Genomic DNA, 57,671 nt, shown 5'->3' with positions numbered 1-57,671 from the left:
ACGCGCCCGCGGCGAAGGCGGCGGCGATCCCGCGCGGACTGGGCACCGGTCCGAGCACCACCACGGCCACCTGCGGCCGCTCGCGCTTGATCTTGACGATCGGGTCGAACACCCCCGGCTCGGCGGGCGTGGCCGTGCCGAGCAGACACACCTCCGGCGCCCGCGACACCACCAGCTCGGCCGCCCCGGCGACCGGCGCGGCCGCGGCGAGCACCCGGTGCCCGCGGAGCTTGAGTGCCGAGGCGAGCGCCTCCGCGAGCAGGCGGTGGTCGTCGACCACCATGAGCCGCACGCCCATCGAAGCAACCCCCATCCCCCCGGGGCACGTTGCCAACTCCCCTGGCCCGGCCCTCCCTGCCCCGGCAAGCTACACGCTTGTTCGACGTCGCGCGCCCCCTACCGGCGAGAAGACGCCCGGATTGCCGAAATCCCCGGCATTCAGGACTACTTGGCGAACGACCGTGTCCGCCCAGGTGAACGCGGTGGCCCCGGCCGCGGAGGGGTGCTCCGCGACCGGGGCCGCCATGGGGAGAAGTTGACGCCGTACGAACGGCGTCGCCGTTGTCAGCCGGTGCCGAGGCCGATCAGCAGGTACTTCTTCTCGTCGGTCAGCGTGCTCGGCTTGGAGATCAGCGTCGCCGACATGAAGAGCTTGCCGCCGGCGTACCGGATCTCGCCGTACTCCGGGCCGAACTGCGAGAGCGCGTCCCGTACGGAGGTGTCCGCCGGGTTCTGCAGCAGGACCGTCTGCTTGAAGCTGCCGCCGTCGATGCTGACGATCTGGCTGCCCTTGTCGTACGGGGGCTTCTTGAACGCGATGACGTTGTTGCCGTCCATCCGCAGCGGCGCGAGCGAGGAGCCGTCGCCCGCGTCGGCCTTGCCGGGCACGGCCTGGCCGGTGGCCAGGTCGAACGCCATGATCTCGTTGGTGCGGCCGCCGTCGGCGGTGCTGCCCGCGTGCTGCTCCGTCGGGACGTACAGCTTGCCGCCGCCCGCCGCGACCGAGGTGCACTTCTCCACCTCGGTGGAGTCGCAGTCGGCGGCGTACTTGTCGCCCGGCGCCGGGATGCGGGCCAGCAGCTTGCCGGTCTTGTCGTCGATCGAGAAGAAGTCCGAGATCCCGCTGCCGTCCCCGGCGGTGTCACCGACGTCGGCGGCCACGACCAGCGGCTTGGTCGAGACGATGTGCGCGTAGTCGACACCGGCCGGCATCTTGTACGAGGAGAGCGGCGCGCCCGTCTTCGGGTTCAGCGGCTGGATGGTGACCGTGGGGTTGTCGTAGTCGCCGCACTTGCGGACCGCGACCAGCGCCCCGCCGCCGCCGTAACCGGCGTCCTTGCACTGGTCGGTGGTGATCTTCGGCTGCCACAGCAGCTTGCCGGTGGCCAGGTCCCAGGCGGAGCCGCCCGAGGTGCCGCCGGTGGCGACCGTGCCGGCGCCGATGGTCACCTCCTCGTACGCCGCCTTGCGGTCGCCGTCCTTGACGGAGTTCGTCCAGGCCAGCTTGCCGGTGGCGAGGTCGAGCACCGCGACCTCGGTGCAGCGCGCGTACTTCTCGCCGGAGGCCTTGGGGCCCTCGTAGATGATCGCCGTCCTGCCCTCGGGGGTGACGTGCGTGGTCGCCGCGCAGACCGCGCCGGGCAGCGGCAGCTTCCACAGCTGGGTGCCCTTGGCGGGGTCGTAGCCGACGATCTCGTTGACGCCCGACTTGGCGTACACCTTGTCGGTCAGCCAGGAGCCGTCGACGTGGACCAGGTCGGCGACCTTGGGCTGCGGCACCTGGAAGAGCACCTTGGAGGCGACGTTGGCAGGAGTCTGCTCCTTGCCGCCGCCCCCGGTCGAGCCGCCGCCCGAGTCCTTGCCGCCGTCGGCGCCCTGCGTGGAGCCGGACTTGGACTCGTCCTTCTTGTCGCCGTCCTTGCCCTTGGCGTACCAGATGCCGCCGCCGACGATCAGCGCCACCGCGACGACCGCCGAGACGATGATCGTCATCTGGGCGTTGAGCTTCTTGCCGCCACCGGGGCCGCCCGGGGCGCCCTGCGGCGCCATGGGCTGGGTGACGAGCTGGTCGGGGTGGCCGTAACCCGGCTGCGGCTGGCCCGGGTAGCCGTAGCCCGGCTGGCCCGGGGGCGGCGTCTGCGGGTAGCCGTACGCGGACGGCTGGCCGGGCGGCGGGGTCTGCGGATAGCCGTACGCCGGGGCGGCCGGCGGCTGGGCCGGAGGCGTCGGCGGCATCGCCGGGGGCGGCGGCGTCGGGGCGCCGAAGCCGCCCGCCGGGGGCGGGGTGGGCGCGCCGAAACCACCGGCCGGGGGCTCCTGCGGGGCGCCGAAGCCTCCCGCCGGGGGCGGCGTCGGCTCGCCCGGCGGCTGCTGGGGCGGCTGGGGGGGCTGGCTCATGGCGTACGTACCTCTGCGGAAGGGAAGTGGGCGGGAGCGGGCGCGTTCATCAGTTGCCGAACCCCATCAGGGCCTTCTCCTTGGTGTCGCCCTTGGGGCTGGACACCCGGCCGTTGAGGATGAAGAACCGGCCGTCGCGGTAGACCACGTGCTTGGAGAAGAAGCCGTTCTCGATGGAGGCGGTGGACGCCGGGTTCTGGAGCACGATCTTCGGCTTGCCGCCGGTCGCCGCGATCTCCGCGACCGCGCCGCCCTGCTCGGTGGTGGGCGCGATGTAGGCGAGGACCTTGCCGCTCTCGGTGTTCAGCGGCAGCATCGTGCGGTCACCGCCCGCGGACGAACGCCACTTCTCCTTGCCGGTGTTGAGGTCGAACGCCACGACCTCGTTGGTGCGCCCGAAGCCGTCGCCGGAGCTGCGCTTGGGCTCGGTCGGCAGATAGAGCGTGTTGGCGTCGGCGGCGGCGCCCAGGCAGCCCTGGAGGTCGCGGTCGATGATCGCCCAGCCGCACTCCGGCTGGAAGCTGTCCTTGCTGCTCAGCTCGGAGCGCAGCGAGCCGTCGGGCTTGAACGTCGAGATGTTGTACTGCTTCTTGTCCTTGTTGGTCAGGTAGACCACCAGCGGGTCGGCGGAGAAGACCCGGGAGACCTTCCAGCCCTTGGGGAACTGCTTGGTCCACTTGGGCTTGCCGGTCGTGGCGTCGAGCTCCTGGATCTGGTCGACGCCGAGCGTGTCACCGCCGACCGTGCAGCTGCCCGCCGCGACCAGCCTGGGGCCGCCCGCGAAGGCGTCCGCGCGGCAGTTGCCGCTGCGCTCCTGACCGAAGACCTTCTTGCCGTCGAGGACGGAGAAGCCGCTGACGCCGCCCATCCGGGCCACCGCCACGGTGTTGCCGCTGATCGCCATGTCGAAGCTGGTCATGATGTCGAAGGCGTTCTCCGACGGGACCGCCACCTTCCAGCCCGCCTTGCCGGCCGCGAGGTCGACCTGCTGGAGCTGGTTGCACTTGGCGTTCTTGGTGGTGTTCTCCTGCACACCGAGGACGATCTTGCCGTTGGCGGTGGTCTGGTGCGGGGCGCCGCACAGCGGAGCGCTCAGCGGCACGCTCCACTTCTGCTTGCCGTCGGTCACCGAATAGCCGGTGACCTCCCGGTACATCGCCTTGACGACGGTGTCGCCGATGACCCACGGGCCGGACTGCTCGGCGCCGTTCTGGGTCAGCTGGGTGGCGTTCTCCTGGAGCCAGACCTTCGCCTCGCCGTCCTTGCGGCCCGCGTTGAGGTCGTCGCCCCCGGCCCGGCCGTCGCCCTTGCCGTCGCCGGAGTCCGCCGACGCGGAGCCGGTGGGCCGGGCGCTCTGGCTCTTCTTCGCCTCGGGCTTCTTGTCGTCGTCGCCGCCCTTGGTCGCGAAGTACACACCGCCGCCGACCACCAGCAGACCGGCCACGGCCGCAGCCACGATCACGGCGGGCTTGCCCTTGAAGGGGTTGCGGCCCCCGCCCGGCTGCTCGGGCATCGGGGCGCCCGGGTACTGGGGCTGCGTCGGGTAACCGCCGTAGGGACCCGGCTGCTGGCCGTAGGGGCCGGGCTGCTGGGCGTACGGGCCCGGCTGGCCGGGGGCCTGCGGGTAGCCGTAGCCCGGCTGGGCGCCGGGCGCCTGCGGATAGCCGTACGCGGGCGCGCCCTGCGGCGGGGCGGGCGGCATCGCGGGCGGCGGGCCCGCGGGCGGCGGCGGCATCTGCGGCGGCTGGGCGGGCGGGACGGGTGCTCCGGCGGGCGGGTCCGTGGGTGCCCCGAAGCCCCCCTGCGGCGGCTGCTGGCTGGGCGGCTGGGTCACGCGTGTTTCCCCCTTCGTGCGGACCGCTGCCCGAACGGACTCCCCCGCGTTTCCGGAGCGGAATCGGACATGGTCCCGCACAGTTTGCGTCAGTCGAGCGGGGCTTCTTTCTATCACCCGCACCCCCTCGAACAGGGGGCCGGTCCGCCCCTGTTCCCAAGGGCGGACCGGCCTGTGATGCGCCTGTTATGGAGTTTGCACGTGCTCTTTACGACTCGTCACGCGACCTCGACAGTCCCACGCGTCCCACGCGTTACTGGGCCTCCTCGGCCAGTTCCAGCCAGCGCAGCTCCAGCTCGTCGCGCTCGCCGATGAGGCCGCGCAGCTCCGCGTCGAGCTTGGCGACCTTCTCGAAGTCGGTGGCGTTGTCGGCGATCTGCGCGTGCAGGCTGGTCTCCCGGTCGGAGATCTTGTTCAGCTGCCGCTCGATGCGCTGGAGTTCCTTCTTGGCGGCGCGGCTGTCGGCGGACGAGGCCGTGCCGGCGGGCCGGGCGGCGGCCGGCGCCGGGGCGGGGGCGGCCTCCTCGATCATCCGCTTGCGCCGCTCTAGGTACTCGTCGATGCCGCGCGGCAGCATCCGCAGGGCCGCGTCGCCGAGCAGCGCCCACACCCGGTCGGTGGTGCGCTCGATGAAGAACCGGTCGTGCGAGATGACGACCATCGAGCCGGGCCAGCCGTCGAGCAGGTCCTCCAGCTGGGTCAGCGTCTCGATGTCGAGGTCGTTGGTGGGCTCGTCGAGGAACAGCACGTTCGGCTCGTCCATCAGCAGCCGCAGCAGCTGGAGCCGCCGCCGCTCACCGCCGGAGAGGTCCCCCACGGGAGTCCACTGCTTCTCTTTCCCGAACCCGAACTGCTCGCACAGCTGCCCGGCCGTCATCTCCCGGCCCTTGCCGAGGTCGACCCGGTCCCGGATCTGCTGGACGGCTTCCAGGACCCGCAGCTCGGCGGGGAGTTCGGTGACGTCCTGCGAGAGGTAGGCGAGCCGCACGGTCTTGCCGACCTTGATCTGCCCGCCCGCGGGCTGCGCCTCGCCGTCGGTACGGGACGCCTCGGCCAGGGCCCGGAGCAGCGAGGTCTTGCCCGCGCCGTTCACGCCGACCAGGCCGATCCGGTCGCCCGGGCCGAGCTGCCAGGTCAGGTGCTTGAGCAGCACCTTGGGCCCGGCCTGGACGGTCACGTCCTCCAGGTCGAAGACGGTCTTGCCGAGCCGCGCGTTGGCGAACTTCATCAGCTCGGAGGTGTCGCGCGGCGGCGGCACGTCCGCGATGAGCTCGTTGGCGGCCTCGATGCGGTAGCGCGGCTTGGAGGTGCGGGCGGGGGCGCCGCGCCGCAGCCAGGCCAGCTCCTTGCGCATCAGGTTCTGCCGCTTGGCCTCCTCGGTCGCGGCGATGCGGTCCCGCTCGGCGCGGGCGAACACGTAGTCCGAGTAGCCGCCCTCGTACTCGTACACGCTGCCCCGCTGGACGTCCCACATCCGGGTGCAGACCTGGTCCAGGAACCACCGGTCGTGGGTGACGCACACCAGCGCCGAGCGGCGGGCCTGGAGGTGGGCGGCCAGCCAGGCGATGCCCTCCACGTCCAGGTGGTTGGTGGGCTCGTCCAGGATGATCAGGTCCGGGTCGGCGATGAGCAGCTTGGCGAGCGCGATGCGGCGGCGCTCGCCGCCGGAGAGGGGGCCGATGACCGTGTCCAGGCCGCTCTCGAAGCCGGGCAGGTCGAGGCCGCCGAACAGGCCCGTCAGCACGTCGCGGATCTTGGCGTTGCCCGCCCACTCGTGGTCGGCGAGGTCGCCGATCACCTCGTGGCGGACGGTCGCCTTCGGGTCCAGCGAGTCGTGCTGGGTGAGCACGCCGAGCCGGAGCCCGCCCACGTGCGTGACCCGGCCGGTGTCGGCCTCCTCCAGCTGCGCGAGCATCCGGATGAGGGTGGTCTTGCCGTCTCCGTTACGGCCGACCACACCGATCCGGTCCCCTTCGGAGACGCCGAGGGAGACGCCGTCGAGCAGGGCACGGGTGCCGTATACCTTGCTGACTGCCTCGACATTGACCAGGTTGACGGCCATTTCACTCCTGAGCAGGGGGCTTGGATCGTCCCCCAGGGTACTTCCCGGGCGACCACCCCTCGTTTGCGACGAGGTGGCCGCCCCGCCCCGGGCGCACGTGGTGCCCTGTTTTTAGGGGCGCGGGGAACTGCGCGAGCAACCCCCACCGGGCCGCGGACGAAGAACGACCTCTTTCAGGTGCAGACCGTGCGTGGCCGGGCGCGCAGTTCCCCGCGCCCCTAGGTGGTTAGGGGCGCGGGGAACTGCGCGACCAGCCCCCGACGGGCCGCAGTCGAAGAACGACGTCTTTCAGGTGCAGACCATGCATGGCTGAGCGCGCAGTTCCCCGCGCCCCTAGGGGGTTGGGGCTCAGCCCAAGACCACAGTTGCGCCGGGGGCGGGGGAAACCGCCACCCGGGCCGAGCGGCACGTGCCCGAAGCCGTGAGGGCATCGGCGATCTTGCGCGCGCTCTCCTCGCCTTCGGCGAGAAAGGCCGTCGTGGGGCCCGACCCCGAGACCAGGGACGCCAGCGCACCCGCCGCCGTGCCCACGGCGAGGGGATCGGACAGAGACGGGCGCAGGGACAGCGCCGCGGGCTGGAGGTCGTTCGCCAGCACCGGCGCCAGCGCGAACGGGTCGCCTTCGCGCAGTGCGGCCAGCAACAAGGGGTCCGCCGACGGGGACGCCGCCCCCGGCGTGAGGCGGTCGAACTCGCGGTAGACCGCCGGGGTCGACAGCCCCCCGTCGGCCGCCGCGAAGACCCAGTGGAACGTCCCGCCGACCTCCAGCGGGCTCAGCTTCTCGCCCCGGCCGGTGCCCAGCGCCGCACCCCCGACCAGGCTGAACGGCACATCGCTGCCGAGCTCCGCGCAGATGTCGAGCAGCTCAGAACGCGACGCCCCCGTCCCCCACAGCGCGTCGCACGCGACCAGCGCCGCCGCGCCGTCCGCGCTGCCGCCCGCCATCCCGCCCGCGACCGGGATGTCCTTGGCGATGTGGAGGTGGACGTCGGGCGCGAGGCCGAACCGGGCGGCGAGCAGCTCGGCCGCCCGCGCCGCCAGGTTCGTACCGTCCAGGGGGACCTTGTCCGCGTCCGGGCCGGAGCACGTGATCCGCAGCGAGTCGGCCGGCGTGGCCGTGACCTCGTCGTACAGGCCGACCGCGAGGAAGACGTTGGCCAGGTCGTGGAAGCCGTCGGGGCGGGCCGGGCCGACCGCGAGCCGGACGTTGACCTTGGCGGGGACGCGGACCGTGACCGCCGCCGCCTCCATCACTTCTTGGCCTCCGCGATCCGCGCGAACTCCTCCACCGTCAGCGCCTCGCCGCGCGCCTGCGGCGAGATCCCGGCCGCGACGAGCGCCTCCTCGGCGAGCGCGGCCGAGCCGGCCCAGCCGGACAGCGCGGCCCGCAGGGTCTTGCGGCGCTGGGCGAAGGCCGCGTCCACCACCGCGAAGACCTCCGCCTTGGTGGCGGTGGTCTTCACCGGCTCGGTGCGCCGGACCAGCGAGACCAGGCCGGAGTCGACGTTCGGGGCGGGCCAGAAGACGTTGCGGCCGATGGACCCGGCCCGCTTGACCTCCGCGTACCAGTTGGCCTTCACCGACGGCACGCCGTACACCTTGTTGCCGGGCTTCGCCGCGAGCCGGTCCGCGACCTCCGCCTGGACCATCACCAGGGTGCGCTCGATCGTCGGGAAGCGGTCCAGCATGTGGAGGAGGACGGGGACCGCCACGTTGTACGGAAGGTTCGCGACCAGTGCGGTCGGGGCGGGCCCGGGCAGCTCCTGGACCAGCATCGCGTCGGAGTGGACCAGCGCGAAGCGGTCCTCCTTCGCGGGCAGCCGGGACGCGATCGTGGCGGGCAGCGCGCCCGCGAGCACGTCGTCGATCTCGACGGCCGTCACCCGGTCCGCCGCCTCAAGGAGCGCCAGGGTCAGGGAGCCGAGGCCGGGCCCGACCTCCACCACGACGTCGTCGGGCCGCACCCCCGCCGTCCGTACGATCCGGCGGACCGTATTGGCGTCGATGACGAAGTTCTGACCGCGCTGCTTGGTGGGGCGTACGCCCAGCGCTGCGGCCAGTTCACGGATGTCGGCGGGGCCGAGGAGGGCGTCGGGCTCAGTGGTGCTCACCGATACAGCCTACGGCCGCAGTGCGGCCACGGACTCGACCCCCGCTGTACGTAGAGCTTCTTCGCCCGGAACGTCTGCTCGGAGGCGCTGGCGTGCTGCGGCAGCCCGCTGCCGCCGAGGGCGTGCCAGGTCCGGCCGTCGAACTGGTAGAGCCCGCCGTAGTTCCCGGTCGGGTCGACCGCCCCGGGGCGCCCGCCGGACTCGCAGTGGGCGAGCTCGTCCCAGTCGAGGTGGTCGGCGCCGCCGACCGAGGTGGGCAGCGGCCTGGTGCCGACCCGGACGGTCTGCGCGACCGGCCGGCGCACCACGTGCTCGGCCACCTTCCTCGGCTTCTGCCGGACGCCGTCGACGGTCCGCAGCGCGTAGGTGACCTTGCGGAAGCCGCGCTGCCCTGGCCGGTCGACGACCTCGGTCCCGGCGAACAGCGAGTCGTCCTCGGTCTTCTCGACCTCGTACGGGATGGGCTCCTCGCGGACCTCGCGGCTGCCGGTGATCCGCATGACGGTGATCGTCTGGCCGTCGCGGGGGAAGGCCGACGGCGGCACCGAGGTGGTGTCCTGGCCCCGCAGCGAGATCCCGGCCTCCTCGATGGCGTCGGCGACGGTGGCCGCGTTGGTGCGGATCGTGCGCTCGCGGCCGTCGGCGAGGAAGGTGACCTGGCGCTCGGTGCGCACGTCCAGGCCGATCCCGGCGCGGCCGATCTCGAAGGAGCGGGAGGCCGACAGATACGCGCCCTCGGCCCGCACCCCGAGCTGGCGCAGGGCCCCGTCGACCGTCTGGGCGGTGGTCCACACCTGGCGGCGCCGGCCGTCGAGGGTGAGCGCGACGGGGCGGCCGTAGCGGACGACGACCTCGTCGCCGCCGGCCAGTCTCTCGTGGCGGCCGGGCGCCACGATGTCGTGGTCGCCGACGCTGACGTGCTGGTCCGCGAGGAGCTCGTCGACGTCGTCCGCGAAGGTGTGCAGGGTGCGCGGCACGCCGTCGACGGTGAGCCGCACGGCCTTGTCGTTGGCGAGGAACGCGGTGGTCCCGCCCGCGAGGCAGGCGACCACCAGGGCCTGCGGGATGATCTTGCGCAGGGCGTCGGGACCGGCCCCGAACAGCACCCCGCCGCTCCTGCGGCGCCGCGCGGCCCGCCGCGCCCCGGCCCGCGAGCCCTCGTCCTGCCCCGCGCCGGGCCCCGGCACCTCGGCCGGCTGCGTCTCGTACGTGTCGTACGAGGGCGGCGCGTCCTGCGGGTACGGCGGCTCGGCCGTTCTGGTCGCCGCGCGGCGGCCGCCGCGTGCGGCACGGTGACTGCCCTGCGTATTGCTCACGGCGCTCCAGAGTTCCGGCCGGTCGTCCCGTCGAGGCCGGGACATTAGCGGAGCGCCGGTCACCGTCCAAAGCGATTCGACTACGGAGTGTCGTCACGCTACCCTGCGCTCGCCCACTCGGAGCACCGCTGCCGTTATCCGTCAGTAATCGAATGCGCGCGCAGTGTTCTCCGCGATGGCCGCGGCCAGCACGTCCTCGTGGATCGACTTCACCGCCGCCATGGCCCGCACCGTGATCGGAACGAGATACGGCGCATTGGGCCGTCCGCGGTACGGCGCCGGGGTGAGGAAGGGCGCGTCCGTCTCCACCAGGACCAGTTCGAGGGGGGCGACGGCGAGCGCGTCGCGCAGCGGCTGGGCGTTCTTGAAGGTCATGTTTCCGGCGAAGGACATGAAGTACCCGGATTTTGCGCAGAGTTCCGCCATTTCCGCGTCACCGGAATAGCAGTGGAAGACCGTGCGGTCCGGGGCGCCCTCTTCCCGCAGAATGCGCAGCACATCCGCGTGCGCCTCGCGATCGTGGATGACGAGCGCTTTGCCGTGCCGCTTGGCGATCTCGATGTGCGCCCGGAAGGAGCGTTCCTGGGCGGCCATGCCGTCGGCCCCGGTGCGGAAGTAGTCGAGCCCGGTCTCGCCGACGGCCTTGACGTGCGGGAGGGCGGCGAGCCGGTCGATCTCGGCGAGCGCGTCGTCGAGGGCGGCGTCGCCGCCGGGGTTACGGGGGTCCAGGGGGCGGAGCCCCCGGCGGGGGGCCTGGGGGGGTTGCCCCCCCGAAACCCCCTTTTCCCCATCCACCCCATGCACGATCCGGGGTGCCTCGTTCGGGTGCAGAGCCACTGCGGCCCATACGTTCTCCCAGGCGGCAGCCGTCTCCGCGGCCCACTGGGAGCCCTTCAGGTCGCAGCCCACCTGGACCACCGTGGTCACACCGACGGACGCGGCCCTCATCAGGGCCTCCTCCACCGTGGTGGACTGCATGTCCAGGTGGGTGTGCGAATCGGCCACCGCCACACCGAGCGGTTCGGGCAGCGGCGGCGGGGCATCCTTGGCGGCACTCATGGGGCCGATCCTATGAAAGGCCCCGGCCCGTCACTTCTTGTGGTGGTGCTGGAAGGGGTGCAGGAGGTCCGACAGGTGCCAGTGGTGCTCGTCCTGGGGCGTGGTGCCGGGCCCGGCCGCCGGGGTGTCCGGCTGCGGGTCGCCCCCGGACCCGATCGGCCCGGCGGGCGCCTGGTGGGTCGAGTGGTGCGCGAGCCACTGCTGCACGCTGGAGACCCGGCCGGCGCGCAGGGTGCGCACGACGTGCCCGCCGCAGTTCAGACAGGTGGGGTGGGAGAGCGGTGACGGCACCCGTTCCCCGTTCGCCTTGTAGACCACGAACGGCTGCCCCTTGCCGTCCACGTGGTGCTCTATGTCGTACGCCTGCTCCCAGCCATACCCACACCTCATGCACGCGAAGGCGTATGCCTCGTGCGCCGTGGTCTCAGCGATCTCACTCATGTGCCGGCTCCTCTTGTCCGCTGGACAAGCTCTTGCGAGCGCTCTCCTTGCGAGCGGGGGCGAAAGCGTCCCCCGCTCCATGGGACGCCTTTCGCCGCCGAAACGCATCAGGGGCTGTCGAGTGTTGGTGCCGATTTGGCCTTTCCTAGGAAAAAGCCCCGGTGCGCGGCCTGCGCTTTACTTTTCACGATAGTCCTTTGCCGTCTCCGGGTACCTGTCGTGCCGCGTTCTTTGCCGCCACGACCGCGTCGAACACCTCGCGTTTGGGCAGACCCGCGTCGAGAGCCACCGCGGCGATCGCCTCCTTGCGCCGCTCGCCCGCCTCCTCGCGCACCTGCACCCTGCGCACCAGCTCCTCGGCGTCCAGCTCGGCGGGCCCGCTCTCGGCGGCGCCCTCCACCACCACGGTGATCTCGCCGCGCACCCCGTCCGCGGCCCACTGGGCGAGGTCCTTGAGGCTGCCGCGCTTGACCTCCTCGTACGTCTTGGTCAGCTCGCGGCAGACGGCGGCGCGGCGCTCGGCGCCGAAGACCTCGGCCATCGCGGCGAGCGTGTCGTCGAGCCGGTGCGGGGCCTCGAAGTAGACGAGGGTGCGGCGCTCCTCGGCGACCTCGCGCAGCCGTCCCAGGCGCTCGCCCGCCTTGCGCGGCAGGAAGCCCTCGAAGCAGAACCGGTCGACGGGCAGCCCGGACAGGGCGAGCGCGGTGAGCACCGCCGAGGGCCCGGGCACGGCCGTGACCTTGATGTCCTTCTCGACGGCGGCCGCCACGAGCCGGTAGCCGGGGTCGGAGACCGACGGCATCCCGGCGTCGGTCACGAGCAGCACGCGCGCGCCGCCCTCCAGCGCCTCGACCAGCTCGGGCGTACGGGCGGACTCATTGCCCTCGAAGTAGGAGACGACCCGCCCCGAGGTGTGGATGCCGAGCGCCCGGGTCAGGCCGCGCAGCCGCCTGGTGTCCTCGGCGGCGACGACGTCGGCCCGCTCCAGCTCGGCGGCGAGCCGCGGCGGCGCGTCCGCGATGTCGCCGATGGGGGTCCCTGCGAGTACGAGTGTTCCGGTCACCGTGCCATCCTCCCAGCCCCGGGACCTCCTGGTCGCCCGGGCCGGATCGGCCCCGGCCGCGGGACTCGCACAGGCGCTTTCCCTACGATGGCGCGGTGACCAGTACTGCGCCACACCCCCTTGAGGGCCATGACGCCGGAGATCCGCCGCCCGGCTGGCAGGACCGGCTGCGCCGCTTCGGCTACGCGGCCCGGCCGAGAATCGGCCTGCGCGACCGGCTGGTGCCGCCCTACACCCGGCCGTCCGGGCAGCTCTGGGCGGTCCTGAATGTCTCCCCCGCGACGGCCGAGCGCCTGGTGCGCTGGTCGGCGTGGGGCGGGCCGCTGCTGGTCACGCTGGTCGCGGGGGTGCTGCGGTTCTGGAGGCTGGGCAGCCCGGACGCGGTGATATTCGACGAGACGTACTACGCCAAGGACGCCTGGGCGCTGATCAACCGCGGCTACGAGGGCGCCTGGCCGAAGGACGTCGACAAGTCGATCATCAAGGACCCCTCGTCGGTGCCGATCCCCACCGACCCGGGGTACGTGGTGCATCCGCCGGTCGGCAAGTACCTCATCGGCATCGGCGAGAAGTGGTTCGACTTCACCCCGTTCGGCTGGCGCTTCGTGATGGCGGTGCTCGGCACGCTCTCGGTGCTGATGCTCTGCCGGATCGGGCGGCGCCTCTTCCGCTCGACGTTCCTGGGCTGTCTGGCGGGCGCGCTGCTCGCGGTGGACGGGCTGCACTTCGTGATGAGCCGGATGGCGCTGCTCGACCTCGTGGTCATGTTCTTCGTGCTCGCGGCCTTCGGCTGCCTGCTGATCGACCGGGACCGGGCGCGGGCCCGGCTCGCGGCGGCGCTCCCTGCGAGCGAGGACGGCGACCTGCGCCCGGACACGGCCGTGGCGGAGGGCCTGCGCCTGGGGTGGCGCCCCTGGCGGATCGCGGCCGGGGTGATGCTGGGCCTGGCCTGCGGCACCAAGTGGAACGGCCTGTACGTCCTGGTCTTCTTCTGTGTGATGGCGGTGCTGTGGGACGCGGGCGCCCGCAGGACGGCGGGCGCGGTGCGGCCGTACCGCGCGGCGCTCAGGAGGGACGTTTTCCCGGCGTTCGTCTCCACGGTCCCGGTGGCCGTGGTGACGTATCTGACCTCCTGGACCGGCTGGTTCATGACCGACAAGGGCTACTTCCGGGACTGGGCGCACGGCCGCGACGGCCTCTCCCCCGACCACGTCAAGCTGCCGCTGCTCGGCGAGGTGAGCCTGCCGCAGTTCGACATGAGCTGGATGCCGGAGTCGCTGCGCAGCCTGTGGCACTACGAGGCCGAGGTCTACAGCTTCCACGTCAACCTGCACGACAAGCACACCTACCAGTCCAACCCCTGGAGCTGGATCGTCCTGGGCCGCCCGGTCTCGTACTTCTACGAGAGCCCCTCGCCCGGCACCGACGGCTGCCCCTCGGACACCACCGACAAGTGCGCCCGCGAGGTGCTGGCGCTCGGCACGCCGCTGCTGTGGTGGGCGGCCTGCTTCGCGATCCTGTACGTGCTGTGGCGCTGGGTGTTCCGGCGCGACTGGCGGGCGGGCGCGATCGTCTGCGGCATCGCGGCGGGCTGGCTGCCGTGGCTCCTCTACCAGGAACGCACGATCTTCTTCTTCTACGCGGTCGTCTTCGTGCCGTTCCTGTGTCTGGCGGTGGCGATGATGATCGGCGCGATCCTGGGGCCACCGGGCTCGGACGAACGGCGCCGGGCCATCGGCGCGATCGGCGCGGGCGTGCTCGTGCTGCTGATCGTCTGGAACTTCATCTACTTCTGGCCGCTGTACACCGGAACGGCGATTCCGCTCGATTCGTGGCGAAACCGGATGTGGCTGGATACCTGGGTGTGACGCGGTGGGCGGTGTCCCGGTCCGGTAACGGGTGGGGCTGGTGTCAGTGCTGTCACGTAAAGTTCCTTCCAAGCAACTCTTGAACGCGTTCAAGGGACTCCTGGGGAGGGGCTGCAGATGCGCAGTGGAGCCAAGGCCGCCATCGTCGGCGGCGTGTTCGTGGTGGTCGGCACCGGCGTGGTGTACGGCGGCTACCAGATGCTGTCCGGGGACGACTCGTCCTCGGGTGGGCACACCAGGGCCGCGCCGGTACGGACCGGGCCGCCCCGCGCCGACGAGATCACCAAGACCGCGCAGGCCTTCTTCGACGCCTGGTCGAAGGGGGACGCGGCGGCGGCCTCGGCCCTGACCAACAACAACGCGGCCGCCCAGACCGCGCTCGCCGGCTTCCACGACGAGGCGCACGTGGACAAGGTGACGATCACGCCGGGGGCGGCCACGGGGGCGACCGTTCCGTACACGGTGAAGGCGGAGGTCGCCTACGAGGGGAAGACCGCGCCGCTCGCCTACAGCTCCCGACTGACCGTCGTTCGGGGCGTGACCACCGGCAAGGCACTGGTGGACTGGCAGCCGGCCGTCGTCCACCCGAAGCTGAAGACGGGCCAGAAGCTGGTGACCGGGGCGGCCAAGAGCCCCGAGATCGAGGCCGTGGACCACCGGGGGCGGGTGCTGACCAAGGAGAAGTACCCCTCGCTCGGGACCGTTCTGGACTCGCTGCGGCAGAAGTACGGGGCCAAGGCCAACGGCACTCCCGGCGTGGAGACCTGGATCGAGGGCGGCGGCGTCGAGGGTGGCGCCGACAGCACCCCGAACCAGACGCTGCTCACCCTGGCCAAGGGGAAGCCCGGCAAGCTGACGACGACGCTCGACGCGGACGTACAGGCGGCGGCCGAGCAGGCCGTGAAGCAGTTCGCGGAGTCGTCGGTGGTCGCGATCGAGCCGTCCAGCGGGGCGATCCGGGCCGTCGCGGACAACCGGCAGGACGGCTTCCCCGCCTCGCTCCAGGCGTCCGTGGCGCCCGGCTCCACGATGAAGATCATCACCGGCGCGATGATCATCCAGAACGGGGTGGGCGGGGCGAACCAGCAGGTCGAGTGCCCGGCGACGGTCCCGTGGGAGGGCTACACCTTCCACAACCTCAAGGACTTCTCCATCTCCGGCGGCACCCTGACCGAAGCGTTCGCCAAGTCCTGCAACACCGCCTTCATCAAGCCGGTGAAGCCGCTCAACGACAAGCACATCGCCGGGACGGCGCTGGGCCAGACCGCCCGGGACTACTTCGGGCTCGGCCAGGACAACTGGAAGCTCGGCGGGGTGAAGTCCTTCGACGGCAGCATCCCGGAGTCCTCCGGCGTGGAGACCGCCGCCTCCTACATCGGGCAGGGCAAGGTCCAGATGAGCCCGCTCGACCTGGCGTCCGTCTCGGCCACCGTGATCAACGGCGGCTTCCAGCAGCCGGTGATCGTGCCGCAGTCCCTGGACGACCGCGAACTGGCCAAGGCCAAGCCGCTGCCCGGCTCGCTGGCCACCCAGCTCCGGCAGATGATGCACGCGGCGACCACCGGCAACGGGACGGCCGTGAACACGATGGCGGGAGTGCCCGGGCCCAAGGGCGCCAAGACCGGCTCGGCCGAGGTCGACCAGCAGGGCAAGTCCAACAGCTGGTTCACCGGGTACGGCAACGGGCTCGCCGCCGCCGCGCTCGTCCAGTCCGGCGGGCACGGCGTGGACGCGGCGGGGCCGATCGTGGCGCGGGTGCTGCGGGCGGGCTGAGCGGGCCGTCCCACCGGCGAAACGCCCTCGCATGCGGCATACAGCTACCGCTAGCGTGCGGGGGCATGAGCGCTCAAGATTCCGTTGCCCACCCCCGATTCGCCGAGGCGCTGCGCGCACTCGGGCTCGACGTGGAGGTACGCCGCTTCCCGGACGCGACCAGGACCGCCGCCGAGGCGGCCGCCGCCATCGGCTGCGACATCAGCGAGATCGTCAAGTCGCTGGTCTTCGAGGCGGACGGGGTCCCGGTGATCGTCCTGATGGACGGCTCGTCGCGGGTGGACGTGGAGCGCGTACGGCACGAGCTGGGCGCGGAGAAGGTGAAGCGGGCCGGGGCGGAGCTGGTACGGGAGACGACGGGGTACGCGATCGGCGGCGTCCCGCCCTTCGGCCACGTGCGCCGCACCCGGGTCCTCGCCGACCGCGCGCTGCTCGACCACGACGTGGTCTGGGCGGCAGCGGGCACTCCGCACACCGTCTTCCCGCTCGACCCCAAGACGCTGATCGGGCACGCGGGCGGGGCGCTGGTCGACGTGCGCGAGCGTACGGCGTGACGCTGACCGTCACGCTGGCCGTCCTGCTCGCCGCCGTCACCCACGCGTCCTGGAACGCGATGGCGCACACGATCAAGGACCAGCTGGTCGCGTTCACGCTGATAGGCGGCGGGGGGACGGCGATCGCCGCGGTCCTCGCGGTGTTCACACCGCTGCCCGCCCTGGGCGCCTGGCCATATCTGGTCGCCTCGGCGCTGCTGCACACCGGCTACCAGGTGCTGCTCATGCGGTCGTTCAGCCTGGGCGACTTCGGGCAGATGTATCCGATCGCGCGGGGCACGGCGCCGCTGGTGGTGACCGTGCTGGCGGTGCTGTTCGTCGGCGAGAGCCTGAACGCGTGGCAGGCCGCGGGGGTGGCGGTCGCCTCGGCGGGGCTTGTCGGGATCGCCCTGTGGGGCATCCGGGGCTCGGGGGCGCGGCCGCACTGGCCGGCGCTTGTGGCCGCGGGGGCGACGGGCCTGTCGATCGCGTCCTACACGGTGGTGGACGGCGTCGGCGTCCGCGCCTCCGGCACGCCCGTCGGCTACATCGCGTGGCTGATGATCCTGGAGGGGCTGCTGATCCCGTCGTACGCGCTGTACCGGCGCCGGGGTGCGCTGGTGGCCCAGCTGCGGCCGTACGCGGGGCGGGGGCTGCTGGGGGCGGCGCTCTCCATGACGGCGTACGGCCTGGTCCTGTGGGCCCAGACGCGGGCTCCGCTGGCGCCCGTGGCGGCGCTGCGGGAGTCCAGCATCATCGTGGGGGCGGCGATCGGGGCGCTGTTCTTCAAGGAGCGGTTCGGGGGGCCGCGGATCGCTGCGGCGGGGGTGTTGGTGGTGGGGATCGGCTTGCTGCTGCGGGCGGGTTGACCGGTCGTTTTGCCCCCACCCCGCCCCTTCCCGAAAGCCCTCTGGCGGGCAGCCGAGTGCTTCGCCTGCGGGCCGTATGTGGCTGGTCGCGCAGTTCCCCGCGCCCCTTGAATGCCGCTGCGCGGCAATCCCCTGGGCGCCCCGGAGGGGCGCATCTCAGGGGCGCGGGGAACTGCGCGAGCAACCCCCACCGGCCCGCGGACAAACGGCGGAGCCCCCGGGGAAGAATCGTCCCGGGCCACCACGTTCAATGGACCGGACGCGTAGCCAAGAACGTGGGAGCGGGCGTGGACGTGCAAGGCTCGGTGGACCCGGGGTACGAAGCGGTCAGGGACGCCTTCGTCCGTAACTTCACCCTCCGCGGAGACCACGGCGCAGCCGTCGCCGTGTACCGGGACGGACAGAAGGTCGTCGACCTGTGGGGCGGCACGAAGGACGTCGACGGGCAGGCGCCCTGGGCCGTCGACACCGCCCAGATCGTCCGCTCCGCAACCAAGGGCGTGGCCGCCGCCGTCCCCCTCCTCCTCCACCAGCGCGGCCAGCTGGACCTGGACGCGCCCGTGGCCACGTACTGGCCCGAGTTCAAGGCGAAGGGCAAGGAGCGCACCCTCGTCCGGCACCTCCTCTCGCACCGCGCCGGCGTCCCCGCCCTCGACCGGCCCCTCACCCCCGCCGAGGCCGCCGACGGCGAGTCGGGACCGGCCGCGGTCGCCGCTCAGGCGCCGTTCTGGGAGCCGGGGACCGGGCACGGGTACCACGCCCAGACGTACAGCTGGCTGCTTGGCGAGCTCGTCCGCCGCGTCACCGGCCGCACCCTCGGCCGCTGGGTCGCGGAGGAGATCGCCCGGCCGTTGGGGGCCGATTTCTGGATCGGGCTGCCGGAGGAGGAGACACAACGGGTGGGGCGCGTGGGGCCGACAGAGGCGCCCCGCGTCCCCGGGGCCATCACCCTGCGGCCCAAGCGCGCCGTCTCGGCCGCCTACGACGACCCCGCCTCCCTCACCCGCCGCGCCTTCGGCGCCATCGACCCGCTCCCGGACCAGAACGACCCCGCCTACCGCGCCGCCGAACTCCCCGCCGCCGGCGGCATATCCACCGCCCGCGGCCTCGCCCGGTTCTACGCGGCGACGATCGGCGAGGTGGACGGGCGACGGCTGTTCGCCCCGGCCACGGTCGCGCTCGCCCGTACCGAGGAGTCGGCTGGCCCGGACCGCGTCCTGGTCGTCAACACCCGCTTCGGCCTCGGCTACATGCTGCACGGCCCGGCGTCCCCGCTCCTGGGCCCCGGCTCCTTCGGGCACCCCGGCAGCGGCGGCTCCCTCGGCTTCGCCGACCCGGAGTCGGGCATCGCCTTCGGCTACGTCACCAACGGCCACCAGAAGGGCGTCACCGCCGACCCGCGCGCCCAGGCGCTGGTGCGCGCGGTCCGGGAGGCGATCGGGTAGCGGCTACGCCTTGGCCGCCGCCGCCCTCGGGTCGAAGCCGAACGGCAGCTCCAGGCGGTGCGTGCGCATCAGTTCCTCGTCCGACAGGACGTCCACCGTCTTGCCGTCCGCCGCGATCGTCCCGCCGCTGAGGATCACCGACCGGCCGCACAGCTCCATCGCGTACGGCAGGTCGTGCGTGACCATCAGCACGGTGACGTCCAGCGCCCGCAGGATGTCGGCCAGTTCGCGCCTGGACGCCGGGTCCAGGTTCGACGACGGCTCGTCCAGGACCAGGATCTCCGGCTCCATCGCGAGCACGGTCGCCACCGCGACCCGGCGCCGCTGGCCGAACGAGAGGTGGTGCGGGGGCCGGTCCGCGAACTCCGCCATCCCCACCCGCTCCAGGGCCGCGCGCACCCGCGCCTCCAGCTCCGCCCCGCGCATCCCCGACGCGGCCGGGCCGAACGCCACGTCCTCGCGGACCGTCGGCATGAAGAGCTGGTCGTCGGGGTCCTGGAAGACGATGCCGACCCGGCGCCGGATCTCGGCCAGGTTCCGCTTCTCGACGGGCAGCCCGGCCACCGTCACCGAGCCCGCGCCGCCCGTCAGAATGCCGTTGAGGTGCAGGACCAAGGTGGTCTTGCCCGCGCCGTTGGGGCCGAGCAGCGCGACCCGCTCGCCGCGACCCACCGTCAGGTCGACGCCGAACAGGGCCTGGTGGCCGTCCGGGTAGGCGAAGGCGAGCCCGCTCACCTCCAGGGAGGCGGGCGCGGCGGAAGAAGTCGAAGGATCCACAGACGTATTCACAGGGTCCACCCCAGGAGACAGATGACCAGAGCCGACGCGGGGAGCACCGCCGCGTAACGCCATTGCGCACCGGTCGCCGTCACATCGTCGATGACCGGCATCGAACCCGCGTAACCACGGCTGACCATGGCCAGATGTACGCGCTCACCGCGCTCGTACGAGCGGATGAACAGCGCGCCCGCCGACTTGGCGAGGACGCTCCAGGCCCGCAGGCCCTTCGCCTCGAAGCCGCGCGAGCGGCGGGCGATCGACATCCGGCGCATCTCGTCCGTGATCACGTCACCGTAGCGGATCATGAACGACGCGATCTGGACCAGGAGCGACGGGAGCTTGAGCCGCTGGAGGCCGAGGAGCAGGGCCCGCAGGTCCGTGGTGGAGGCCAGGATCACCGAGGCGGCGACCCCGAGCGTGCCCTTGGCCAGGACGTTCCACGCGCCCCACAGACCGTTCTTGCTCAGCGCGAGGCCGAGCACGTGCACCTGGTCGCCCGGCACCACGAACGGCATCAGGACCGCGAACGCCACGAACGGGACCTCGATCAGCAGGCGCTTGAGCAGGAAGCCCACCGGGATCCTGGCCGCGCCCGCCACCGTACCGATCAGCACCGCGTACAGCCCGAAGGCCCAGACGGCCTCGCGCGGGGTCGAGACGACCACGATCACGAAGAGGAAGACGGCCGCGATCTTGCAGTGCGGGGGCAGGTCGTGGACCGGCGAGGCGGCCTGGCGGTACAGCTTGTGCGTGTGGCCGGCGCCCATGTCAGACCTTCTCCGGCTGCGGCACGGCGGTGGGCGTGGCGTCGGCCGCGGTGCCGCGGCGGCGGCGCACGGCCCAGAAGATCCCGCTGCCCACGCCGACCGTCACCGCGACGCCGATCATGCCCGCGAGGCCGGTGGCGACCCGGTCGTTGCCGATGTCCTTGACCGAGTAGCCCGCGAGCGGCGAGTCCTCGGTGGTGTGCTTCTTCTCCTGGGTGTCGATGCCCTTGTCGTGGGCGACCTTCTCCAGGCCGTCGGGCGAGGCGGACGCGTAGAAGGAGAAGAATCCCGCCAGGAGGAGGGCGGCGACGACGAACACCGCGCGGACCTTGTGCGTGGAGCGGGCCGCTGCGGGTACGGGCTCAGGAGCGGGGGCGTCGACCAGTTCGCCGCCCACGCGGAGCTTCAGCGGGGCGTGCAGCCCGCGGGCCCCGTGGACGAGGTCGGGCCGTACGGCGATGACCGCGCCCACGGTGAGCGCCGTGATCGCGGCCTCGCCGATGCCGATCAGGATGTGCACGCCGACCATCGCGGTGAGCACCTTGCCGATGGGAACGTCGGTGGTGCCGCCGACCGAGTAGATCGCGGTGAAGGCGAGGGCCGCGGCCGGGACGGAGAGGAGGGCGGCGACGAAGGTGGCCGCGGTGATGGAGCTCCGCCTGCGGGGCAGCACCTTCACCAAGCCGCGGAAGACGGTGTACGCCACGACCGTCGTCACGATCGCCATGTCGGTGATGTTGACGCCGAGCGCGGTGAGGCCGCCGTCGGCGAAGAGGATGCCCTGCATGAGGAGCACGACGGAGACACAGAGGACGCCGGTATACGGCCCCACGAGGATCGCCGCGAGCGCCCCGCCGAGCAGATGGCCGCTGGTGCCGGCCGCCACGGGGAAGTTCAGCATCTGCACGGCGAAGATGAACGCCGCGACCAGGCCCGCGAGCGGGGCCGTCTTCTCGTCGAGTTCACGTCGGGCCCCGCGCAGGCTGACCGCGATGGCGGCCGCCGCGCCTACTCCGGCTATCGCGGAGACGGGGGCGTTGATGAATCCGTCCGGGACATGCATGGGTGGTCTCCGCTGGGGCCTGGATGGCTGGAACTGTGCGACTGAACCGCTCGATGATAGTCGTGCACTTGCGAATGGCTCGCAAGAGCGCGTGGGTGAGATTTACCAACCGTTCTCACGCCCGGCACGCTCCGCGAAATATGCGACATTTAATGACAGAGAGCATGAAAAGCTGCGCAGAGCGAGTGTGAGGAGCGACTGATGTCCCCCGCCGTCGAGGAACACGCCCGCGCGAGGATCGTCTCCGACGCCCCGCACCACCGCCCCGTTCCGGTCGCCCTGCGCTACGACCCCGCCGAGGACCCGCTGACCGTGCGTTTCGCGTTCCCCGGGGGCAACGAGTGGGTCTTCCCGCGCACCCTCCTGGAGGCCGGACTGCGCGGCCCCACCCGGCGCGGCGACGTCGTGGTCTGGCCGTGCGGCCGGGCCCAGACCGTCCTGGAGTTCCACTCGCCGGACGGAGTCGCGGTGGTCCAGTTCGACAGCTCGCCCCTGGTCCGCTTTCTGCGGCATACGTACAGCGTGACGCCCGCGCCGAGCGGTCGGGCCTAAGCGCCCCGGCGTAGCCGGACGTACGCAACGAAAGAGCCGGCCCCTACGCGTGATGCGTAGGGGCCGGCTCGGCCGCACGGTCCCGTCCCCACAGGCCGTGGGCGTCACGGGGTGACGGTCAGACGCGCGCGAGCTCGCGGTCGTCGTCGCCGTCGGACGCCTTCGCCGTGTGGGCCTTCAGGCCCTCACCCTCGACGTCGACATTGGGCAGGATCCTGTCGAGCCAGCCCGGCAGCCACCAGGCCTTCGAGCCGAGCAGCGCGAGCACCGCCGGGACGATCGCCATACGGACCACGAAGGCGTCGAAGAAGACCGCGATCGCCAGGGCGAAGCCGATCATCTTGATCATCTGGTCGCTGGCCCCGATGAAGCCGGAGAAGACCGCGATCATGATCACCGCGGCGGCCGTGACCACCCGGGCGCCGTGCCGGAAACCGGTCACGATCGCCTGGCCGGGACGCTCGCCGTGGACGAACGCCTCGCGCATCCGGGTGACGAGGAAGACCTCGTAGTCCATCGCCAGACCGAAGACCACACCGACCATGAAGATCGGCATCATCGACATGATCGGGCCGGGGTTCTCCACCCCGAAGAGCCCGCCGAGCCAGCCCCACTGGAAGACCGCGACGACCGCGCCGAGGGCGGCGACCACCGAGAGCAGGAAGCCGAGGGCCGCCTTCAGCGGAACCAGGATCGAGCGGAAGACCACCATCAGGAGCAGGAAGGCCAGGCCCACCACGAGCGCCAGATAGGGCAGCAGGGCGTCGTTCATGCGCTGCGAGAAGTCGATGTTCATCGCGGTCGCGCCGGTGACCAGGACCTCGCCCTTGGTCTCGGACTTGATGTCCTTGCCCGCGTCCCGGATCGAGTGGACCAGGTCCTCGGTGTCCTTGGAGGACGGCTTGGACTTCGGGACGACCGTGATGGTCGCGGTGTCGCCCTCCTTGTTGAGGACGGGCGCCATGACCTCGGTGACACCCGGCAGCTTCTTGATGGTGTCCGAGGTGCGGTCGGCCGCGGCCTTGGCACCGCCGGACGCCTTGGCGCCGTCCACGACGATCATCAGCGGGCCGTTGAAGCCCGGGCCGAAGCCGTCGGAGAGGGTGTCGTAGGCGCGGCGCTGGGTCGTCGAGGTGGGCTGCGAGCCGTCGTCCGGCAGGCCCAGCTCCAGGGAGGCGGCCGGGACGGCGATCGCGCCGAGCCCGATCACACCGGCGAGGAGAACCCAGATGGGCTTGCGCAGCACGAAGCTGGACCAGCGGGTGCCCATGTTCGGCTTGGCCTCGGTGGAAGCCTCGACCGTGCCGGCCTCCATCTTCTTGCGGGTGCGGCGGCCGAAGACGCGCTTGCCCGCGAAGCCGAGCACCGCCGGGATCAGGGTGAGCGCGATCAGGACCGCGATCACGACCGTACCGGCCGCGGCCACGCCCATCTTGGTGAGCATCGGGATGTTGACGACCGCGAGACCGCACAGCGCGATGACGACGGTGAGACCGGCGAAGACAACAGCGGAACCGGCGGTTCCGACGGCCCGGCCGATGGCTTCCTCGCGGTCGCGGCCCTCGCGGAGCTCGGCCCGGTAGCGCGAGACGATGAAGAGCGCGTAGTCGATGCCGACCGCGAGGCCGATCATCGAGGCCAGCGTCGAGGTGGTGTTGCCGAGGTCCAGGACGTTGGCGAGCGCGGTGATGGTCGAGACGCCGATGCCGACGCCGATGATGGCGGTGATCAGCGGAAGACCGGCGGCGATCAGCGAGCCGAAGGTGATCATCAGCACGAGGCCGGCGATCACCACACCGATGATCTCGCCGGAGCCCGTCTCGGGGTTGGACTGGAGCGCGTCACCGCCGATCTCGACGGTGAGCCCGGCCTTCTGCGCGGCCTTGCCGGAGTCCTCCAGCGAATCGCGGTCGCTGTCCTCCAGGGCCATGCCGTTGACCTTGTACTTCACGGATATGTACGCGGTCGAGCGGTCCTTGGAGACGGCGCCCGCCTGGTACGGGTCGGTCACCGAGGCGACCTGCTTCGAGCCCTTGGGCAGCTCGGCGACGACCTTGTCGACCTCGGCCTTGTTGGCCGCGTCGTCCATGGTCTTGCCGGCCGGGGCCTTGAAGACGATACGGGCGGTGGCGCCGTCGGCGCTGCCCCCCGGGAAGCGCTGCTCCAGCAGGTCGAAGGCCTTCTGGGCCTCGGTGCCGGGCATCGAGAAGGAGCTTGCGGAAGGAGTGGAGGCGGACGCGGCGCCGAATCCGGCGAGGAACAGCAGCGCCACCCACACCAGGGCGACATAGCGGCGGCGCCGGAAGGCGAACCTGCCGAGTCGGTAAAGGAACGTGGCCACGAGGGCGTACTCCCGGTCGGGTCGAGGGAAACAGGGCGTGGATAACCAGCCCGACGACGAGAGCGGCGTACGTCAGGTGGGGCAGGTTGGTGGGGAGCTAGACGGGATCGCCGAGGGCGGGGAGGACCACGGCGTCGATGTAGTTTCCGAGGAAGGCCTTGTCCACCGGCTTGTCCTCGACGAGCTGCCGGGCGACGAAGGCGCCGACCAGCATATGGATCACATAGGGAAGTGCCGGACAGTCCGCGCGGACCTCGCCGCGGTCCACCGCGCGCCGCAGCACCTGTTCGAGGCCGGTGATCTCCGGCTCGATCAGCACCTCGCGCAGCGCCTGGTGGAGGTCCGGGTTGTCGTGGACGGCGCGCATCAGGCCCCGCATCAGCGCGGAGTCCTTCTCCAGCTTGCAGTCGTCCTCAAGACCGACCAGCGCGTGGAAGTCGCGGCGCAGCGAGCCGGTGTCGATCTCGTGGAGACCGACCGGCTTGTTGTGCCGCAGCGCCCGCGCGACCAGCTCCGGCTTGTTCCCCCACTGACGGTAGAGGGTCGCCTTGCTGGAGCGGGTACGGGCGGCGACGGCGTCCATCGTCAGGGCGTCGTAGCCGACCTCGCGCAGCAGGTCGAGCACCGACTCGTAGAGCTCTGCCTCACGTTCGGCCGTGAGCCTGCTCGCCATGTCTCGACCTCCCATCCGAACGAAACGGTTTCGTACTCGTTCGAAGATATCCCTCGGGTCGAGCGAAACGAAACCGTTTCGCTTGTGTTCTGTGCCACAAACGTCAGGGCTCCATAAGTTGCCGCACCCCCGTCGCGCGGAAAGCATTGACGAGTGAGCGACGCACGCGAGGACGACCAGCAGCCGGCGCCTGTGACCGAGGGCGCATACCTCCGCTTCCCGCATCTGCACGACGACTTGATCTGCTTCGCCGCCGAGGACGACCTGTGGGTCGCGCCCCTGGTCCCGGCCGGCCACAGCCCCTCGCGGGCCTGGCGGGTCACCGTCGACCGCACCAAGGTCAGCCATCCCCGGTTCTCCCCCGACGGGAAGCAGATCGCGTACACGACCTGGCGCAGCCTGGACCCGGAGATCCATCTGGCCCCCGTCGGCGGCGGCCCGGCCCGGCGGCTGACCTACTGGGGCTCGACCGACACCCGGGTCTGCGGCTGGACCCCCGACGGCCACATCCTGGCCGTCTCCTCGCACGGCCAGCCCTTCTCGTACTTCTCCTGGGCCTACAGCGTCCCCACCGACGGCTCCCCCGGCGGACGGCTGCCCTGGGGCCCGGTCTCGGACATCGCGGTCACCGACCTCGACGGCGAGCGCCGCACCCTGCTGCTCACCGGCAAGCCGCCGCACGAGCCCGCCGCCTGGAAGCGCTACCGGGGCGGCGCCATGGGCCGCCTGTGGCTGCACGGCGAGCGGCTGCTCCCGGACATCGGGGGCCACCTCGACTCGGTGATGTTCGTGGCGGACCGCATCGCGTTCCTCTCCGACCACGAGGGCGTCGGCAACCTCTACTCCTGTCTGCCCGACGGCTCCGACTTGCGCCGTCACACCGACCACGACGAGTACTACGCCCGGCACGCCTCCTCGGACGGGCGCCGGGTGGTCTACCAGTGCGCGGGCGACCTGTGGATCGTCGACGCGCTCACCCCCGACTCGGCCCCGCGCCGCCTGGACGTGCGCCTGGGCGGCCCGCGCGCCGGACGGCGTACGTACCAGGTGCCCGCGGCCAGCCATGTGGACGCGCTCTCGGTCGACACCACCGGCCGGGCCAGCGCGGTCGTGGTGCGCGGCAGCCTGTACTGGCTGACCCACCGCGACGGCCCGGCCCGCACCATCACCGACACCGCCGGGGTCCGCGTCCGCCTGCCCGAGATGCTGGGCACCGGCGGCCAGGTGGCGTACGTGACGGACGCGGACGGCGAGGACGCGGTGGAGATCGCGTACCTGCCCCGGGCCAGCGGCGACCGCGAGCCCAGGCGGCTGGCCTCCGGCGAGCTCGGCCGGGTCCAGGAGCTGCTCTCCGACCCGGAGGGCGAACGCCTCGCGATCGCCTCGCACGACGGCCGGCTGCTGCTGATCGACGCCACCGAGGAGTCCAACGGCGAGGTCACCGAGCTGATCCGGTCGATCAACGGACCCGTCCGCGACCTGGCGTTCTCGCCCGACGGCTGCTGGCTGACCTGGTCCCACCCGGGCATCGGCCGCTCGCTGCGCCAGATCAAGATGGCCCGGATCTCCGGCCCCGGCGCCCGGGTCATCGTGGACGTGACCAACGGCCGCTTCGAGGACGAGAACCCGGTGTTCACCCGGGACGGCCGCTATCTCGCCTTCCTGTCCTGGCGCGGCTTCGACCCGGTCTACGACGTCCACACCGGCGACCTCTCCTTCCCGCTCGGCTGCCGCCCGTACCTGGTCCCGCTCTCCTCGGCCACCCCCTCCCCCTTCGCGCTGCTGCCCGACGGGCGCCCGGCGGCGGGCGGGCTCGACCCGCTGGAGGAGACCGGCGACGGCACGGTGACGGTCGAGGTGGAGGGCCTGGAGAGCAGGGTGACGCCGTTCCCGGTGGCGGCCTCCAAGTACTCGGCGCTGCACCCCGTCTCCGGCGGCGGCCTTGTGTGGCTGCGCTGGCCGATCTCGGGCGCGCTGGGCGAGACCTTCGCCAACCCGGCGGACACCTCGGGCCGCCCGACCCTGGAGCACTTCGACATCACCAAGGCGCGCAAGACCGAACTCGTCGACCACCTCGACTGGTTCGCGGTGAGCGGCGACGGCAGCCGTCTGGTGGTCGTCGACGAGGGCGAGCTGCGGGCCGTGCCCGCCACCGAGTCCGGCGACACCGACTCCACGGTCTACCTGGACCTGCGCCGGATCCTGCACGAAGTCGACCCGCCCTCCGAGTGGCGCCAGGCGTACGACGAGGCGGGCCGGATCATCCGCGCGTACTTCTGGGAGCCGCAGATGTGCGGCATCGACTGGAAGGCGGTCCTCGACCAGTACCGCCCGCTGGTCGAACGGGTCGCCTCCCCCGACGAGTTCGCGGACCTGCTGCGCGAGGTGCTGGGCGAGCTGGGCACCTCGCACGCGTACGTCTCGGCCGCCCGCAGGAACGAGGGCCCGCCCCACTACCAGCGCCCCCAGGGCCTGCTCGGCGCCAACTTCGTCCACCGGGAGGAGGGCTGGATGGTCCGGCGCATCCTGCCCGGCGACTCCTCCGACTCCAAGGCCCGCTCGCCGCTGGCCGGCACCGGCATCCGCGAGGGCGCGGTGCTCACCCATGTCGACGGCCGCCCGGTGGACCCGGTGGCGGGCCCGTACCCGCTGCTCGCGGGCTCGGGCGGCACGACCGTCGAGCTGACCTTCCAGCCCGCCGAGGGAGAAGGCCGCTCCCGCAGGGTCGCGGTGGTCCCGCTGGTGGACGAGCGCCCGCTGCGCTACCAGGACTGGGTGGCCAAGCGCCGTGCGGTGGTACGGGAGTTGAGCGGCGAGAAGTGCGGCTATCTGCACATCCCGGACATGGGCGGCTCGGGCTGGGCCCAGTTCAACCGGGACCTGCGCCTGGAGATGTCCCGCCCGGCGCTGATCGTCGACGTACGCGGCAACGCGGGCGGCCACATCAGCGAGCTGGTGATCGAGAAGCTGACCCGCAGGATCATCGGCTGGGACCTGACGCGCGACGCCCAGCCGGTCTCGTACGCCTCGAACGCCCCCCGGGGCCCGGTGGTGGCCCTCGCCGACGAGGCGACCTCCTCCGACGGCGACATGATCACGGCGGCCTTCCGCCTGCTGCGCCTGGGCCCGGTGGTCGGCCAGCGCACCTGGGGCGGCGTGGTCGGCATGACCGGCCGCCACACGCTGGGCGACGGCACGGTGATCACGGTGCCGATGAACGCGGCGTGGTTCGACACGTACGAGTGGTCGATCGAGAACCACGGGGTCGAGCCGGACCTGGAGATCCTGCGCACCCCGCTGGACTGGGCGGAGGGCCGCCACGCCCAGCTGGACGACGCGGTCCAGCTGGCGCTGGATCTGCTGTCCGGTACGCCCGCGGCCACGCCGCCCGGGTATACGAACACTCCGGATCGGCGACGGCCGGAGCTGCCGCCGCGCTGAGCGCGGTGATTCGTCTGCGGGGCGCCCAGGGGATTGCCGCGCAGCGGCATTCAAGGGGCGCGGGGAACTGCGCGAGCAACCCACCACGGTCCGCAGACAAACACCGGGCCGATAAGGGGCGCGGGGAACTGCGCGACCAGCCACAGACGGCCCGCAGACAAACACCGCACCTCTCAGGGCCCCTCCGCCAGGCGGCGGTCCATCGCCAAGGACAGTTCCGCCTCGACCACGTGCTTGGCCAGCGGGCGCAACCGGGCCAGGTCCTGGTCCGCGGCGTGGGCGTGCAGCAGGTCGACGAACAGCCGGGCCAGCGCGTCCGCGTGGGAACGCACCTCGCGGCCGGCCGCCAGGACCGCGGCCAGCGGAATGCCCTCGCGCACCAGCGCGGCCGAGACGTCGAGGAGGCGGCGGCTGATGTGGACGATCTCCTCGCCGTCGACCGCGAGGTAGCCGAGGTCGAGCGCGGCCGCCAGGTTCTCCGGGGTCACCTCGCCCGCGAAGTGGTCCGCGAGGGCCTCGGGGGTGAGCCGGACCGGGGTCTCCTCGGTCGGCTCGACCAGGCCGAGCGCCTCGCCCGCGTCGCGGCCGGACTCGAACGCGGCGGTCAGGTCGGCGATGCCGGAGAGGGTGTGGCCGCGTTCGAGGAGCGCGGCGATGGTGTGCAGCCGGGCCAGGTGGCGCTCGTCGTACCAGGCGATGCGGCCCTGGCGGCGCGGCGGCGGGATGAGGCCGCGCTCGCGGTAGAACCGCAGCGTACGCACGGTGATCCCGGCCTTGGCGGCCAGCTCCTCCATGCGGTACTCACGGGGTACGGCGGGGGCTTCGCCCCCGGGCCCGCTGCCAACTCCTCCGTCTGCCACGTCCGCCAGCCTATGTTGTACCGCCAGTAACTTTCCCCGGCCGGACCCCTACCGCTCGGTATGCCGCTGCTCTACCCTCCCAACTGTGCCAGTGATTACTGGCAGAGTTCCGCGTCAGAGAGACTCTCCGCACAGACGTCCTGCATGGAGGCGGTGGCATGGTCCAGCACGAGCGCGAGCCCGAGCACGTACGGGTGGCGGTGATCGGGTCCGGATTCGGCGGGCTCGGCGCCGCGGTCCGGCTGCGGCGGGAGGGCATCACCGACTTCGTCGTCCTGGAGCGGGCCGGGTCGGTCGGCGGGACCTGGCGGGACAACAGCTATCCGGGGTGCGCCTGCGACGTACCGTCCCATCTGTACTCGTTCTCCTTCGCGCCCAACCCGGACTGGCCGCGCACGTTCTCCGGGCAGGAGCACATCCGGGCCTATCTGGAGCACGTCGCCGACACCTTCCGGCTGCGCTCGCACATCCGCTTCGACCACGAAGTGACGATGATGCGGTGGGACGCGGAGCAGCTGTACTGGGTCGTCGAGTGCGCCAACGGGGCCGTCCTGCACGCCGATGTCGTCGTCTCCGCGACCGGGCCGCTCTCCGACCCCAAGACGCCCGAGATCCCCGGCCTCGACTCCTTCCCCGGCGAGGTCTTCCACTCCGCCCGCTGGGACCACGACTACGACCTGCGCGGCAAGCGCGTCGCCGTGATCGGGACCGGCGCCTCCGCGATCCAGATCGTCCCGGCCATCCAGCCGAAGGTCCGCGCCCTCACGCTCTTCCAGCGCACCCCGCCCTGGGTCATGCCGCGGGTGGACCGGGCGATCACCGCGCCCGAGCGCTGGCTGCACCGGCAGCTGCCGTTCACCGGGGCCGCGCGCCGCGGACTACTGTGGGGCATCCGGGAGTTGCAGGTCAGCGCGTTCACCAAGCGGCCCAATGAGCTCGGCCTCGTCGAGTCGCTGGCCAAGCGGAACATGGCCCGGGCCATCAAGGACCCGGCCCTGCGCGCCAAGCTGACACCGGACTACCGCATCGGCTGCAAGCGGATCCTGCTGTCGAGCGAGTACTACCCGACGCTCGCCAAGCCCAATGTGGACCTCGTCGCCTCCGGGCTCGGCGAGGTGCGCGGCTCCACGCTCGTCGCCGCCGACGGGACCGAGACCGAGGTCGACGCGATCATCTTCGGCACCGGGTTCCACGTCACCGACATGCCGATCGCGGAGCGCGTGGTCGGCGCGGACGGGCGCACCCTGGCCGAGGCGTGGAAGGGCGGCATGGAGTCGCTGCGCGGCGCCACCGCCGCCGGGTTCCCCAACTGGATGACGATCATCGGGCCCAACACCGGTCTCGGGAACTCCTCGATGATCCTGATGATCGAGTCGCAGCTCAGCTATATGGCCGACTACCTGCGGCAGTTGAACGTCCTCGGCGGCCGCGTCGCCCTCGCCGCCCGGCCGTCCGCCGTCGGCGCCTGGAACCGGCGCGTCCAGGAGCGCATGAAGCGGACCGTGTGGAACACCGGCGGCTGCACCAGCTGGTACCTGGACGCGAGCGGGCGCAACACCACCATCTGGCCCGGCACCACCGGCGAGTTCCGCAAGGAGACCCGCGAGGTCGACCTCGGGGAGTACGAGGTGGTCCGCGCCCGGGCCGCCGAGCCCGCCCCGGCGGCGCCGAAGCCCCGCAAGGGGCGCAAGGCGTCCGGTGCCGGTGCCGGTGCCGGTGCCCCCGAGGCGGTGGCCTCGTGAGCCGCCCCGCGCACGTCACCTCGGGCCCCTTCGCCCCGCCCGCCCCCTCCCGTACGCTCACCGCCGTCTCCGCCGACGGCGCCCGGCTGCACGTCGAGGTGCACGGGCCCGAGGGCGCCCCGGCCGTCGTCCTCGCCCACGGCTGGACCTGCTCGACCGCCTTCTGGGCCGCGCAGACACGCGCCCTGGCCGCCGACCACCGGGTCGTCGTCTACGACCAGCGCGGCCACGGCCGTACCGCCGCGAGCGCCGACTGCTCCGCCGACGCGCTCGCCGACGACCTGGAGGCGGTGCTGGAGGCGACGCTCGCGCCGGGCGAGAAGGCGGTGCTCGCCGGGCACTCCATGGGCGGCATGACGCTGATGGCCGCAGCCCGCCGCCCCGGGCTGCGCGAGCACGCGGCGGCGGTGCTGCTCTGCTCCACGGGCAGCTCCCAACTGGTCGCGGAGTCCCTGGTGGTGCCGCTGCGGCCCGGCCGGATACGCGACCGGCTCACCACGGCCGTCCTCGGCTCGAAGGCCCCGCTCGGGCCCGTCACGCCGGCCGCCAAGAAGATCCTGCGGTACGCGGCGATGGGCCCGGGGGCAGCGCCGGACCGGGTCGAGGCGTGCGCCCGGATCGTGCACGGCTGCGCCCGGGGCCCCCGGCACGCCTGGTCTCAGGTGCTGGCCGAGCTGGATGTCGACGCCCTGGTACGGGAGTTGAGGGTGCCCACCGCCGTGGTGGCGGGGACGGCCGACCGGCTCACCCCGCCGGTGCACGCCCGGCGGATCGCGGCGGCGCTGCCGGTCTGCGTGGGCCTCACCGAGCTGACGGGCGTCGGGCACATGACCCCGGTGGAGGCACCGGAGGTGATCACGGAACGCATCCGTGAGCTGGTTCGTACATACGTGACCGTCGAGGAGGACGTGGCATGAGCAGGGTGAGCCTGGAGGGGCAGGTCGCGGTCGTCACGGGCGCGGCCCGGGGCGTCGGCGAGCTGCTGGCGCGCAAACTGTCGGCGCGCGGCGCCAAGGTGGCCCTGGTCGGCCTGGAGCCGGACGAGCTGAAGCGGGTGGCCGCGCGGCTGCACACCGAGGCCGAGTCGTGGTTCGCGGACGTCACCGACCACGAGGCGATGGCGCGGGTCGCGGCGGAGGTGAAGGAGCGGTTCGGCAAGGTCGACATCGTGGTCGCCAACGCGGGCGTCGCCTCCGGCGGCCCGTTCGTGGACTCCGACCCGGACGCCTGGCGGCGGGTCATCGAGGTCAACCTGATCGGCGGCGCGGTCACGGCCCGGGCCTTCCTGCCCGTACTGATGGAGAGCCGCGGCTACTTCCTCCAGATCGCCTCGCTCGCCGCGATCACCCCGGCGCCGATGATGACCGCGTACTGCGCGTCCAAGTCGGGCGTGGAGGCCTTCGCGCACAGCCTGCGGGCCGAGGTGGGCTACAAGGGCGTACGGGTCGGGGTCGGGTATCTGTCCTGGACCGACACGGACATGGTGCGCGGCGCGGACCAGGACGAGGTGATGCGCGAGCTGCGGCAGCGGCTGCCGTGGCCGTCCAACCGCACGTATCCGCTGGGCCCGGCCGTCGACCGGATCGTGGCGGGCATCGAGCGCCGCTCCCCGCACGTGTACGCGCAGTGGTGGCTGCGGGGGATGCAGTCGGTGCGCGGCTATCTGCCCGGGGTCATCGGGGCGGTGGGCCAACGCGAGATGCGGCGCTTCGAGCCCCGGCTCGCGGGGGTCGGACGGGGGCTCGTGGGTGCGGGCGGTGCCGCCGACGAGCAGGAACGCACGCTCCGTGACCTTCCGTAACTGATCGAAATGCGCTGTATGTCCGCCCGTGCCACGCTGGTCGAGGCCCGGAGGAGCCGCGGGAACAGCCCCGGCACCCGGCCCCCCACACCCCCTCATCAGGAGTGAACTCGATGGGCATCAAGGACCAGTTCCAGGACAAGGCGAAGCAGGCCGAGCAGCAGGCCAAGCAGGCGATGAGCGCGAAGAAGGGCCAGCAGCAGGAGCGGGCGCAGCAGCGCGGCCAGCAGGAGCAGGACGAGGCCCAGCGGGCGGCCCAGGAGGCGCAGGACAAGTTCGACATGGACTACGACGCCTGACGCTTCGCGCTCCTGCGCGTACGAGGTGGCGCACCCGGGCCCGGGTGCGCCACCTTCGCGTTTGCGCCGAGGTCTACACCCCGTACGCCACCGTCACCGGCGCGTGGTCGCTCCACCGCTCCTCGTGCGAGGCGGCCCGCTCCACGTACCCCTTGACCGCGCGCGCCGCGAGGCCCGCCGTGGCCATCTGGTAGTCGATGCGCCAGCCCGAGTCGTTGTCGAAGGCGCGCCCGCGGTACGACCACCACGAGTACGGCCCCTCCTCCTCGGGGTGCAGCTCGCGCACCACGTCCGCGTATCCGCCGTCGGCGGCGTCGAGGACGCGGGAGAGCCACTCGCGCTCCTCCGGCAGGAAGCCCGCGTTCTTCTTGTTGCCCCGCCAGTTCTTGAGGTCGGCCTCGCGGTGGGCGATGTTCCAGTCGCCGCAGACGACGACCTCGCGCCCGTCGGCCGCGGCCCGCGCCCGGAGCTCCTTCAGATACGGCAGGAACTCCCCCATGAACCGGTACTTCTCGTCCTGCTTCTCGGTCCCGGCCTCGCCGGACGGCAGGTAGAGGCTGGCGACGGTGACACCGGGCAGGTCGGCCTCCACGTACCGCCCGCTGCCGTCGAACTCCGCGCTGCCGAACCCGACCCGGACCCGCTCCGGCTCGCGGCGGGTGTAGAGCGAGACCCCGGCCCGGCCCTTGGCCGCGGCGGGCGCGTGCACGACGTGCCACCCCTCGGGCTCGCGCACCTCGGCGGTGAGCTGCTGCGGCTCGGCCCGTACCTCCTGGAGACACACGACGTCGGCGTCGGACCCGGCCAGCCACTGAAGGAAACCCTTCTTGGCGGCGGCGCGGAGCCCGTTTACATTCACAGTGGTAACAGTGAGCACCGGGGCACCATACCGACCCGGTCACCGTGATCGCCTGCATAGAAGTACGCTAGAGCGCATGAACATACGTACGCGGGGGTACGACCACCCGGACGCCGTGAAGCTCGACGACCAGGTCCAGCTCGAATACATCGAGCGCTACACGGACGAGGGCGACGCCACCCCGCTGGACGCCTCCATGTTCGTGCCGCCGAACGGGCTCTACCTGATCGCGTACGACGAGGACGACCGCCCGGTCGCCACCGGCGGCTGGCGCACCCAGGACGAGAACGACCAGGGCTACTCGGACGGCGACGCCGAGCTGAAGCGCATGTACGTCATACCGGAGGCCCGCGGCCTGGGCCTGGCCCGCCGCATCCTCGCGCTCCTGGAGGCCGACGCCCGCGCGGCGGGCCGCACCCGCATGGTCCTGGAGACCGGCGACCAGCAGCCGGAGGCGATGGCCCTCTACGCCTCCAGCGGCTACTCCCCCTGCGAGAAGTTCGGCCACTACCGCTTCCACACCAACAGCATCTGCTACGCGAAGCCCCTGACACCGTGACGCCTTCGGGGCCGCCGACCGGGCGGCCCGACCACCTGCCCGGATACATGAGAAGAGCCCCTGTCGGATTTCTCCGACAGGGGCTCTTCCCTGTTGTTATGGGCCGTTCACGGGTGGGGGTGAGCTGGGGGTTTGGGGGTGTTCAACTGAAGCTCCCCACCACCAGGAGGATCATTCCCCAACCGATTGCGGCACTCATGCAGTGACTCGGCTCCGTGGCCCCGCGTGTCCCGTTTCGGGACTCCCAGATCAGCGACTTCCTAACCCGGAGCACCGATCCGGCAATCGATACGTACGCACCTCACGTGACGACTGCCAGACTCAGAGGGAAATTATTGCACGGATGAGCATTCCGATCGCGCCCAAAGCACCCAATACCAGCCCCACCCAAGAGGCCATCAAGAGAGCCCGATTTCTCTGCTTTACTGCATATCTGTCGCTTGAGCGATTGGCTTCGCTGAGGAAATCTCGAACTCCCTTGAAGTTCTTGAGAATTGCGAAGCAGCCGAGCGCCCAGCAGGCGAAACTAAGGATCACGAGGATGAGGACAGGATCCATGCTTCACCACCCCCTCTCTCTTTTCATTTCTTTACGCATTCCTGACCATTCCCGAAGCAGAAATTATACTCACCGCTGAACGGGTTTCCGTAGACAGACAGGAGATTCGTGGGCCCTTGGATGTTTATTCCCGCTCCTGCCGCATACCCGAACTGATGGTATGTGCCGCCAGAAGTATCCTTCCCGAATCCATAGGTGCCCCCGATGAACCCCTCGGCGGCGGTGATTGAGGTGAGCTGCTGCGCCTGATCCTCTGGCTCTGCAGTCACAACACCCGCAGACACCCCGAAGCCACTCCCCATCGGCCCGTGGACAATCGGGGTCACTCCTGGCTTGAGGTTGTCCACTGTAAGTCCCGCCGTGATACCTAGGCTGAAACGGCCGTCTTGGAACATCAGCGAGCCGCATGCCGCGACCCAACAGTAGGAGCCAGAGACGTACACATGGCGCATCATCCGGGCAAATGACCATTTTTCACGCGCAGGTGTCGGGGGAACATACTTGGACAGTTCCTCGATCTGCATCATGAGGAGTCGTCCGCGGCACTTCTCGTCACAGTCATCGGAAATCGCGACAGGACGCCAATTTCGCTGACTCAGCATGTGCATGCGCGCGGCACGGATCATGTCTGCCCGTTGCTGGCGGAGGTTCTGCAGCTGCCACTGCCGGAAGTAGAACTGCGCCATGCATTGCGAGTTGCATGTCGTCTTCGTTGTCGTCGTGCCGCCCGTGGAGGAACCCCCTGTAGACGGAGACCCCGAGTTGTCCGGGGGGCTGTAAGGTGGCGTGCTGGTTTCTTCCGTAGCGATTTGGTCGTCGGTGCAGTCCTTGCCCATTTGGCAGCTGAAGGACGCCATCCCGCTGGGGTCTGAGGCTGCTACGGGGTTGTTCTCTGCGTAGGTGTATCCGGCGAGCGATTGCGGTTTGCCGGTTTCGAGGAGGGGGTCGACGCTGATGAAGCGGCCCGTCTTCGGGTCGTATTCGCGGGCGCCGAGGTGGGTGAGGCCGGTGTCGGTGTCCTTGGTCCCGCCGACGAAGCCCTTGTCTCCGGTCCACGTGGTGGGAGCGGTACCGCGCGGGGCACCGAAGATGCCGGTCCTGCGCCGGGTGATTGCCTGGGTGGTGACGTCGATCTGGCTGGTGGTGGTGCCGTGCGGGTCGGAGAGCAGGAAGGTGAGCTTGCCTGCCGAGCGGACCGCGACGGTCTTGCCGCTGTAGCTGTAGTAGCGGGTACCAGTGACGCTGCCCGACTTGATCAGCAGTTCGTTGCCGCCCGGCAGGTACAGCGTGCTGCCAGTGGAGTCGGTGCGGATGAGGCGGTTGCCGTCGGCGTCATAAAGGTAGCCGGTAGTGGCGCTGCCCTGGACGACCTTGGCAAGGTGGCCTTCGCTGTCCCAGGTCAGCGTCTGGTCAGCGGTGGTGCCGATCTTGCGGCTGGTGGTGTTGCCCACCTGGTCGTAGCCATAAGTCTCGGTGTGGGCGTTGGGTCCGGTCTCCGTGACCTGCGGCAGTGCGTGCTTGCCCGCAGCCGGAACCGTGTAGGTGCGGACGGCGTCGCTCGCCGGGCCGCTCGCGGTCTTGTGCTGGGTTTCCGTGGTGCGGTTGCCGATCGCGTCGTAGGTGTACGACGTCCAGTAGGCATCGGGCCCGCCCACGCTCGCCGCCGAAGCGGAGGTCGGGGGCGTCTTGCACTGGTCAGTGGCCGTCCACGCCTGCGTGATGCGGCGCAGGTTGTCGGTGACGAAGCACTGCGTGTCGACGGTGCGCGCGGCGTCCTGGCCGGATCCCGTGGTGATGGACGTGATGTTGCCCGCCGGGTCGTACATGTAGCGGGTGTCGTCGATCCGGGCAGGGCCCAGGTCACGATCGGTGGTCACACTCGTCAGCGCGCTGGTGTGATCGTCATACGTGTACGAGGCGTACACCTTCTTGCCCAGCGCCCCGTACTCCTCGCGCTGGGTACGGCCGTAGTGGTCGTACAGCGTGTGGGAGACGATCGGGTCGCTGCCCGCGTAGAGGGTGTCGGGCAGGTCGGTGCTGTTGGTGATGCCGTAGTACAGCTTCTCCAGCGGCAGGCCGCCGATGGCGGGCTGCTGGGTCCACTGCGGCAGGCGGGTCACCGCGTCATAGGCAGTGATCCACTTGTAAGTGCCGGCCAACGCGCCCTGGCTGTCGGGGATGGTGGCCTGGATGCCGACCGGGTCGCCGTTGAGGGTGTAGGACAGGTTGGTGTTGGTGTACGGCTTGCCGTCGACGTAGCGGGTGGCCGTGTAAGGCCTGCCCTTGCCGTTCGAGGCCCCGTCGTACGTCCATTCCGACAAGACCGTGGTGCCCTGGGTGAGCTTGGCGCGTCGCCCGAGGTCGTCGTAGTCGGTGTGCAGGGTGATGCCGCGGGCGTCCTTGACGTCCGTGACCCGGTCACCCTGGTCATACGTGGTGGTGGAGGTGCCCTTGTCTGGGTCGTCCACCCGGACTTGACGGCCCCTCAGGTCATAGCCGTACGCCCACTTGGCGCCGACGGCGTCCTGGACCTCGGCGAGCTGGCCCAGGCTGTTGTACGTGTAGCTGACGGCCGGCTTGGGGTCGCCGTTGTTGTAGACGGCCGTCTTGCGGCCGCGCGCGTCCACCACGGTCTTGGTGGTCGTGCCGCCCTGCGGCGGGGTGACGGTGGTGCTGTCGCCGGTGTAGCTGGTGGTGGTGCGCTTGGTCTCGTCACCGAGGTGCTTGGAGATGACGGCGGTGGGGCGTCCGGCCCCGTCGAACTCGGTCTCGGTCGAGTTGGGGTAGGTGGTGGTCTTGCCGGTCACGAGGACCGGTTCGGCCTTGCCCTCGGCCCAGTAGGTGCCCGAGGACCACCACGCCTCGCCACGGCTGTTGTAGAACGTCTCGCTGACCACGCGTCCGGAGTCGTCCGGCGCGATGGTCTGGGTCTGACGCGGGCGCAGCAGTCCGTCGTAGAAGTCGTAGCTGGTCGTGTAGGTGGAGTGGCTGTTGAGCTTGCCGGTGGTGACGACGATCGGGCCGTCGTTGCGGACCAGGTAGTCGTACTTGTAGTTCGGGTACTGCGGGAAGGCGGCCTGGGTGTGGGTGGGCAGCCAGACACCCGTTTTGCGACCCAGCGGATCGTACGACGTGGTGGTGACGGCGTTGTTGATGTCGGTGACGGTCGTCGGCAGGCCGCGCAGGGGGTCGTACGTGGTGACGACGGCCTGGCTGCGCGTGTTGGTCACCGTCGTCTTGGTGGCCGGCTCCCCGTCGGAGGGACCGTAGGCGGTCGTGGTGGTCTTGCCGTACGCGTCCGTGGTGGCCAGCGCGCGACCGTACTGGTCGTAGCAGAGCTGCTTGCTGTCGCTGCCGCAGGTGGACGGAGTGCTGGAAACGGTGTCCCAGTCGGAGTCGTCGCCGCTGACGGTGGCGTTGCCCTTGATCTTCTGGGTCTTGGTGACGTCACCCTTGGTCGGAGTGGCGGTCACGGAGGTGGCACCGTCGTAGAAGGTGCGGGTGTCGCTGATCAAGTTGTCCGGAAGCTGCCGCCCCGGGATGCACAGCCCGCCGCTGGTGACGACGGTCCGGGAGACCTTGTTCAGTATCCACTTGCTGGTGTTACGGGTGTAGCTGGTGGTCGTGCAGGTCTCGTCCCGGTTCGTGTCCTCGTCGCCGAGATCAGAGACCGCGGTGACCATGCCGTACTCGTCGAAGGTGCGGGTGATCTTGGTGGTGCGCTCACCGTTGGCGACGGTGGTGCGGGTCCGCTCCGACTCCGTACCCGTCTGGTACGCCTCCAGATCCGGCAGACCCGTGCGCGCCCGCGCAGCGGTCACGGCCGAGCGCCAGGGCGTGTAGGAGGTGGCGGAGACTAGCTTCTTGATGTCGTCGCCGTTGTACGTCGCCTTCTCCCGGACCATCCCGGCGAACTGCTCACGGTCGGTGACCTTCGTCCCGGCCGAGTCAAGGACGTCCGCGCCGTCGACGCCGCGGAAGTAGCGGGTCTCGGTCAGCGTCCGGGCCTCGTTCGGGGTGCCGGTCCGTGTCTGGACCCGGCCGTAGCCCCGGTTGACCGAGTATGTGCGGTCGTCGGCCTTGGTGAACTCGTCCGTGCTCTTCGTCCAGGCCACGCCTTCGAGGTAGGCGTAGTCGGTTTCAACGTCGGGCGTCTCGGCGAGGTTGTCGCCCTGAAGCACCTGGGTGACGGGATAGGTGACGAACCAGTCGCGCTTGGCCTTCTCACCCTCGTAGGGCCACTTCACCGAGTAGCAGCGGGAGGTGTTCGAGCCGTCCGTAGGCGGCAGGTTCGTCGGGCTGCAGTCGGGTTCCTCGGCGTAGGTGACGCCGATGGTGCCGCCCGTCTCCGTCGTGACCTGGCTCAGGCGCATACGGAAGAACGGGGAGAGTCCGTCGCCGGTCTTGTCGACGCGGTTGGACAGGCCCTGGCCCTTGAACGTGACCGGCGGCAGCTGGGCGGTGCCGCCCGCCAGGCCGGTGCGGGTGATGGACTTCAGCCACATCGGGCGGTGGGTGCCGTCGCCCGCGCCGTCGGGGAAGTCCTGGTCGAGCTTCCAGGAGTCAACGTTCTTGTACGCGCCGCCGGTCAGCACCTTTGTGGTGACGGCGGTCAGGCGCTTGCGGGACCAGAACGTGGGGGAGCTCTTGCCCTTGCAGTCGTCGCCGTCCTTGCAGAACTGGTCGAGCGGAACGTCGGGCCAGTTCGCGGCGTGGTCCGCGTCGAAGGCGCAGTCCTGCAGGCAGCGGTCGTCAACGCCGAAGGAGACCTGCCCCATGGCCTTGCCGGTGTAGACGGCGTTCGCGCGCAGCCCGTACTCGATGTGGTCGAGGTAGCCAGACGGGTTGTACTTGACCGGCGTGCCCTTGCCCGTGGTCAGCGACATGTTCCGGGCGTAGTTGTTGGTCTCCTTGTTCCAGTAGTACGCCATCGCGTTGCCATGCACATCGACGACGTAGTCCAAGTTCCAGCGCCACCCCTGATTGCAGGAAGCGGAGTCGAAGGAGGAGTCGTAGCAGGGCTCACCCGACTGGTTACCGAACACCGGCACGGTCAGCGTCGAGTTGGTGACCGGATCCGGATCCTTCTCACTGGTGGCCGGGTTGTCATCCCGCCAGCCCGGGAGCCGGTTCAGACCGAAGAAGTACTGGGTGCCATCGGTCGCGGTGACCTTCCAGTGCTCCCCGTTGTTGTCCCCGTTGGCCGTCTTGTAGTCCGAGTCGTCGAGCTTCTCGACCTTCTCGCCAGAGTCGGAGGCCGGGTGCCAGCCCTTGCCCGCCTGGTAGACCAGCTCCGTGCTCTTGCCGCCCAGCGACAGGGTGGCGTTGTCATTCGACGGCCAGCACAGGTCACCGACCTTGGCGCTGTTGGTGCCGCCGTCCTTGTCGTCGTCACAGGGCTTGTAGCGGCGCTCGATGAAGCCGGGCTGCAGCGACCAGCCGTCACCCGCCCAATCGGCTTGGCTGTTGGTGGAGGAGGTGCGGCCGTCGGCGGTTTGCGAGGAGTAGTCGAGGCTCAGCTTCGGCTGCAGCCCGCCGGGCACAGCAGGAGTGCCGAGGGGGTAGTTCCAGGTGAAGGCGCCGCTGGAACCCCCCGCAGTCCACGAACCAGAAGGCTGGAGCGAGGTGGCCTTGTAGTCACCGCCCGCCCCTTCGGAACCTGCCGTCGCCGCCAGCACGGTCGCACCGCCGACCAGCGCGCTCCTGACACCAGGACGTGCGGAAGCGGTAGTACCGCTCTGCGGGCCGACCTCCACGGCGGCGGTCAGTGTTTTCGACTTTGCGTCATTACGCGTGACCAGAGGCCTCTGGGTCCGGCACTCGGCCTTGTCCGGCGTGGTCAGCGCACAGGCAGGCAACTGCACCAGGCGCAGACGGCTGGCCCAGTCGCCGCCGTACGCCGACCCGAACGAGGAGTAGTCCACGCTCACTTCGGCCGGACCACCGCTCGTGGCACCGTCCGTGCGGCCCACCGACAGCAGGACACCCTCAACGCCTGCCTGATGCGCCTTGGCGCGGTCGGCAACAGCGACCTTCACCTTGGCCGGTCGGCTGCCCCCGCGCGCCTTGGGACCCGCGGGAGCCACCGTGACGGGGAGCTTGGCAGCCCCCCGCACGGCTGACGCCGGAGCACGCCGCACACCCGTGCTGCTCGTGAGGTCGATATCGACGGACCCCGCCGACGGCCATGCGACCTTCGGCGTCCCCTTCCAACGGTGCAGGGCTGCATCATCACGACGCTGCTTGCCACCGGCGGCAACCTTCGTCACCGGAACAGCCTTGGGCTGCACAAGCCCCGGTAGTTTCGGACCGGGGTCCGCCGCTGCGACCGACATGGTCGGCAACGCCCCCGTCATTGTGGCTACGGCCAATGCGACCGTGAGCCCGCGCATGCCAAATCTGGCCACGCTCCACCCCTTGAATAATTCAAAAATGACGGCCGAACGATATCAAGAGGCACACGCCACCCCACTTGGCAGGTCGTCGACGTTATGCAACCACTTTGAAGATATAGAAGCCCTTCAGCTATCAATTCAGAGAGCGAACGTCAAGGCACACTCCGTACAACCTTGCAGGTCAGTTGCGCGTCCAAGATGCAGGATGCATCCCATTTGCACCCTTTATTCCTTCTTTATGTGCAAGATTTTGACCCATTCTTGACGGTCCTCGCGAGCGCTCGCAGGTAAGGACCGCCCGGCCTCTCGGTGCCTGATCGAGCAATATATGCTGCCGCTTATTTTCCATCTACATGTGAAGGGCCGTGTAATGTCGATTTCACGCCGGGGACATGCCTCCCGACGGCGACTCAGACGCCTACTGGCGGTCGGAATAGGCGGTGCTGTCGGGGCGACGGGGTTCTTGGCCCCGATCTCGGTCAGCGCCGCCCCGCAGATCCGCGCGTCTGCGGCGGACACTCCTGCCGACAGTGGTCTGCCGGAGGAGGAGCGGGCTCTGGCGGCGGCGCAGGCGTCGGGGCAGCCGGCAGAGGTGGTTTCGGCGCGGACCGAGGCGTCGGATGAGTGGGCTTACCCGGACGGCACGTTCTCGGTCAAGCGTTACGGCTCCCCGATCCGCGTCTTCCGTGATGGCGTCTGGGTGGCCACGGACCCCACGCTGGTCTTCGCCGCGGACGGCAGTGTGGTGCCGAAGGCGTCGACGGTGAGCGTGGTCTTCTCCGGTGGCGGCACCGGGCCACTCCTGTCGGGTATCCGGGACGGCCGTACCCTGACGCTGGGCTGGCCGGACAAGCTACCGAAGCCGACGCTGGTGGAGAACGTCGCCACGTACGCCGAGGTACTGCCCGGCGTCGACATGCAGCTGAAGGCTGAAGTCGACGGGTTCTCCCAACTCCTGGTCGTCAAGACCCCCGAAGCGGCCAAGAACCCGGATCTGGAGACCGTCAAGTACTCCCTGCAGACGTCAGGGCTGTCGGTGTCGAAGGATGCCGAGACGGGGGTTATCTCCGCTGTTGACCCGGCCGGGCAGGCGGTGTTCTCCAGCCCGCCCCCGGTGATGTGGGACTCCACCGCCCTCAGCAGCGATGGCGGCCAGGTCAAGTCGGGCCTCACTACCCCCGCGTCGGGCTCGGGCTTCGACCAGCAGGCCGGGGCCAAGAGCTCCCTGATGCCGGCAAGCCTGAGCGGCAGCACGCTCAGCATCGTGCCGGACCAGAAGCTGCTCGGTGCCTCGGACACGAAGTACCCGGTCTTCATCGACCCGCTGTGGAGCGGGTCCAGCAACGGCGAGCGCCAGCACTGGAGCCGCGTCTACAAGAAGTGGCCCACCAACTCCTACTACGACGCCAAGGACGTAGCGCGGGTCGGGTTCGAGCACGAGACCGACGGCGTCTCACGGTCGTTCTTCCAGATGGACACCGCCAAGCTCAAGGGCGCCAAGGTCATCACCTCCACGTTCCGGATCAAGAACGTGTGGTCGTGGTCCTGCCAGGCCCGGCCCGTGCAGCTGTGGGAGACCGGCCCGATCTCGCGGAAGACCAACTGGAACAACCAGCCCGCCCGTATCGGCAGCGCGCCGCTGAAGACGGTCGACGAGTCCAAGGGCTGGAGCAGTACCTCCTGCCCGGCGGGCAACCTTGAGTTCGACGTGACCCCGAAGATGAAGACGGTCGCCGACCAGGGCAAGGCCAGCATCACCCTCGGACTGAGCGCCACTGCCGAGGACGAGAAGGGCGACCAGCCGGAGGAGGACACCTTCAGCTGGAAGAAGTTCGACCCCAAGACGGCCGTCCTGGAGACCAAGTTCAACCGGGTCCCCGAACCGCCGGACATGCTGGGCACCTTCCCCTACACCAACTGCCAGGCCGGCAGCGCCGTGGGCAACACCCACGTCAGCCTGCACGCTCGGGTGCGGCAGAACGACGCAGGCCCGCTGCATGCCCACTTCGCCGTGACGAAGGCCGGGGAGAGCAAGCCGTTCCTGCAGAAGACGGTCGACGCCACGAACTGGTCGGTGGCCACCCTCCCGGTCGCGGACGCCGATCTGCCCACCGGCAGCTACAACTGGAGCGTCACGGCCGGCGACAACCAGCAGGCGGAGTCCAAGCCGAGCCAGACCTGCAAGTTCTCCGTGGACCGCACCCGGCCCTCCCAGCCCCCGGTGATCAGCTCCCTCCAGTTCCCCGACGGCAAGGACGGCAAGCCCGCCACCACGGGCCGGGCTCGGGACGAAGGCTGCTTCACCTTCGACCCCAACGGCGTGAAGGACGTCGACTCCATCTGGTGGTGGACCGACACCGACCCCTCCCAGCACAAAGCCACGTCCGGCGCCTGCGAGAGCGGAAAGATCTCCGCACGCATCAAGCCGCCGAGCGAGGGCCCACACTTCGTCTACGCCTACAGCGTCGATGCGGCCGGCAACCAGTCCGACCCCGTGTCCTACCTCTTCTACGCCAACACCCGCGGCGAGCGCGACCAGCCCGGCGACCTGAACGGCGACGGCACCAACGACATCTGGAGCGTCGACTCCAACGGCACCCTGCTCACCTACGCGGGGCAGAACAACAGCCAGTTCTCCGCCGCCTCCAGTGGCGGCAAGGCGTTCACCGGCGCGCAGATCACCTATCGCGGCGGCTGGCGGCAGAACAGCGCCACCGACCTCGTCTCCCTCGAGCACAGCGAGGATGAGAAGCGGAAGAAACTGTCGGTGTACTCCAACGACGGCAACGGAGTGCTCACCCAGACCGGCCTGGGACAGGCGGCCGACGGGACTGCCTTGAACGTCGACTGCCCCGAGGTCTACGAGGACTACGGGTGCTACACGGCTGACGATCACTGGAAGGACGCTGACCAGATCGTCGCCCCCGGCGACCTCAACGGCGATGAGATGCCCGATCTCCTCGTGGGGGAAGGCAAGCTGCTCTACCTCTACTACGGCGACCGCAACCACCACCTGAGCCCGCCCACAACCGTCGGCGGCGCCGACTGGGACACGTACACGGTCATCGCGCCCGGCGACACCGACGGTGACGGCCTGCCCGACCTGTGGCTGCGCAACAAGGCCAATGGCGACCTGTACGTCTCCTACGGGCAGGGCATAACGGACAAGCAGTCCGGCAAGCAGACGGTCGATCTGTCCAAGTGGGGCGTTCTCGACGCCCAGCACTCGGCGAAGATCGGCTCTGGCTACACCACCGCTAAGTACCCCACCCTCAGCTCCATCGGCGACGTCACCGGCGACAAGAACAGCAACGGCACCCCGGTTCCGGACCTGTGGGCGCGCCAGGCGGACAACACCATGGTCGGCTGGGCGGGCAAGACCGACGGCACCAAGGTCACCGGCTTCGGCAGCAGCTTCGTCATCGACGGTTCCACCGGCGGCATCCGCATTCCCGCGGGGACCGTCATCACGGACGGGCAGACCTTCAAGTCCCGCTCGGCCAAGCTCGCCTTCACCGGCAACCGCCTCGTGATCACCTCGAACGCCGGCAAGACCCTGTGGCAGTCGCCTGCCGGGGATGCAGGCAGTAAGGCGGTCATGCAGGCGGATGGTGTCCTCGCCGTCCAGAACTCCGGCGGCCAGGCGGTCTGGAAGGCCTCCGCCGGCACGGACAACGGCTATGCGCTGCTACAGGACCGCGGCAACCTGGTGCTGTACGACTTCGCCGGGCACGCCAAGTGGTCCAGCGGTACTGCGCTGCAGCACGACTACGACGGGGACGGCCGCGACGACCTCGCGGACTGGTACGACTTCGGTGACGGACACGACGGGATGCACACGTTCCTGTCGAGCTCCGACGGCACGCTCACCGCATCGCCCCTGGCGTCCTACTCCTCGCCGGCGGGGAACTGGAACGCCAACAACATGAAGTTCGCCACCGGCGACTACAACGGCGACGGCCGCGCCGACATGGCCGCCCTGTACGGCTACAACGACGGAAGCGTCAAGCTGTTCACCGCACTCGGCAAGGCCGACGGAGGCTTCGAGGCCCCCGTCGCCTCCTGGGGCAGCAGCCCCGGCCACTGGGCGTTCGGGAACATGACCATGCGCTCCGGTGACTTCAACGGCGACGGCCGCGACGACCTCGTGGTCTGGTACTCCTACGGAAACGGCAGCGACCAGCTGTTCACCTTCACCGCCGACATCCGAGGCGGCTTCAACGCCCCCCTCGCGTCGCAGTACGCCGCGCCGGGCAACTACAACGTGAACAACATGCAGTTCACGGTCGGGGACTTCAACGGCGACGGCCGCTCCGACCTGGGTGTGCTCTACGGCTACAGCGACAACCACGTGCAGATGCACAGCTTCCTGGCCCGCGAGGACGGCGGCTTCCAGGACCGCACCTCCTCCTGGGAAGCGACCAACTTCCAGTTCGCCCGCACCCACATCGTCGCCGGTGACTTCAACGGCGACGGGAAGGACGACATCGCCGCCTGGTACGACCAGTACGACGGCGGCGACGCCATCCACACCTTCGTCAGCAACGCCACCAGCGGCGGAAAGTTCGACAACCCGAAGATGGGCTGGCAGGCCCCGCCGGGCAACTACTACTACCCCAACATGAAGATCGTCGCCGGCGACTACGACGGTGACGGCAAGGACGACATCGCAGCCATGTACGGGTACGACAACGGCGCTGTGCGCATGTTCACCTGGCGCTCCACCGGCAACGGGTTCAACGACCCCCAGTCGGGCTGGTCCACTGCCCCTGATAACTGGACCTTCAACCGCGTCCACCTCCTCAACAACTACAGCTGACCCCGGGTGCCGGGCCCCGACCAGGGGCCCGGCACCACTCTCAGCCCCCCTAGGCGGAACGGACCTCCCTGCGCGCCCGGCACCGCCCGTGACCATGCGCAGGCCACGCCGCCCTCCCCCCTCTGCTTCCGCCGTCCGAGCAGCTCGGACGGCACTCCTGAAAGGGAAGACCCATGCGTCTTGAGCACAGGCACCGCGCCGCCCTCACCGCAGCGGCCCTCGGCGCCGCACTCGGCGTCACCCCGCTGCACACCGCCGTGGCGGATACCGGAACAAACTCCCCGTCCCTGTCCCTGCAGACCCCGGACAGCATCGACGTCAACGGCGCCGCCGCAGACATCGACATCACCCTGAAGAACCCGCCCGCCGCGGACAGCTACCTGCTCTTCACCCTTGCCGGCGAGGGCGAAGACCACCTGACGGTCACCGACGACACCGGCGCACGAGTCCCCATGACCTACCTGGGCTCCACCCGGCCGCTCTACACCGAGTTCGGCAAAGAGGACAGCGACCACGACGGCATCCCCGGCGCCACCCTCAGCGCAGGCACCACCCACCTCCACGTCACCGCAGACGGCCACATCGGAGGCACCTTTCATGTCAACGCCTACCTGGTCGACGGTGCCACCGACGATGTCCTGAGCCAGAGGGGCGCGAGCGCCAAGGCCGTCATCAACGTCGAGCAGCCATTCCTCGACGCGACCTGGACCTCCCCGGGCGGCGACCCCAGCAGGCACCCGAGCATCCCCGTCGACACGGGCCGCACCGAGCCGGTGGACATCCAGCTCAAGACGACCATGACCATGCACACCCCGCCCGCCGCGACCCGGACCCGGTGGCTGTTCACCGCCCAGGAGATCACCGAAAAGGGCTACACCGCCCGCCAGCTCGCCCAGGCCCTACACGTGGAATACTCCAGCGACGGCACCGCCTACACCCCGCGCGCCTGGACCGTCGGCGCGGACGGCTCCCTCTACCTCGACCTGCCCGACCACACCTGGAACGGCAGCGGCGTGACCCGCGTCAGCGAATCCCTGCGCCTGACCGCCGCGTGGGGTCTGCCCGCCGGGTACCTCAAGGGAACGCTGCAGGCCCTCGACGGCAAGGACGTGCAGTACAGCAGCATCGACAAGGACCTGTGGTTCAAGACCGGCAGCATCCCCGCCTCCGCCCGCGCCGCCTTCTACGGCCGCGACCGCTCCGGAGTCCTGTGGCAGTACCAGTCCAGCCCGACCGGCGACCCCTCCCGCTACACCTCCCGCACCCAGGTCGGCGGCGGCTGGCAGGCCTACGACACCGTCACCAAGCTCTCCACCCTCCAGGCCGACGGCACCGGCGACCTCGTGGCCCGCGACGGCAACGGCGTCCTCTGGTACTACAAGGCCACCGGCAACACCACCACGCCGTTCGCCCCCCGCACCAAGGTCGGCGGCGGTTGGCAGACCTACACGGTGATCACCGGCGCGGGCGACCTCACCGGCGACGGCAGGCCCGACCTCGTCGCCCGCGACCGCGACGGCATCCTGTGGCTCTACCGTGCCACAGGCAACCCGGCCGCCCCCTTCGCCCCCCGCACCAAAATCGGCGGAGGCTGGCAGATCTACACCGACCTGACCGGCGGAACCGACCTGACCGGGGACGGCAGGCCCGACCTCCTGGCCCGTAACCGGGACGGCGTGCTCTGGCTGTACAAGGCCACCGGCAACCCGGCCTCCCCCTTCGCGTCCCGGATCAAGGTGGGCGGCGGCTGGAACACCTACACCCGCATCCTCACCACCGGCGACACCACCGGCGACGGCAAGGCCGACCTGATCGCCATCGACCGCGACGGCGGACTCTGGCACTACCGCGGCACCGGCAACCCCGCGGATCCGTTCGCCGCCCGCACCAAGATCGGCACCGGCTGGAACACCTACAACACCCTCATCTGACCGACCATCGAGCAGGCCCGTCGGTACTCTGCCCGCCCCGGATCCGCCAGGTTCCGGGGTGGGCAGAGCGCTTTCCGCGTGAATCGAAATGGAGCATGGGCCCTGCCCCGGTGCGCAGTCAGGCTGCGACAGTCGTACGGCGAGGCAGCTGCCCAGCTCGCGAGCAATGTCGTAGGCGGCGAGCCGGTGCTGCGGGAACGCTCACTGGACAGGAGAACGTCATCGAGCCGGAGCGCTACCTCATCGCGAGCAGGAAGAGCCCCGTCACCGGCCCCGACCTTAAACCGGGCGAGTCCCTCATCCCCTACCCGACGGCCGAGGCAAGGCCCACGCCCGACACGGGCCGCCGCGCTTAACCGGCGGCCCGGCAGGCTGACTTTCACACAAGAAGAGGCTGAAACGACGAGATCCCGGTCAGACGGTGACCGTCTGACCGGGATCTCGTGAACCCTCCGCAGGTGAACCCGCGAACGGCCCTTGTTGTGGACCTGAGGGGATTCGAACCCCTGACCCCCTCGATGCGAACGAGGTGCGCTACCGGACTGCGCCACAGGCCCTTGCAACGGGTGAAACATTAGCACCCCGAGCGGGGTGCTTGGAAATCCGGTCCCCGCTGGTCAGCGAGACGGGTGTCACTCGTTGGCCGCGCGGGGGCGGTCGTCGTCCGCGTACTGGTCGAAGAGCGGGGTCCGGCGGCCGCTCTGCGACGTGCGCCGACGGGGCGCCGGAGGGGCCGGAGCCGTCGGGTCCGCGGTGGAGGAGCGGGCCGAGGACCAGGTGTCCGGGGCGCCCAGGTCGATGCTGCCGGTGGCGCGCGGGGCGACCGGGGCCGTCACGTACGTCGGGAGCGGCACCGGGACCGGCTCCCAGCTGTCGCCGCGCTCGGGGCCGCGCTCGCGCTGCTGGTCGACCCACTCGGCGTGGTCGGTCTGCTCGACCAGGGCGCGCCGGTCGGCCTCCTGCGGGGAGACGACGGGCTCGGGCTCGGGGGCCGGATGCGGCTCCGGCTCGTCCTCGGCCTCCGCGACGGCGGCGGCCTGGCGGCGCGGCTGGCGCTCGCGCAGCCGCGCGGCGGCGGCCTCGGCGCGGCGCCGGTCCATGACGAACGCGAACCGCCGCCGCTCCCGCGCCCGCAGATGCACGATGTACGCGCTGAGCAGCACGGCCGGGACCGCGGGCGCCCACAGGAAGGCGAGACCGCCCACCGCCGCCACGACCGCGCCCAGCGTGAACGCGAGGAAGAGGATCACCGTCGTACGGCGGCGGCGCGCCAGGACCGCGCTGCGCCGGGCGCGCCGGGCACGCTCGGCGGCGTCCGCGGAACGGCCGTCGCGCCGGCGCCCGTCGCCTTGCCGCACGCCCCCGGATCGCTCGTCACCACGGCGCTCGCCACCGCGGCGCTCTTCGGAACGAGGCTCCTGGCGGTGCGACTCCTCGTGGTGCGGCTCCTCGGGACGCGGCTCCTCGCGTCCGCCCTGCCGCTGCGCCCCGGCACCCGTGGGGTGCTGTCGGGGCACGGCGAAGTCCCGGACGTCGACGCCCTTTACGGGGTCCCCGAGGGACTCCGTGGGCGCGTCCGGGTCGGCGTCGGGGACGGGGGCGCCGGAACCTCGCTGCCTCAGCTCCTTGGCGTACCGGCGCTCCATGGCCGACCGTCCGGACAGCAGCCGGATGGCGGTGCTGAAGCGTTCCGTCGGACGGGCCTCGTTGAGCTCGTCCTGCCTGCGGAGCCACATCGGCACCAAGTAGGCGGCCCAGGCCCCGACGATGACTGCGTAAATGAGGCCGCTGCTGCTCACACCCCACACGGTAGAGGGACGGGCGCGAGGGGATACGCCAATTGAGCCGGTGTGTCGCACGATCTGGCTGATAACACCGGCTTTTTTTGTGATTCTTCAGATCGGTTCGCGGTCATACGGCGACCGAATTCGAACGTTTATTTCATTTCTCGTGGTGGGCCCGGCGCGCCTGCTTCCACCTGTGCAGCAGCCCCTCCGGCACTTCCTCCGCCGTCAGCGCGTACACCAGGTGGTCCCGCCATCCGCCGTCGATGTGGAGATAGCGCGGGCGCAGCCCCTCCTCGCGGAATCCGAGTTTCTCCACCACCCGCCGGCTCGGCCCGTTCTCGGGGCGAATGCAGACCTCCATGCGGTGCAGTCCGACCGTACGGAAGCAGTGGTCGGTGGCGAGCGCCACGGCCGTCGGCATGACGCCGCGGCCCGCCACCTCCCGGTCGACCCAGTAGCCGACGTGCCCGGAGCACATCGATCCCCAGGTGATCCCGGCGACCGTGAGCTGGCCGACGAGGCGGCCCTGGTACTCGATCACGAAGGGCAGCATCCGGCCCGCGTTCGCCTCGGCGCGCAGATGGCGGACCATCTGCCGGTAGGTGGGCCGCTGGGCGGGCGGGGCGCCGGGCGCGGGCGGCGGGATGGTCGCCTCCCAGGGCCGCAGCCACTCACGGTTGCGCCGGTTGACCTCGCGCCAGACCCGCTGGTCGCGCAGCTTTATGGGGCGGAGGAGCACATCGCCGTCCGCCAGCTCGACCGGCCATGATGGGACGTTCAGCTTGGGCTCCCCGCGGGTCTGGGGTGGTCGCCGCCCCGGATCTGGTCGACGGCGTGCAGCAGCAGCCGCTCCAGGACGGCCAGTCCGTCACGGACGCCGCCGGTGGAGCCCGGCAGGTTGACGATCAGCGTGTGCCCGCCCGCGACCCCGGCGAGCCCCCGCGAGAGCGCGGCCGTCGGGACCTTCGCCAGGCCCTCGGCGCGGATCGCCTCCGGGATTCCGGGGACCTCGTAGTCGAGGACGCGGCGGGTGGCGTCAGGGGTGCGGTCGGTGGGCGAGATGCCGGTGCCGCCGGTGGTGACGATGACGTCGTAGCCTGCAGCCGCGCCCGCGCGCAGCGCCTGCTCCACGGGGTCGCCGTCGGGCACGACCAGCGGCCCGTCCACGGCGAAGCCGAGCCCGGCCAGGCCCTCGGCGAGGATCGGGCCGCCCCGGTCCGCGTACACACCGGCCGCCGCGCGGTTGGAGGCCGTGACGACCAGCGCGGCGTACGGGGCCAGCAGCGCCCCGCCGAGCCCTGCCGAATCGCCGGGGAACGGCGGCGCGTTCTCCACTCCGGGGCGGTCGGGTGCGCCTGTGGATGCCTCGCCCGATGCCGTCACGGTGTGGCCCCGTCCGGCTCGGGGCGGGACCAGTCGCCGGACTTGCCGCCGGTCTTCTCCTCGACCCGTACGTCCGTGATGACGGCCGCCTTGTCCACGGCCTTCACCATGTCGACGACGGTCAGCGCGGCCACCGACACGGCGGTCAGCGCCTCCATCTCGACGCCGGTGCGGTCGGTGGTCTTCACCGTCGCCAGGATCTCCACCGCGTCGTCCGCGACCGTGAGCTCCAGCTTCACCCCGGACACCGCGAGCGGGTGGCAGAGCGGGATCAGGTCCGGGGTGCGCTTGGCGCCCATGATCCCGGCGATCCGGGCTGTCGCGAGGGCGTCGCCCTTGGGCACGCCCTCGCCGCGCAGCAGCTCGATCACGCGCGGCGAGACGCGTACGCGCCCGCTCGCGCGCGCGGTGCGGGCCGTCACGTCCTTCTCGGAGACATCGACCATACGGGCCGCGCCCGCCTCGTCGATGTGCGTCAGCCTGCCTTGCGTACTCATGGTGTGGCGCTCCCGGTCCGGCCTGTGTGGGCAGACACGCTACCGCCACCCCGGCCCGGTCAGCCGAGCAGGACCACCTCCACTTCGGAGCCGGGCTCCACCGAAGTGACGTCCTCGGGAATGACGATCAGGCAGTCCGCCTGGGCGAGGGCGGCGATCAGATGCGATCCGGAGCCGCCGACCGGCGTGACGGCCGACTCGCTCGCGTCGTAGGTCCCGCGCAGGAACTGGCGCCGGGCCGCCGGGGACGTCAGCGCCTTGTCGGCCCTGAGCGCGGCACGCGCGCGTGGCCGGTGCACGTCGGGCAGGCCCATCAGGGTGCGGATCGCCGGGCGGACGAACAGCTCGAAGGAGACGTACGACGACACCGGGTTGCCCGGCAGGGCGAGCAGCGGGGTGTGGTCGGGGCCGATCGAGCCGAAGCCCTGGGGCTTGCCGGGCTGCATGGCGAGCTTGCGGAAGTCGATGCCGCTGCCCGGCTCGTCCTCGTCGCCCACCGAGGACAGCGCCTCCTTGACGACGTCGTACGCCCCCACGCTCACGCCGCCCGTGGTGACCAGCAGATCGGCGCGGATCAGCTGGTCCTCGACGGTGGCGCGCAGCGTCTCGGCGTCGTCGGTGACCGCGCCGACCCGGTAGGCGATCGCTCCCGCGTCGCGCGCGGCGGCGGCCAGCGCGAAGCTGTTGGAGTCGTAGATCTGGCCCTCGCCCAACTTCTCGCCGGGCTGGACGAGTTCGCTGCCGGTCGACAGGACGACCACCCGGGGGCGCGGGCGGACCTTCACGGTGCCCCGGCCGATCGCCGCGAGCAGGCCGATCTGGGGCGGGCCGAGCACCGTGCCGGCGGCCAGGGCGAGGTCGCCCGCCCGCACGTCGCTGCCGCGCGCGCGAACGTGGGCACGGGCCTCGACGGGGCGGTGCACCCGGACCTCGCCGCTCGCGCCCTCGGGCGCGTCACTGGCGGCGCGCATCCCGGTGGCCGCGCCGCCGCCCGTACCGCCGTCGGTCCACTCGACCGGGACGACGGCCTCGGCGCCGGGCGGCAGCGGGGCACCGGTCATGATCCGGGCGGCCTGGCCGGGACCGACGGACGGGAGCTCGCCGCTGCCCGCGGCGACGTCGCCGATCACGGTCAGCACCGCGGGGAACTCCTCGCCGGCGCCCGCCACGTCGGCCACCCGCACCGCGTACCCGTCCATCGAGCTGTTGTCGAAGGGCGGCAGCGCGAGCGGCACGGTGACATCCTCGACCAGGACGCAGCCCTGGGCGTCGGGCAGTTGCAGCTCGATGGGTTCGAGCGGCTCGACGGCGGCGAGGATGTCCTCCAGGTGCTCGTCGACCGACCAGATCGTGTTGCTCAAGGTGCCTGCATCTCCTCGGTCACGTAACTGCGAAGCCAGGCCTTGAAGTCCGGGCCCAGGTCTTCACGTTCGCACGCGAGTCTGACAATGGCACGCAGATAGTCGCCGCGGTCGCCGGTGTCATAGCGGCGGCCCTTGAAGACCACGCCGTGCACCGGGCCGCCGACCTTCTCGTCGGCGGCGAGCTGCTGGAGCGCGTCGGTGAGCTGGATCTCGCCGCCGCGGCCCGGCTCGGTCTGGCGCAGTATCGCGAAGACCGCGGGGTCCAGGACGTACCGGCCGATGATGGCCAGGTTGCTGGGCGCGTCCGCCGGGTCGGGCTTCTCCACCAGGCCGGTGATCCGTACGACGTCGCCGTGGCCGGTGGGCTCGACGGCCGCGCAGCCGTACAGATGGATCTGGGACGGGTCGACCTCCATCAGGGCGATCACGCTGCCGCCCTCGCTCTCCTGGATCTCCACCATCCGGGAGAGCAGCGGGTCGCGCGCGTCGATGAGGTCGTCGCCGAGGAGCACCGCGAAGGGCTGCTCGCCGACGTGGGGCGCGGCGCACAGCACGGCGTGGCCCAGGCCCCTGGGGTCGCCCTGGCGCACGTAGTGCATGGCGGCGAGGTCGCTGGACTCCCGGACCTTGGCGAGCCGGGCCTCGTCGCCCTTGCGGGAGAGGGCCTCCTCCAGCTCGTAGTTGCGGTCGAAGTGGTCCTCCAGGGGACGCTTGTTGCGCCCCGTGATCATCAGTACGTCCGAGAGGCCGGCGGCGACCGCCTCCTCGACCACGTACTGGATCGCGGGCTTGTCGACGACCGGCAGCATCTCCTTGGGCGTGGCCTTGGTGGCCGGCAGGAACCGGGTGCCGAGGCCTGCCGCCGGGATGACAGCCTTGGTGATCCGTGGGGGCGACTGAGTCATGCGCAGCACACTAACCGCTGCGTATGGGCGGAAGATTATCCTCCGGTTAATTCGCTCTCATAAACAGGCATTTGAGGGGATTGTGAAAACACTGTGAGTGATGGTGCAGCCGAAAAGGCCCTCTTGCGTCGGGAACTCCTGGGTGCCCGGCGCCTCCTGACGGAGGACGACGTGCACCGGGCAGGCGAGGCGCTGGCCCGCCACGCGCTCGGACTCCCCGAGCTCGCGGCGGCCGGCACCGTCGCCGCGTACGTCTCGGTGGGGCGCGAGCCGGGCACGCGCGCGCTGCTCGACGCGCTGTGCACGCGTGGCGTGCGCGTCCTGCTGCCCGTACTGCAATCGGACAATGACCTGGACTGGGCCCAGTACGAGGGCGCCGACCGGCTCGAACCGGCCGGGCGGGGGCTCCTGGAGCCGTCCGGACCCCGGCTCGGCCCGGCCGCCGTCCTCGGCGCCGACACCGTGCTGCTGCCCGGACTCGCCGTCGACGCGCGCGGGATGCGCCTGGGCCGGGGCGGCGGCTCGTACGACCGGGTGCTCGCCCGGATCGCGGCGGCGGGCCACCACCCCGCGCGCGTAGTGCTCCTCTACGCGAACGAGGTGGTCGCCCGGGTCCCGGAGGAACCGCACGACCACCCCGTTCACGCGGTGGTCACCCCGCAGGGCGTGACCCGCTTCACGGCTTGAGCCTCAGCTCACTTCGTGAGCGTCAGCGTGTCGACCGTCGACGCGCCGACCGCCTTGGCGCTGAACGACCAGTCCAGCTGCTCGCCCTTGGCCCACTTCCCGGTCTGGTCCGAGTAGTGCGCGCTGTAGGCGTGGCCGGAGGCGCCGGTGAGGTTGATCCACTTCGACTTGTCGAAGTCCTTCAGGTTCACCACCATCCGCATCGACGGCACCCAGGTCACCGAGTAGTCGCCGCCGCCCGCGTTCCAGCCCGTCGCGTTGACCGCCGCCTCGCCGCCGCCCAGGTTCCACGGGCCGCGGTTGAGGAGGAACTGGACGATGCCGGGGCCGTCGGTGCCCAGCGTCTGGTTCTTCAGCATCAGCTGGTGCAGCTGGCCCCAGCTCCAGGTGCTGACGTCCTTGCCGAGCTTGGCCGTCAGCTCCCAGCGGGCGTCCTTCATCGCGCGCGCCAGCAGCTGGTCCCGGGTGGTGGTGGCCGGGTCGAGACGGCTCTTGGGCGTCTGCCACCACTCGTTCTTCTCGTCGTTGAAGATCCGCCGGACCACCTCGAACCAGCGGTCGCCGCCGTCGGGCTGCGCCGAGTCCGCGTCGCGCTGGCCGCATTCGCGGACCAGCCCGTTGAGGTCGTCCACCGGGCCGGAGCTGGCCGGCGGGCGCACGTTCAGGCACTCGTCCTTGACCCTCAGCTCCTTGGGGAGCTTGTTGCCGAAGGCCAGCTTGAGGACGTTGCGCCACACCGCGTTGAAGTAGGCGGCCGCCCCGGAGTCCGACTCCTGGGTGTAGTCCCAGCCCTCAAGGAGCTTCTGCGCCTCCCGTACGGCCGGGTCGGGGACGTCGACCTTCAGCAGCGCGGGCGTCAGCAGCGCGGCGATCTCGCTGCTGTTGTCCATCTGCATCTTCTGCATGTCCTCGGTGGAGACCTTGCCGCCGCCCTTGGTCTTCGACTCGATGAGGTCGTTGATCCGCTGGCTGCGGGTGCCGTAGCCCCAGTCCTTGGTCAGCAGGTACGGGTACTTCTTCTCGTCGACCACGGCCTGGTTGGCGGTGACGATGTAGCCGCGCTTGGGGTCGAGCTCGTACGGCAGCTGCTCGAAGGGGATGGAGCCCTTCCAGTTGTACTTCGAGTCCCAGCCGGGGGCCGGAACGGTGCCGTCGAAGCCCTTGGCCCGCACCGGGATCTTCCCCGGCGCCTGGTAGCCGATGTGGCCCTTGGTGTCGGCGTAGATCAGGTTCTGCGAGGGGACCTCGAAGTCCTTGGCGGCCGCCCGGAAGGACTTGAAGTCCTTGGCCCGGTCGAGCTCGAAGACGGCGTCCATGGACTTGCCGGGCTCCAGGGCGGTCCACTTCAGGGCCACCGCGTACCCCTCGCCCCGGTCCGGGGCCGAGGTGGCCACGGGGGCCTTCTTGCCGACCTTCTCCAGCTCGTCGTTCCGGTCGGAGACCAGCGGGCCGTTGTTGGTCTCGCGCACGGTGATCGTCTTGCTCTTGCCGCCGGCGACCTTGATGACCTCCTCGCGCGTGGCGAGGGGCTTCTGCTGGTTGTCGACCAGGTAGGTGCCGCCGGGAGAGATCTTCTCCAGGTACAGGTCGGTCACGTCGGCGCCGAGGTTGGTGAAGCCCCAGGAGATGTCCTGGTTGTGGCCGATGATCACGCCGGGCATGCCGGAGAACGTGTAGCCCGCCACGTCGTAGCCGCAGCTGGCGGAGACCGTGCGGCAGTGCAGACCCATCTGGTACCAGAGCGACGGCATCATCGGCGCCAGGTGCGGGTCGTTGGCGAGCAGCGGCATACCGGTCGTCGTGTACTTGCCGGAGACGACCCACGAGTTGGAGCCGATGCCGCTGCCGTTGGGGCCGAGCAGCGCCGGGATCTTGTCGAGGCTGTCGGAGAGCCGCGCCAGCTGCGCCTGGGCGCCCTGCGTCGCCCCCTGGATCGACGATCCCGCCCCGGTGCCGGTGCCGGTGCCCGGCTCGCGGCTCGGGTCGTACTTGCCGGTGATCTTGTTGACCGAGCCCTCGTCGACGATCGGCCGGTGGGTGGCCGTCGGGTACGGCGGGTACAGATCCTTGATCTGCTTGGGGGTGAGCCGACTGGTCATCAGGGACCGGTCGATCTCGTCCTGCATGTTGCCGCGCAGGTCCCAGGCCATCGCCTTGAGCCAGGCCACCGAGTCGACCGGCGTCCACTTCTCGATCTTGTAGTCGTGGACGAAGTCCAGCGCCGCGTACTCGACGGAGATGTCCTTGGGGCCCTTGCCCTCCAGGTAGGCGTTGACACCGGCGGCGTACGCCTGGAGGTACTTCTTCGTCTGGGGTGACAGCTTGGTGTCGTACTCCCGCTGCGCGACCTTGCGCCAGCCGAGAGTGCGCAGGAAGGCGTCGGTCTCGACCTGGTCCTTGCCGAACATCTCCGACAGCCGGCCGGAGGTCATGTGGCGGCGGACGTCCATCTCCCAGAAGCGGTCCTGGGCCTGGACGAAGCCCTGGGCCATGAAGAGGTCGGTGTCGTTGTCCGCATAGACCTGCGGCACCCCGTAGTCGTCGCGCTTGACCTCCACCGAGTTGCCGGTGAGGCCCTTGAGCTGGATCGACCCCGTGGTCTGCGGGAAGGAGGCGCGCACGGTGCTGACGCCCCAGTACGCGCCGTAACCGACACCCGCGACGAGCGCCAGCACCAGGACGATCAGGATCAGGCGGGCACGGCGTCCCTTCTTCTTCCTGACCTTCTTCTCGGCTGAGGCTGTTGTGTTGGCGGGCATCGCTGTCCTTCGAGGGGCAGGGTGGTCCTAGGTGCTGGAGCAACCATAGGCGCAGCGACTGACAGCCCCGGACGCGGT

The 57,671-nt window shown here is 70.7% G+C and carries 41 protein-coding genes and 1 tRNA gene (1 of these 42 only partly in view); 15 read left to right on the top strand and 27 right to left on the bottom strand.

What is annotated here, in order from left to right:
- The 10 genes from QIY60_RS16385 to rsmI all read right to left on the bottom strand — a co-directional run.
- Positions 1 to 298: the 5' end (the start) of a LuxR C-terminal-related transcriptional regulator gene (locus QIY60_RS16385; RefSeq protein WP_283143117.1), read on the bottom strand. The gene continues 377 nt to the left of window position 1, outside the view; the window shows 298 of its 675 coding nt (coding positions 1-298); its start codon is at positions 296 to 298; its stop codon lies beyond the left edge, outside the window.
- Between the two features lie 266 nt (positions 299 to 564).
- The gene (locus tag QIY60_RS16380) at positions 565 to 2,397 is read right to left on the bottom strand and encodes a PQQ-binding-like beta-propeller repeat protein (RefSeq protein ID WP_283143116.1); all 1,833 of its coding nucleotides are present in this window, start codon (positions 2,395 to 2,397) and stop codon (positions 565 to 567) included.
- Between the two features lie 49 nt (positions 2,398 to 2,446).
- Positions 2,447 to 4,231: a PQQ-binding-like beta-propeller repeat protein gene (locus QIY60_RS16375; protein WP_283143115.1), complete on the bottom strand. Its 1,785-nt coding sequence runs from the start codon at positions 4,229 to 4,231 to the stop codon at positions 2,447 to 2,449.
- A gap of 253 nt (positions 4,232 to 4,484) precedes the next feature.
- A complete protein-coding gene (locus QIY60_RS16370) occupies positions 4,485 to 6,293 on the bottom strand; it encodes an ABC-F family ATP-binding cassette domain-containing protein (RefSeq protein WP_283143114.1) in 1,809 nt (602 codons plus the stop codon).
- Positions 6,294 to 6,641: 348 nt separating this feature from the next.
- Positions 6,642 to 7,544: a 4-(cytidine 5'-diphospho)-2-C-methyl-D-erythritol kinase gene (locus QIY60_RS16365; protein WP_283145963.1), complete on the bottom strand. Its 903-nt coding sequence runs from the start codon at positions 7,542 to 7,544 to the stop codon at positions 6,642 to 6,644.
- Complete coding sequence (gene rsmA / locus QIY60_RS16360) at positions 7,544 to 8,404, bottom strand: 16S rRNA (adenine(1518)-N(6)/adenine(1519)-N(6))-dimethyltransferase RsmA (protein ID WP_283143113.1); 861 nt, start codon at positions 8,402 to 8,404, stop codon at positions 7,544 to 7,546. Before rsmA ends, QIY60_RS16365 begins: the two co-directional genes overlap by 1 nt.
- Positions 8,401 to 9,720 (bottom strand): resuscitation-promoting factor, encoded by a 1,320-nt coding sequence (locus tag QIY60_RS16355; RefSeq protein ID WP_283143112.1) that lies wholly within the window; start codon positions 9,718 to 9,720, stop codon positions 8,401 to 8,403. Before QIY60_RS16355 ends, rsmA begins: the two co-directional genes overlap by 4 nt.
- A gap of 141 nt (positions 9,721 to 9,861) precedes the next feature.
- Positions 9,862 to 10,779 (bottom strand): TatD family hydrolase, encoded by a 918-nt coding sequence (locus QIY60_RS16350; RefSeq protein WP_283143111.1) that lies wholly within the window; start codon positions 10,777 to 10,779, stop codon positions 9,862 to 9,864.
- Positions 10,780 to 10,809: 30 nt separating this feature from the next.
- Positions 10,810 to 11,220, bottom strand: coding sequence for a hypothetical protein (locus QIY60_RS16345; protein ID WP_283143110.1), 411 nt, complete (start codon positions 11,218 to 11,220; stop codon positions 10,810 to 10,812).
- A gap of 184 nt (positions 11,221 to 11,404) precedes the next feature.
- Positions 11,405 to 12,283 carry a 16S rRNA (cytidine(1402)-2'-O)-methyltransferase gene (gene rsmI, locus QIY60_RS16340; protein ID WP_283143109.1) on the bottom strand — a complete coding sequence of 293 codons (879 nt, stop codon included), beginning with the start codon at positions 12,281 to 12,283 and terminating at the stop codon, positions 11,405 to 11,407.
- Positions 12,284 to 12,378: 95 nt separating this feature from the next.
- On the opposite strand from rsmI, the gene QIY60_RS16335 reads away from it, so the two are divergent.
- From QIY60_RS16335 to QIY60_RS16315, 5 genes are all read left to right on the top strand, one after another.
- On the top strand, positions 12,379 to 14,151 hold the full coding sequence (locus tag QIY60_RS16335; RefSeq protein WP_283143108.1) for a phospholipid carrier-dependent glycosyltransferase: 1,773 nt from the start codon (positions 12,379 to 12,381) through the stop codon (positions 14,149 to 14,151).
- Between the two features lie 117 nt (positions 14,152 to 14,268).
- Positions 14,269 to 15,924, top strand: coding sequence for a penicillin-binding transpeptidase domain-containing protein (locus QIY60_RS16330; RefSeq protein ID WP_283143107.1), 1,656 nt, complete (start codon positions 14,269 to 14,271; stop codon positions 15,922 to 15,924).
- Between the two features lie 65 nt (positions 15,925 to 15,989).
- A complete protein-coding gene (locus QIY60_RS16325; RefSeq protein WP_283143106.1) occupies positions 15,990 to 16,478 on the top strand; it encodes a YbaK/EbsC family protein in 489 nt (162 codons plus the stop codon).
- Positions 16,475 to 17,326: a DMT family transporter gene (locus QIY60_RS16320; protein WP_283143105.1), complete on the top strand. Its 852-nt coding sequence runs from the start codon at positions 16,475 to 16,477 to the stop codon at positions 17,324 to 17,326. The genes QIY60_RS16325 and QIY60_RS16320 overlap by 4 nt, the downstream gene beginning before the upstream one ends.
- 287 nt (positions 17,327 to 17,613) lie before the next feature.
- A complete protein-coding gene (locus tag QIY60_RS16315) occupies positions 17,614 to 18,771 on the top strand; it encodes a serine hydrolase domain-containing protein (RefSeq protein ID WP_283143104.1) in 1,158 nt (385 codons plus the stop codon).
- 3 nt (positions 18,772 to 18,774) lie between these two features.
- Here the strand turns inward: QIY60_RS16315 and QIY60_RS16310 are convergent, their stop codons facing one another.
- The 3 genes from QIY60_RS16310 to QIY60_RS16300 are packed head-to-tail and all read right to left on the bottom strand — an operon-like array spanning position 18,775 to position 21,381.
- A complete protein-coding gene (locus QIY60_RS16310) occupies positions 18,775 to 19,548 on the bottom strand; it encodes an ABC transporter ATP-binding protein (protein WP_283143103.1) in 774 nt (257 codons plus the stop codon).
- An 8-nt stretch (positions 19,549 to 19,556) separates the two neighbouring features.
- A complete protein-coding gene (gene cbiQ, locus QIY60_RS16305) occupies positions 19,557 to 20,318 on the bottom strand; it encodes a cobalt ECF transporter T component CbiQ (RefSeq protein WP_283143102.1) in 762 nt (253 codons plus the stop codon).
- Between the two features lies 1 nt (position 20,319).
- A complete protein-coding gene (locus tag QIY60_RS16300; protein ID WP_283143101.1) occupies positions 20,320 to 21,381 on the bottom strand; it encodes an energy-coupling factor ABC transporter permease in 1,062 nt (353 codons plus the stop codon).
- Between the two features lie 201 nt (positions 21,382 to 21,582).
- Between QIY60_RS16300 and QIY60_RS16295 the strand changes: the two genes are divergently transcribed.
- Complete coding sequence (locus QIY60_RS16295; RefSeq protein ID WP_283143100.1) at positions 21,583 to 21,933, top strand: SsgA family sporulation/cell division regulator; 351 nt, start codon at positions 21,583 to 21,585, stop codon at positions 21,931 to 21,933.
- Positions 21,934 to 22,051: 118 nt separating this feature from the next.
- Here the strand turns inward: QIY60_RS16295 and QIY60_RS16290 are convergent, their stop codons facing one another.
- Both QIY60_RS16290 and QIY60_RS16285 read right to left on the bottom strand, forming a co-directional pair.
- The gene (locus tag QIY60_RS16290) at positions 22,052 to 24,274 is read right to left on the bottom strand and encodes an MMPL family transporter (protein WP_283143099.1); all 2,223 of its coding nucleotides are present in this window, start codon (positions 24,272 to 24,274) and stop codon (positions 22,052 to 22,054) included.
- A 97-nt stretch (positions 24,275 to 24,371) separates the two neighbouring features.
- Positions 24,372 to 24,947 carry a TetR/AcrR family transcriptional regulator gene (locus tag QIY60_RS16285; RefSeq protein WP_283143098.1) on the bottom strand — a complete coding sequence of 192 codons (576 nt, stop codon included), beginning with the start codon at positions 24,945 to 24,947 and terminating at the stop codon, positions 24,372 to 24,374.
- Between the two features lie 192 nt (positions 24,948 to 25,139).
- Between QIY60_RS16285 and QIY60_RS16280 the strand changes: the two genes are divergently transcribed.
- Positions 25,140 to 28,388: a S41 family peptidase gene (locus QIY60_RS16280; protein ID WP_283145962.1), complete on the top strand. Its 3,249-nt coding sequence runs from the start codon at positions 25,140 to 25,142 to the stop codon at positions 28,386 to 28,388.
- Between the two features lie 173 nt (positions 28,389 to 28,561).
- Here QIY60_RS16280 and QIY60_RS16275 read toward each other — a convergent pair whose 3' ends face one another.
- Positions 28,562 to 29,182, bottom strand: a complete 621-nt coding sequence (locus QIY60_RS16275) for a MerR family transcriptional regulator (protein ID WP_283145961.1) — start codon at positions 29,180 to 29,182, stop codon at positions 28,562 to 28,564.
- Positions 29,183 to 29,406: 224 nt separating this feature from the next.
- Between QIY60_RS16275 and QIY60_RS16270 the strand changes: the two genes are divergently transcribed.
- From QIY60_RS16270 to QIY60_RS16255, 4 genes are all read left to right on the top strand, one after another.
- Entirely contained in the window at positions 29,407 to 30,990 is a 1,584-nt protein-coding gene (locus QIY60_RS16270; RefSeq protein ID WP_283143097.1) for an NAD(P)/FAD-dependent oxidoreductase, read from the top strand.
- Complete coding sequence (locus QIY60_RS16265; RefSeq protein ID WP_283143096.1) at positions 30,987 to 31,907, top strand: alpha/beta hydrolase; 921 nt, start codon at positions 30,987 to 30,989, stop codon at positions 31,905 to 31,907. The genes QIY60_RS16270 and QIY60_RS16265 overlap by 4 nt, the downstream gene beginning before the upstream one ends.
- Positions 31,904 to 32,791 (top strand): SDR family oxidoreductase, encoded by an 888-nt coding sequence (locus QIY60_RS16260; protein WP_283143095.1) that lies wholly within the window; start codon positions 31,904 to 31,906, stop codon positions 32,789 to 32,791. Before QIY60_RS16265 ends, QIY60_RS16260 begins: the two co-directional genes overlap by 4 nt.
- Positions 32,792 to 32,904: 113 nt before the next feature.
- On the top strand, positions 32,905 to 33,090 hold the full coding sequence (locus QIY60_RS16255; protein ID WP_283143094.1) for a hypothetical protein: 186 nt from the start codon (positions 32,905 to 32,907) through the stop codon (positions 33,088 to 33,090).
- A 73-nt stretch (positions 33,091 to 33,163) separates the two neighbouring features.
- Here QIY60_RS16255 and QIY60_RS16250 read toward each other — a convergent pair whose 3' ends face one another.
- Positions 33,164 to 33,967 carry an exodeoxyribonuclease III gene (locus tag QIY60_RS16250; protein WP_283143093.1) on the bottom strand — a complete coding sequence of 268 codons (804 nt, stop codon included), beginning with the start codon at positions 33,965 to 33,967 and terminating at the stop codon, positions 33,164 to 33,166.
- A gap of 58 nt (positions 33,968 to 34,025) precedes the next feature.
- Between QIY60_RS16250 and QIY60_RS16245 the strand changes: the two genes are divergently transcribed.
- Positions 34,026 to 34,508 (top strand): GNAT family N-acetyltransferase, encoded by a 483-nt coding sequence (locus QIY60_RS16245; protein ID WP_283143092.1) that lies wholly within the window; start codon positions 34,026 to 34,028, stop codon positions 34,506 to 34,508.
- A gap of 321 nt (positions 34,509 to 34,829) precedes the next feature.
- Here QIY60_RS16245 and QIY60_RS16240 read toward each other — a convergent pair whose 3' ends face one another.
- Positions 34,830 to 35,066, bottom strand: coding sequence for a hypothetical protein (locus QIY60_RS16240; protein WP_283143091.1), 237 nt, complete (start codon positions 35,064 to 35,066; stop codon positions 34,830 to 34,832).
- A gap of 23 nt (positions 35,067 to 35,089) precedes the next feature.
- A complete protein-coding gene (locus QIY60_RS16235; protein ID WP_283143090.1) occupies positions 35,090 to 41,152 on the bottom strand; it encodes an RHS repeat-associated core domain-containing protein in 6,063 nt (2,020 codons plus the stop codon).
- Positions 41,153 to 41,924: 772 nt separating this feature from the next.
- Here QIY60_RS16235 and QIY60_RS16230 point away from each other — a divergent pair.
- Both QIY60_RS16230 and QIY60_RS16225 read left to right on the top strand, forming a co-directional pair.
- Positions 41,925 to 46,280 carry an FG-GAP-like repeat-containing protein gene (locus QIY60_RS16230; RefSeq protein ID WP_283143089.1) on the top strand — a complete coding sequence of 1,452 codons (4,356 nt, stop codon included), beginning with the start codon at positions 41,925 to 41,927 and terminating at the stop codon, positions 46,278 to 46,280.
- Between the two features lie 173 nt (positions 46,281 to 46,453).
- Positions 46,454 to 48,211 carry an FG-GAP-like repeat-containing protein gene (locus QIY60_RS16225; protein WP_283143088.1) on the top strand — a complete coding sequence of 586 codons (1,758 nt, stop codon included), beginning with the start codon at positions 46,454 to 46,456 and terminating at the stop codon, positions 48,209 to 48,211.
- Positions 48,212 to 48,694: 483 nt separating this feature from the next.
- Here QIY60_RS16225 and QIY60_RS16220 read toward each other — a convergent pair.
- From QIY60_RS16220 to galU, 7 genes are all read right to left on the bottom strand, one after another.
- Positions 48,695 to 48,768: transfer RNA gene (locus QIY60_RS16220), tRNA-Ala, on the bottom strand.
- A 75-nt stretch (positions 48,769 to 48,843) separates the two neighbouring features.
- Positions 48,844 to 50,010 carry a gephyrin-like molybdotransferase receptor GlpR gene (gene glpR / locus QIY60_RS16215; protein ID WP_283143087.1) on the bottom strand — a complete coding sequence of 389 codons (1,167 nt, stop codon included), beginning with the start codon at positions 50,008 to 50,010 and terminating at the stop codon, positions 48,844 to 48,846.
- 142 nt (positions 50,011 to 50,152) lie between these two features.
- Positions 50,153 to 50,779: a GNAT family protein gene (locus tag QIY60_RS16210; protein WP_283145960.1), complete on the bottom strand. Its 627-nt coding sequence runs from the start codon at positions 50,777 to 50,779 to the stop codon at positions 50,153 to 50,155.
- Complete coding sequence (locus QIY60_RS16205) at positions 50,776 to 51,282, bottom strand: MogA/MoaB family molybdenum cofactor biosynthesis protein (protein WP_283145959.1); 507 nt, start codon at positions 51,280 to 51,282, stop codon at positions 50,776 to 50,778. The genes QIY60_RS16210 and QIY60_RS16205 overlap by 4 nt, the downstream gene beginning before the upstream one ends.
- A gap of 95 nt (positions 51,283 to 51,377) precedes the next feature.
- A complete protein-coding gene (gene moaC, locus QIY60_RS16200) occupies positions 51,378 to 51,878 on the bottom strand; it encodes a cyclic pyranopterin monophosphate synthase MoaC (protein ID WP_101388722.1) in 501 nt (166 codons plus the stop codon).
- Positions 51,879 to 51,937: 59 nt separating this feature from the next.
- Positions 51,938 to 53,239 carry a gephyrin-like molybdotransferase Glp gene (gene glp / locus QIY60_RS16195; RefSeq protein WP_283143086.1) on the bottom strand — a complete coding sequence of 434 codons (1,302 nt, stop codon included), beginning with the start codon at positions 53,237 to 53,239 and terminating at the stop codon, positions 51,938 to 51,940.
- Positions 53,236 to 54,147, bottom strand: a complete 912-nt coding sequence (gene galU / locus QIY60_RS16190; protein WP_283143085.1) for a UTP--glucose-1-phosphate uridylyltransferase GalU — start codon at positions 54,145 to 54,147, stop codon at positions 53,236 to 53,238. The genes glp and galU overlap by 4 nt, the downstream gene beginning before the upstream one ends.
- Before the next feature lie 93 nt (positions 54,148 to 54,240).
- Between galU and QIY60_RS16185 the strand changes: the two genes are divergently transcribed.
- The gene (locus tag QIY60_RS16185) at positions 54,241 to 54,834 is read left to right on the top strand and encodes a 5-formyltetrahydrofolate cyclo-ligase (RefSeq protein WP_283143084.1); all 594 of its coding nucleotides are present in this window, start codon (positions 54,241 to 54,243) and stop codon (positions 54,832 to 54,834) included.
- 8 nt (positions 54,835 to 54,842) lie between these two features.
- Here the strand turns inward: QIY60_RS16185 and QIY60_RS16180 are convergent, their stop codons facing one another.
- Complete coding sequence (locus QIY60_RS16180; RefSeq protein WP_283143083.1) at positions 54,843 to 57,593, bottom strand: penicillin acylase family protein; 2,751 nt, start codon at positions 57,591 to 57,593, stop codon at positions 54,843 to 54,845.
- Between the last annotated feature and the right edge of the window lie 78 nt (positions 57,594 to 57,671).

The organism is Streptomyces sp. BPTC-684, from assembly GCF_030028635.1.
GTDB classification, from domain to species: Bacteria; Actinomycetota; Actinomycetes; order Streptomycetales; family Streptomycetaceae; genus Streptomyces; species Streptomyces noboritoensis.
The sequence above is the reverse complement of the archived record's forward strand: the minus strand, read 5'-3'. Positions and strand labels throughout refer to the sequence as shown.

What these genes read in the sequence shown, in the direction of transcription:
- QIY60_RS16380 (WP_283143116.1), bottom strand. Translation starts at nt 2,397, where the DNA reads ATGAGCCAGCCCCCCCAGCCGCCCCAGCAGCCGCCGGGCGAGCCGACG.
- QIY60_RS16370 (WP_283143114.1), bottom strand. Translation starts at nt 6,293, where the DNA reads ATGGCCGTCAACCTGGTCAATGTCGAGGCAGTCAGCAAGGTATACGGC.
- QIY60_RS16365 (WP_283145963.1), bottom strand. Translation starts at nt 7,544, where the DNA reads ATGGAGGCGGCGGCGGTCACGGTCCGCGTCCCCGCCAAGGTCAACGTC.
- QIY60_RS16350 (WP_283143111.1), bottom strand. Translation starts at nt 10,779, where the DNA reads ATGAGTGCCGCCAAGGATGCCCCGCCGCCGCTGCCCGAACCGCTCGGT.
- QIY60_RS16345 (WP_283143110.1), bottom strand. Translation starts at nt 11,220, where the DNA reads ATGAGTGAGATCGCTGAGACCACGGCGCACGAGGCATACGCCTTCGCG.
- QIY60_RS16330 (WP_283143107.1), top strand. Translation starts at nt 14,269, where the DNA reads ATGCGCAGTGGAGCCAAGGCCGCCATCGTCGGCGGCGTGTTCGTGGTG.
- QIY60_RS16325 (WP_283143106.1), top strand. Translation starts at nt 15,990, where the DNA reads ATGAGCGCTCAAGATTCCGTTGCCCACCCCCGATTCGCCGAGGCGCTG.
- cbiQ (WP_283143102.1), bottom strand. Translation starts at nt 20,318, where the DNA reads ATGGGCGCCGGCCACACGCACAAGCTGTACCGCCAGGCCGCCTCGCCG.
- QIY60_RS16300 (WP_283143101.1), bottom strand. Translation starts at nt 21,381, where the DNA reads ATGCATGTCCCGGACGGATTCATCAACGCCCCCGTCTCCGCGATAGCC.
- QIY60_RS16295 (WP_283143100.1), top strand. Translation starts at nt 21,583, where the DNA reads ATGTCCCCCGCCGTCGAGGAACACGCCCGCGCGAGGATCGTCTCCGAC.
- QIY60_RS16285 (WP_283143098.1), bottom strand. Translation starts at nt 24,947, where the DNA reads ATGGCGAGCAGGCTCACGGCCGAACGTGAGGCAGAGCTCTACGAGTCG.
- QIY60_RS16275 (WP_283145961.1), bottom strand. Translation starts at nt 29,182, where the DNA reads ATGGAGGAGCTGGCCGCCAAGGCCGGGATCACCGTGCGTACGCTGCGG.
- QIY60_RS16270 (WP_283143097.1), top strand. Translation starts at nt 29,407, where the DNA reads ATGGTCCAGCACGAGCGCGAGCCCGAGCACGTACGGGTGGCGGTGATC.
- QIY60_RS16260 (WP_283143095.1), top strand. Translation starts at nt 31,904, where the DNA reads ATGAGCAGGGTGAGCCTGGAGGGGCAGGTCGCGGTCGTCACGGGCGCG.
- QIY60_RS16255 (WP_283143094.1), top strand. Translation starts at nt 32,905, where the DNA reads ATGGGCATCAAGGACCAGTTCCAGGACAAGGCGAAGCAGGCCGAGCAG.
- QIY60_RS16245 (WP_283143092.1), top strand. Translation starts at nt 34,026, where the DNA reads ATGAACATACGTACGCGGGGGTACGACCACCCGGACGCCGTGAAGCTC.
- QIY60_RS16240 (WP_283143091.1), bottom strand. Translation starts at nt 35,066, where the DNA reads ATGGATCCTGTCCTCATCCTCGTGATCCTTAGTTTCGCCTGCTGGGCG.
- QIY60_RS16225 (WP_283143088.1), top strand. Translation starts at nt 46,454, where the DNA reads ATGCGTCTTGAGCACAGGCACCGCGCCGCCCTCACCGCAGCGGCCCTC.
- moaC (WP_101388722.1), bottom strand. Translation starts at nt 51,878, where the DNA reads ATGAGTACGCAAGGCAGGCTGACGCACATCGACGAGGCGGGCGCGGCC.
- galU (WP_283143085.1), bottom strand. Translation starts at nt 54,147, where the DNA reads ATGACTCAGTCGCCCCCACGGATCACCAAGGCTGTCATCCCGGCGGCA.
- QIY60_RS16180 (WP_283143083.1), bottom strand. Translation starts at nt 57,593, where the DNA reads ATGCCCGCCAACACAACAGCCTCAGCCGAGAAGAAGGTCAGGAAGAAG.